This window comes from Plectonema cf. radiosum LEGE 06105, from assembly GCF_015207665.1.
Classification (GTDB): domain Bacteria; phylum Cyanobacteriota; class Cyanobacteriia; order Cyanobacteriales; family Nostocaceae; genus Rivularia; species Rivularia radiosa_A.
Genome location: NZ_JADEWL010000036.1, coordinates 1 through 49978 on the forward strand (window position 1 = coordinate 1; position 49978 = coordinate 49978).

Genomic DNA, 49978 nt, shown 5'->3' on the forward strand with positions numbered 1-49978 from the left:
TCCCCCCATCCCCCCATCCCCCCATCCTAATTACTGGGCGTTTTTCAAATTCTCGGCACCTTTAGTAACTTCAGCCTTTTCGATTTTGTCACCTTGCTGAATTTTGTTTACGATGTCCATTCCTTCGGTGACATTACCAAATACTGCGTAGTTACCATCTAAGAAAGGTAGGTTTGCCAATGTAAAGTAAAACTGCGAGGAAGCAGAGTTGGGCGATTGCGATCGCGCCATTGCTACGGCACCTGCTTTATGTTGTAATTCTGGGGGCTTACTAACATTTGCCATCTCAAGAGTTTTACCATAAATCGGTTCGCTTGCCCCTTGTGGCTTAATCTCTAAAGGGATAGTACGTTCGCTACCAGTTTGTTTATCTACATAACCACCAGTTCCGTTACCTTTGGGGTCACCACCTTGAGCTACAAATGGTTGGGGATCGCGTACTACTCTATGGAAAGTTAAGCCATCATATACGCCTTTTTGGACTAAATCTACAAAATTACCGGCGCTAATCGGAGCATTCGTTCCGTCTACTTCAATCGTGACTGGCGAACCATTAACAGTCATTACTACAGTAGCTTTGCCTTCTAGTCTCGGTAAATCATTCATTCCTGGAAAAGCCTCATTCTTTACTTCAGATGCAAGAGTCGCTTGTGCGGTTGTATCGTTGTCTGCTGCTGCCACTGTCGAGTCTGGAGAAGTAGAAACTGCTTCATTACCAGAACATCCGTTTAACATCAAAGCACCAACAATCAAAAGTGTAACCAAAAAATATTTAGGAGCCTTTAACAGCATTTTTAATACAAAACTCAACCCAAGTATCTTAGCCTTTATAGTAATTTAGGCAACAGTTACTCGATTTTGGAGTTAGGATTTGTCCTACCGACACGCTACGCGAATGGATTTTGGATTGCAAGAGTAATAGTTTGGAGTTTGGAGTTTGGAGTTTGGAGTTTGGAATTTGGAGTTAATAATTGCGTTGGCGCAGCCTTTGACCTTATTAAAGTCCTTCAAGCGGTACTCCCAAAAATTTCGCCAACTGAGCGCCTTGAGTTTCTAATTCTTTTAAGGACAAGGGTTGACCGACTCTTGTTAAAGGAATGTCTCGGCGACCTTTGACGCGCAAGTAAAGGGCGCGACGGGGGTTGATTCCTTCTTTGATGTCCACTCTTACCGATTGCGCGTCTTGAGTGGGACAGTCGATTTCAATGCGACGATTTTTACCTGGAAATCCCCAACGGAAAATCTTAATCTGACCTGTTTCCCTATTGAATTCGTTGTATCCGCCTCCTAAGTCCCATAAAATTGCTAACCACAAATATGAAGACAACAGCAAACCGGCAATGCCGTACAACCCCATTACTAAACCTTGAGGGAAGAATATCAACTGAGTTGCATCTGTGACTAAAAGTAAATTTTTGTGAAAATAACTGGACAAACCGGCTAGCAAGAAGCCCGTAGCTCCTAAAAAAACAACTGTTGCCCACCAGTAATTGCTAAATCTCCGAGAACCCAGAACCTTCTGTGTGAGGACATTACTGCCTTGAGAAATGATTGTTGATGCCGTCATGTCATTAATTTCGGTTTAAAGGTTATGAAAAATTCTCTATTACTACAAGTTTGCCACTGTCGCGATTAGCGAAGCTAGATGCCTTCAGCATATCGCTATTCTCATTTCTTTAGATTTTCTCACAAATTTAAGCTTTCTGAGAAAAGTTATGTCAAATTGTAAAAATTCTGATATTGATATATGTAGCAGGTTTACACTTAATGCTTGATTTTTGAGTGTAAATTAAGTACAAAAACTTGATTAATGTGATAAGTTAAGAATTATTAAGCAATCAAAGTCTGTGAATACAGTCTGTGATTGGGGTTTGGCACAACCCTGAGAAATAACTGCTCTTATGGTGGTATTTTCTCATAAAATTGACAGTATTAAAACTGTTGAGAGTGTCCAGATAAAAATGTCGTTTGCGTGGTAAACGTTGCAATTTTAGTAAAAGAGGATTTTTGTCCAAATGACTATCGCAGTTGGACGCGCCCCTAGTAGTAGAGGCTGGTTTGACGTACTCGATGACTGGTTAAAGCGAGATAGATTCGTATTTATCGGTTGGTCGGGTCTATTACTATTCCCCTGTGCCTACATGGCTCTAGGTGGATGGCTCACAGGTACAACTTTTGTATCGAGTTGGTATACCCACGGTTTAGCATCTTCCTACTTGGAAGGCTGTAACTTCTTGACCGTAGCAGTATCGACACCCGCAGACAGCATGGGACATTCTCTGTTGTTATTATGGGGTCCAGAAGCTCAAGGTGACTTTACCCGTTGGTGTCAATTGGGCGGTTTATGGCCGTTTGTGGCATTACACGGAGCCTTTGGTTTGATAGGCTTCATGTTGCGACAGTTCGAGATTTCCCGCTTGGTGGGAATTCGTCCTTACAACGCCATCGCATTTTCTGCACCAATTGCAGTATTTGTTAGCGTATTTTTGATGTACCCCTTGGGTCAATCTTCTTGGTTTTTTGCACCCAGCTTTGGAGTAGCAGCAATCTTCCGTTTCTTACTGTTTTTCCAAGGTTTCCATAACTGGACTTTGAATCCCTTCCACATGATGGGAGTAGCAGGAGTATTGGGTGGTGCGTTGTTGTGTGCAATTCACGGAGCCACCGTGGAAAACACCTTGTTTGAAGACGGAGACGGTTCTAACACCTTCCGTGCATTTGAACCAACCCAAGCAGAAGAAACCTATTCGATGGTGACAGCAAACCGTTTCTGGTCTCAGATTTTCGGTATTGCTTTCTCCAACAAACGCTGGTTACACTTCTTCATGTTGTTTGTACCAGTAACTGGGTTATGGATGAGCGCAGTAGGTGTAGTCGGTTTAGCGCTGAACCTACGTGCTTATGACTTCGTATCTCAAGAATTGAGAGCCGCAGAAGACCCAGAGTTTGAAACTTTCTATACGAAAAACATTTTGCTCAACGAGGGTATCCGCGCTTGGATGGCTCCTCAAGACCAACCCCACGAACAGTTTATATTCCCCGAGGAGGTATTGCCACGTGGTAACGCTCTCTAATAGACAAATGGTAATGGGAGCGGGCGGACGCGACCAACAAAGCACTGGCTTTGCTTGGTGGTCTGGTAACGCTCGTTTGATTAATCTTTCCGGTAAACTACTGGGCGCTCATGTTGCTCACGCTGGTTTAATCGTTTTCTGGGCTGGAGCAATGACCTTGTTTGAGGTTGCTCACTTCATTCCTGAAAAGCCGATGTACGAGCAGGGTTTAATTTTGCTACCTCACCTAGCAACTCTTGGTTGGGGTGTTGGTGCTGGTGGTGAAGTTATTGACACCTTTCCCTACTTTGTTGTTGGTGTACTCCACTTAATTTCTTCCGCAGTATTAGGTTTCGGCGGTATTTATCACGCCGTTCGCGGTCCAGAAACCTTAGAAGAATACTCTTCTTTCTTTGGTTATGACTGGAAAGATAAAAACAAAATGACCAACATCATTGGGTTCCATCTAATCATCTTGGGATGCGGTGCCTTGTTGTTGGTACTTAAAGCAATGTTCTTTGGTGGCTTGTACGATACTTGGGCACCCGGTGGTGGTGATGTCCGCGTCGTTACTAACCCAACCTTGAATCCGGCGACAATCTTCGGTTACTTGCTCAAGTCTCCCTTCGGTGGTGAAGGTTGGATAGTCAGCGTTGACAACCTTGAAGATATTGTTGGTGGTCATATTTGGGTTGCCATCATGTGTATTTTTGGTGGTATCTTCCACATTCTGACTAAGCCTTTCGGTTGGGCTCGTCGTGCTTTCATCTGGTCTGGTGAAGCATATCTATCTTACAGTTTGGGTGCTTTATCCTTAATGGGCTTTATCGCTTCCATTATGGTTTGGTACAACAATACTGCTTACCCCAGCGAATTCTTTGGTCCTACAGGTCCTGAAGCTTCTCAAGCTCAAGCTTTGACCTTCTTGATTCGCGACCAACGTTTGGGTGCAAACGTCGGTTCTGCTCAAGGTCCTACAGGTCTAGGTAAATACTTGATGCGTTCTCCTAGTGGTGAAATCATCTTTGGTGGTGAAACCATGCGCTTCTGGGATTTCCGTGGTCCTTGGTTAGAGCCTCTACGCGGTCCTAACGGTCTTGACTTAGAAAAAGTTAAAAATGACATTCAGCCTTGGCAGGCTCGTCGTGCTGCTGAATACATGACCCACGCACCTTTGGGTTCATTGAACTCTGTAGGTGGTGTTGCGACCGAGATTAACTCCTTTAACTACGTATCTCCTCGTGCGTGGTTGTCTACATCTCACTTCGTATTAGGTTTCTTCTTCCTAATCGGTCACTTATGGCACGCAGGTCGCGCTCGTGCGGCTGCTGGTGGTTTTGAGAAAGGTATTGACCGCGAAAGCGAACCAGTAATGTTTATGCCAAATCTAGACTAGTTTACCTAGTTTTAGAAGTTTAGTTACATGACAATCAGTTGCTCCCGTATAAAAGCGGGGGCTTTTTTAATTTTGGATTTTGGATACATTCGCGAGGCGAAGGTACAAGCTTTAGATTTTAGATTTTGGATTTTACAGGTTGTTTGAAAAGTATAAATTCAAGAAAATCTAATTACCCCATTCCAAAGTAATTTCGATATTACCTGTAGAAGCATCCTTGACAAGCAAAGGTGTGAGTTTACCGGATTCAATACTAACGTCTATCCCAAATCTGACACGAGCTTTATCAGGTTTTATCTTTTGTACGGTTTCGGCAATTTCTTTTGTTAGAGATTCTATCGCGCCAGTTATTTCGCTAAATGGTCGAGTTTGAAAAGTTAATTTACGTTCTCCAATAAGAGTAGCTTCAACTCTTACACTTGTACCATCACTCAATTCTACAGTAATAATTTTGTTTTGAAGTTCCATTCTTGTTTAACTGCATAGCCCTATGACAATAAAATATCAGTTATCAGTTATCAATTACTAATTATTAGTTAAAAGTTATATCGAAACCTACTTCAATATTTTCTAAGAATACAAAATAATTAATATTTTTTTAATCCAGGAAATAATGGTAATATAAAATAATTACCAAAAATATCACTGTTTGTTCATTGCTAATTGGTAATTATTCACTTCATCCAACATTCATTGCAGCTAAAAATGCTTTCTGACTAGCATCTTTGTATAATAAATTAAGATATTTCATGACAATATCTGTAGAATTTAAATTTGCTTGCTTGTCATCTTCTTTTGCTAAAGGAATTGAACCTAAAACATCTAGAACTGTTTCGCTAGTTGATGGTGCAATAACTACTAGAGAAGATTCTAATGGCTGATTATATTGCCAAAAATTCTCTAATTCTAAGGGAGTTTGTGTTTGATTAATTGATTCTTCAACTTGTGAAGTTTCTACTTCTGCATCTGTAACTTTAGCACTACGTAATTTACGTAAATCGCTGATAATTTGCTGTTTAGTGCGTCCTCGTAATTGAAATAATACAAATGGATCTTCACTAAAACGGTCGGCTAATTGATAATAAATCGCACCGATATGTTTGCAGGGGTTAGCTTTATCAGGACAAGAACATTTACTATGAACTTCGGACAAGGTAAAAGGAAATAGAGATAAGCCATTTGCTGTAAATACTTCTTCGATATTTTGCGGCATTTCTCCTGCTAATAATTTAGCCGCAAATATTGATTTTTGTGACATTGATTCCACAATAAAACCCCATTCTTCGTTGCTAAAGGAATCAAGAGAAAGAGAAACATTATAAGGTTCTGGTTCGCTTCCTTGTACATCAGCTAAGACTTTGGCATTCTCAAATTTTATGCTCAGGATATTTCCTTGACGTGCATAATTTCTAGCACGTTCTAAGCGCTTTTTAAAACGGTAAGAATCTAATAATTCTAACCATTTTTGCGACCACCATTCTCTTGATGCTTGAAAATCGTAATTTGCTTGCATGATAGGTTAAAAGGTCTGCATGTCAAAGGTTTAAGGTCAACAACCATCAACTGTCAACTGTCAACTGTCAACTGTCAACTGTCAACTAACTATCTTCCTCAATAACTGCATCGCGGTCAAGTATTAATAAATTGCGGAGTTGGTCGGTATCCATTTCGGTTAACCATTCTTCACCTGCACCTACAACTTGTTCTGCTAATTGTTTCTTACTTTCAATCATGTCGTGAATTTTTTCTTCTAAAGTACCAGTACAAACAAATTTATGTACCTGTACATTTTTTGTTTGACCGATACGAAATACCCTGTCTGTAGCTTGATTTTCTACTGCGGGATTCCACCATCTATCAAAGTGAAATACATGATTTGCACGGGTTAAATTTAAGCCGACACCACCTGCTTTTAAGGAAAGAATCATTACTTGGGGACCTTGGGGATCTTGTTGAAAACGGTCTACCATTTCATCGCGTTGTTTTTTGCTTGTACTACCATATAAAAATAATGTTTCTCGGTTAAAATGCTTTTCTAGATAGGGTTTAAGCAACTTACCCCACTCTGCAAACTGAGTGAAAATTAAAGCGCGATCGCCATTTAATATTACTTCTTCTAACATCTCTTCAAGACGCTGGAGTTTTACAGAATCATGGTGTTCTAATTTATCTTTTTTCAAGTATTGGGCTGGATGATTACAAATTTGTTTCAACTTCACAAGTAAGCCTAAAATCATTCCTCGACGTTGCAATCCTTCTGCATCATCAATTTGGCTTAAGGAATCTTCTACTACTTGTTGATAAAGCGTTGCTTGTTCGGGAGTTAAACCACAAAAAACAGTCATTTCCTGTTTTTCTGGTAAGTCTTGAATGATATCGCGGTCTGTTTTTAAGCGACGTAAAATAAAAGGTTGAACTAAGGAACGCAATTGTGATAAAGAAGAAGTATCACCATATTTTTCAATTGGCATGGCAAAACGTCGCTGAAAAAATTGTCGATTACCTAAATATCCGGGATTTAAAAAATCCATAATCGACCACAATTCCTGTAGTCTATTTTCTACTGGTGTACCCGTTAAAGCAATCCTAAATTCTGGTTCTAACTGTCGTACTGCTTGAGACTGTTTTGCTTCTGGATTCTTAATATTTTGAGCTTCATCTAAAGCAATTATCTGCCAAGGTACATCTTGTAATGACTTTAAATCGCGATGAACTAATGAGTAGCTGGTAATTACGATATTTGTGTTTTTGACAGCATTTTGAAATGTCTTTCCTTTGGGACGTTTATCACCGTGGTATTGTAAAACTTTGAGGTTTGGGGCAAACTTTTTGACTTCCCGTTCCCAGTTTCCTAATACGGAAGTCGGACAAACTAATAATATGGGATTTTCTAAGGCTGATTGTTCTTGTAAGTGCAGTAAAAAAGCGATGAATTGCACGGTTTTTCCCAAACCCATATCATCTGCTAAACAAGCACCTAAACCCCAACGTTCCAAAAATGACAGCCAAGACATTCCTCGTCGTTGATATGGTCGCAGTTCACCGCGAAAATTCGTAGGTGTTGGTAGCGATTCTATCTCTTGGTTATCTGTAAGATTTGTAATTAATTCCTGCAATGCTCCAGATGCTTCAAAGCTGACTACGGGTAATTTTTCAATAGTCTGGGTATCTCCGGAACCCAATCGCAGTGCATCTTCTAAGGAGAGTGCCATTTTATCTTTTCTGTCAGCAAAGAATGTCTGTGCTGTTTTGATATCTTGGGGGCGCAATTCTACCCACTCACCGTTGATTTCTACTAAGGGACTGTTTAAGGCTACAAGTTTGTCAAACTGCTGTTTGGAAAGAGTTTGTCCCCCGATTGCTAATTCCCATTGGAAATTAAGCAAACTTTGTAAACCCAAACGTTCGGTTTTTTTCGGCGTTTGAGCGCTGACTTTTAAACCTAAACGATTCGCCCAGCCATCGCGGTTTGCTAAGCTTGGAGGTAATACTACACCTAAACCGTTATCTTCAAACCGCCAAGTTACCGACTTAATAAAATCATATGCTTGCATCGGTTCGAGACGACAAAATTGAGGTAATGCTGTATCTAAACTGGGTGCAACGATTGGATAAAGCCGCGAAGCTAAACCTAAACCTCGTAAAAATGTTTCTTGGGGCTTGTCAATAATACGATTTTGATAAACTAACCGTTCAACCGGATGATTCCAAATGGTTTGTGCATCTAATAAAAATTTTTCATCATCAATCGCTTGCAGATAATACTCTAATAACCACTCAGTTTCCCCTGCTTCTGGAGTCCGCAATACAAAACAAGTGCGGAAAAGGCTTCTTTGTCCGAGTTGGTTTTGTAAAGGCATTGTCCAAGCATTCAGCGCTGCTTCTAGCCTTTCAACTTCGGAGGTATCTGCACTAATTGAGTTTTTATCGCTAGTCAATGCATATAACCATTGTCGGACTACAGATGGTACAGATGCTAGCAATCGAGTTTCTGCTGATGAAAGAGAATTTACCATGGTTCGCACTTGAGCATCTATGGTTTGATTCAGAAAATCTAGCAGTAGTTGTTCGGATTCCGGTGGTAAATTAATTGATGGGTAATCATCTGAATTATCTACTTGATATACCCGACATGACAAAGGCATCCCTCGCGAATATTTATCCAACCGACTTCCGTCAACGGCACTATCTAGAAGTGCTTCCCAACTAGCAATTTTAGACTTCTCGGTAGAATTATCTACATTCTCAATTTTGGGCAAAAATTTACATCTAGCAATTAAATCTAAACTCCAGCGAGCAACTTGCGACCAAAAACGTAAGTCTCCCCCGACAAAAGTTTGCTCATCATCGGCAACATTCATCGGTAAGGAAGTTAAAAATTTTATCGTCTCCCTGGGGTTCAAACAAAAACCATTCACTTGCCAAGGTTGTAAATATTGCGGCTTCCCTATTTCTCCTTGATTAACTCCCGAATGTAGGGGGTATATAAAATCAATATCCTGCTTTTTTTTCTTTTTCTTTTCTTGTTGAGGAATATGACTCGGTAAAGCAACCACAATAGACGATGCAGGCAAAGTTAGATCATCAGTAGCTGTAGCTTTGGTTTTTTTACCTGACTTGACCTTTGAATTTTCAGTTTTAGTTTGTACCCATTCTGTAGGAATTGCAAGATTACGAGAACGCAATAACTCTAATAATTCTAAGGGTGTCATAGCTCCATGATGAGACCGTACCCCCATTAATTCATCTTGATTAGAATTGGTATCTATAGAACGCCAAGTTTCTCCCCATACAAAAAAACAGCTACCTTGACCTTGTAGTAACCAACTACCGTGTAAAATTGCCATATGCCAATAACAGTCAAATTATTGTAGAACTAATACTTTTAACCAATTGATTCTGATGATTCTCAAAAAAATGTGATTTTTTAGTTGATATTCTCAGGCTATATCAGAGCTGATAAAAACTTATTAAATACAAAATAAATCAATATTCCTGGCGACTAGAAGTCGCGGCTACACAAACAAAACCCACCTGCGTGGGTTTAGAATCTGCCTTTGGGGACGAAAGCTTGTGTAGTCGCGTTCACTGAGCTTGTTCCGCAGGATATATTATATTCATTCGTCTATAGCATAGCGTGGCTTTAGCCATAAACTTTTAAAACATCCTCTAAGATACAATCAAACTCAATATTTATTTTCGCGATCGCAACAAACAATCCCTGATCTCAAATAATAATCTTAGCTAATGAGTGCAAAGTTTAACCTCATCCGATTTGATTTTTCTGGCGCTTATTTGTATAACATACATCAAAAAGCTATTTTTTCTGTTCAATTTAAGCCTACCGTTGTACAGCATAACTTGATCGAGGTTAACAAAAATGGATTACCCCTAGGAGTGAAGAGCGAATACTCAAACAAAGTAAAAAAACGATATATTGATGTATACTCGTCCATCAAGGCAACTGATTTATAAGTTACTGCGGCAAGCAAGAGAGCATAAATGTTAGGATTGCCACTGAGAGCGAATAGTGCATAGAAGGAAAAAAAACTGAATGGAAGAATTTGAAAAGTCAATATCCTTTGACGGACGGGATATTCGGCTGAAAGTTGGCTTGTTAGCTCCCCAGGCTGGCGGGTCTGTAATGATACAATCTGGGGATACAGCAGTATTAGTGACAGCGACGCGATCGCAAGCAAGACAAGGAATTGATTTTCTACCTTTAACTGTAGATTACGAAGAAAGATTATATTCAGCGGGTAGAATTCCTGGAGGTATTCTCAGAAGAGAAGGAAGACCTCCAGAAAAAGCAACTCTTACCAGTCGTTTGATTGACCGTCCTTTACGTCCTTTGTTCCCTTCTTGGTTACGAGATGACTTGCAAGTTATAGCAGTCACTCTTTCGGTAGATGAGCAAGTACCGCCGGATGTGCTAGCAGTTACTGGTGCAAGTATTGCGACCTTATTAGCAAAAATTCCCTTCAACGGACCGATGGCTGCGGTACGGGTTGGTTTGGTAGGAGATGATTTTGTGATTAATCCTACCTATGCAGAAGCTAGTGCTGGAGATTTGGATTTAATTGTCGCAGGTTCCCCCGATGGTGTAATTATGGTGGAAGCGGGAGCCAATCAGTTACCAGAACAAGATATTATCGAGGCAATTGAATTTGGTTACGAAGCCGTACAAGATTTAATCCAAGCACAACTTGATTTACTAGCAGAACTAGGTATCGAAATTATTAGTGAAGAACGACCCGAAGTAGACACCACTTTAGAAACATTTATTCGGGATCGTGCTACTGATAGTATCAAAAAAATTCTCTCACAATTCGATTTTACTAAAACTGAACGTGATCAAGCTTTGGATGTGGTAAAAGCTGAAATTTCCTCTTCAATTGAGGAGTTACCAGAGGAAGACTCGATTCGAGTTGCAGCAACCGAAGATAGTAAAGCACTCGATAATACCTTTAAAGCCATAACTAAAAAGTTGATGCGCCGTCAAATCGTTGAAGATAATGTTCGCGTTGATGGTCGTAAACTCGATCAAGTTCGTCCGGTATCGTGTCAAGTAGATATTTTGCCAAAACGAGTTCACGGTAGCGGTTTATTTAACCGAGGACTCACCCAAGTCTTATCTATTTGTACCTTGGGAACGCCCGGAGATGCTCAAAACTTAAACGACGACTTGCAACCAGATCAGCAAAAGCATTACCTACACCATTATAACTTCCCACCATTTTCTGTTGGGGAAACCAAACCTTTACGTCCCCCTGGACGAAGAGAAATTGGTCACGGTGCCCTAGCAGAACGGGCTTTATTGCCTGTATTACCACCAAAGAATGAATTTCCTTACGTACTTCGAGTAGTATCCGAGGTGCTTTCTTCTAACGGTTCAACATCAATGGGTTCGGTGTGTGCTTCAACTTTAGCCTTAATGGATGCAGGAGTACCTATTAGTAAACCCGTCAGTGGTGCAGCGATGGGTTTAATAAAAGAAGAAGATGGCTTCCGCGTTTTAACAGATATTCAGGGTATAGAAGATTTCTTAGGTGACATGGATTTTAAAGTCGCCGGTACCGATACTGGTATTACCGCACTGCAAATGGACATGAAAATTTCTGGTTTATCTCTGGAGATTATCGCTCAAGCCATTCATCAAGCCAAAAGTGCGCGATTGCACATTTTGGAAAAAATGCTTGTCTGTATCGATAAACCGCGTGAAGAAATGTCACCCTTTGCTCCACGGTTATTAACCATCAAGATTGATTCAGATATGATCGGTTTGGTGATTGGTCCTGGAGGTAAAACCATCAAGGGAATTACTGAAGAAACAGGTGCCACAATCGACATACAAGACGATGGTACCGTGACAATTGCTGCCGTGGATGAGAATAAAGCGAAAAAGGCTCGCTTGATCATTCAATCAATGACGCGCAAGCTCAATGAAGGCGATGTTTACGCTGGTAGAGTAACTCGAATTATCCCAATTGGTGCCTTTGTCGAGTTTTTACCCGGTAAAGAAGGGATGATTCACATTTCCCAACTAGCCGACTACCGAGTTGGAAAAGTTGAAGATGAAGTTGCTGTTGGCGATGAAGTAATTGTCAAAGTTAGGGAACTTGACAGCAAAGGAAGGATAAATCTTACCCGCTTAGGCATTCATCCAGAACAAGCCGCTGCGGCGCGAGAAGCAGCCGCTAACGCTTAAATCAGTTATCAGTTACCAGTATCACTATTGAGCGACTTATGGTGGCAGATTTAAATCCGCTACCAACGCATACCACCTTATTAATGGGAAACGCGGGGCTTTTCCGGCTCAATAGATTATTGTTTACTGTCCACTGTTAAAAGTTCGGGATTTTAGATTTTAAGGACAATTGTACTAAGTGTCCGGAATCATAAATCTAAAATCCGCGCTGTAATTTGCAAGAAAACATTAGGCAGAGTCCTCACCTACAATGAAGTTTAGGTGGGGTAAGCCAGAAAAATGATTGAGTGATTACATCAAAAAAATTTTGCCATTTTAAATTTACTTCATAAATTTTTAAAAGCCATTTATACTTTAGATTTAAGTTATGTTAACTATAGGATTTAGACAACATTAGTCAAAAATCCCCCTAACCCTGCTTGAAAAATGGGGGCTTTGTGTAAATCCTTTTATAGTAAAAATTATTAACCAGTCAATATTGCAATCAATCGTGAGTTCTAAACGACTACCGAAAACTACAGCCCACGTGCGAATTACCCGACAATCGTGGCAAAACAGTCTATTAGAAGGTGAAGTAAAAGCAGGTGAGTTTGAATGGCAATTTCAATGGCATTTTAGTCAAGCTGAGTTGTCAATTACACCTTCTCAAGGTCGAGCATTAATCAAAGAACCTCTCAGCCGCTTTTTAGAACAAAAAGATTATCAACTCGAACCGGGAGGAGATTACGTTTTTACAATTCGCTCTGAAATTTAAATCAATCAAAAATCAACAACGATCAATTATTGATTAGAAGTTTTAAATTCATAATTCTTAACTCCTAACTCATAACTCCTAACTCCCAACTCCTAACTCCCAACTCCTAACTCCTAACTCCTAACTCCCAACTCCTAACTCCCAACTCCTAACTCCTAACTTTTAATCTACTCAGTCAAGCGATTAAGATATCTTTCAATTAGCAAAATAGCAACAATATCATCTATGGGACGTGGTGGAGTTCGCATTCCCTTGGGTAATAGTTTGGTTAATCCTTTGGGTGGGTACATCAACCAATAGCGATCGCGTGCTTCCAAACTTGTATAGCGCTCGTCTACTAAAATAATATTTACCGTCGGAGATAAATTTTCTTGTATTTGTTGTTTCCAAAGTTTTGCTGTAGTTTGGTCTCCCATAACTAACAAAGAAATTGGATATTTCTGATACAAACTTTTAATAGTGGCGATCGCTGTTGATGATGATACAACTTCGTGATATTGTAGTTGTCTATCAAGTCCCATCACGGCTACACCGCACTTATCTCTACCGGGATCAAAACCCAAAATCACCGAATCGGAAGGTGAAAATTTACGGGAATTCATAGAAAATCAGGCTTAAGGTTTAAGGTCTAAGGTTTAAGGTCTAAGGTCAAAGGTTTAAGGTCAAAGGTCAAAGGTCAAAGGTTTAAGGTCTAAGGTCAAAGGTCTAAGGTTTAAGGTTTAAGGTCTAAGGTCTAAGGTTTAAGGTCTAAGGTTTTAACTGGCTATTGCCTACTCCCTATTCCCTAGTCTCTATCAAAAACCAAATTTTGAGATTATTTTGATTTTAAGTACTAAATATTATTTGCCCATTTAAAATTGCCACTAGTTTAACTTTTAATGGTCCGGCTCTGTAAGTATCTTGAGCGGCAACGGCTTTAATATCTAATGATTGATTGTACTGCCGTAATAAAGCTACAAATCGAATAAAAGTACCTTCTATTTGAATATTTTCTAAAATACCCGCATTACGGGCGCGAAATTGGGAGGCTGAAATTAATAACTCTAGTCGCTGTCTGACCTGATCTGGTGTCATAGTTTGCGGATCTGCTGTTGTAGTAGCTAGCACTTCACCTCTTTGAAATACTATTTCGTTAGTTGCTGCATCTGCAAAGAATTCGATGCGCTTTTCTCCTCTGACATAGTTACCTGCGGAAAAAATTCGCACCACGTATTCTCTACCGTCATCAATCTGCTTGCTCAATTGCTGAATTTGTTTTGCAGTAGCAAATAAAATTGATTGCTGATCGTTTTTGCCAGAGTTACTTCCGGGTTCGCTTAATTGTTGGACAGCTGAACGGTTGGCTTCTTGCAATAACTTAATTACCGCTTGCTCTGCTGCATCGGGTTTTTCGACACTAACTACTGCTTCAGCAATAACTTGTCCGCGTACCAAAGCCAATTTACCCAACCGCAAATCGCGATTGGATTGACCCAATTTTGTCAGTTGCTGTTCTAAAGAAGCTTGCTGTCTTTCTAAATCCGAAAGACGAGCTTGCTTTTCGTTTATGACTATTTGACGCTGAGCAATCATTTTCTCCCGTGAAGCGATTTCTGAATTTCGCTCTTGGATTTGCTTATCAAGCTGAGCAATTTTTTGATCGCGCTTTTCAATGGCTTCTTGACGTTTATCTAATTCGCGATCGCGTTTGTTGATGGCAGTTTCTGCTTGCTCTAAGGCAAGTTTCGCTTCTAAATATAATCGCCGTCTTTCTGCCCTTAACTGCTTGATTTCCTTGATTTGGTTGTTTCTTTCATCAATAATGCTTTGCAGTTCTTCAATGGCTTTTTTGTAGCGAATTGCAACTTGATTTAGTTTCGACTGAGTACCTTGCAATAAAGCTTGAGTACGGGCTTGCTGCTTGAGGGTTTCATTGAGTTGGGCTTGAGTTTGACGTTGCTTGGTATTTGCAGCTTGCAGAGAACGGTTAATTATCTGCAAATCTTGTTCGGCTTGCGCTTGCTGCTTCCTAGCTTGTTCTAACTCATTTTTAGTAATTTCTAAATTACTCGTCGTACCTTCAAGTTGTTCTCGCTTCAGTCTCAAATCTCTTTGGATGTCCTCAAGCTCAAACACTCCCTTACGCAATCCTTCGTCAACCAAAAATAAACTCGCTAAAGTCGATGCCGAAATACCTATTCCCGTAAGAATTGTCACTAAAACCGCAGTCCTTTTAGGACGCAGGTTGAACAGTGAGAGCCGTTTTTTGCCTACCCGTGTGCCAATGCGATCGCCGACGGTGGCAATTACTCCTCCCAAAATCAAAATTGCCGTTATGAGGATAAACGCGGTGGTCATATAATAATCGTGCCGAATTCATCCTTCCACATACAAGCCTACTACTTCCAGTTATTGTGTGTGAGCAAAGGCAAATAAGGCAAGAGCTGAATATACTTTATTTTCAGGTTGACCTGATTTTTATTGCCAAAAGTCTCCAAACACCTCTGGAAATTTATCGGAAAATACAATTAAAAATTTTCAATAAATTGGTAGCAGACTCAATTATCATTCATCTGCTACCAAAATAAAAGCATCTGTAATCTCAACTGGATAATTTAGTAGTTGTTGGTAAGATTATTTCAGATGTTTTTTTCACAATCAAATCAAGTTTACGGCGGAATATACCGCACTATTAATACCTCCGATTAACCTTTATTAGACGTTCAAGGGCATCAAGCTGCTTTAAGTAAATTGCCGACTTAAAGTAACTGGCTTATGTACAGTGATTTTCTTTTTGTGTATTGAAATCATCTTCTTTTCTCGTAAATCGCCTAACAATCTTGTAACGGTAACGCGAGTAGAACCAATTGCTTCGGCAATCGCTTGATGAGATAACTTTAAATCTATTGTTATGCCATCAGCACAAGGAACTCCAAAATCTCGACACAGAATTAGTAAAAAACTCACTAATCTCGAACCCATATCTCGGTGAGCAAGAGTTTCAATCATCATCTCTGTCTGTAATATCCGCGAAGAAAGTCCTCGCAGCATCAACATCGATAATTCCGGATTCTCTTTGAGTGCTTGCTCTACTTGTTCGATTGGAGCCGAGAGTAATTCTACTGGCGTGAATGCTACTGAATGATAAAACCGATCTGATTTGTTTCCCGTCAATAAAGACAAAACTCCGAAAACGCTATTTTCTCGTAGTAGCGCCACCGTTATTTCTTCTCCTGCCTCGTACACCCTGGAGAGCTTCACGGCACCTTTAAGAAGAAAATAAACTCGTTCGGCTGGATCGCCGGGAAAAAATATAGTTTTATTGCGTTCAAAGGTTTCTACAACTGGTGGAAAAGCTCCAGTTGCCATTTGACGAAACACATTTGCGAGGGCTTTATCTTGCGTCACAATCATCTCCCTTCCCCTACCCAATGCCGGAAAAATAAAACAGATTACCGTATATTACACCTGAAAAATCAATATTGCATTGTTAACCTTTTTGTACTTTCCTATACTTAACCTTAGAAACTCATTACCATTTGTTCATCATAATACATAATTTCTAGCTCTTGGATCTACTAATTTTTAAGAGTTATTTAGCTAGTTGATAGAAGTAAATATTTTTGATGAAGAAATATTTAAAATATCATAAAAAATCAGCAGCGTTCAAATCAGCATACTTTTAATAACATTGATTGCAACATCGGATAAATTGAATTTAGAAGTAAGAATTATCGGTCTAATATCTAGTATGCTCAACCATGAACCATTATTAAATAGGTAACTTTTATGCTGGATCTAACTGGGAAAAACGCGCTGGTTACAGGTATTGCTAATAACCGTTCTATCGCTTGGGGTATTGCCCAACAATTACATAAAGCAGGAGCAAATATTGGTATTACCTACTTACCTGATGAAAAAGGCAAAATGGAAAAAAAAGTTGCGGATTTAGTCGAGCCGCTTTCTCCTAGCCTGTTTTTACCGTGTAATGTCCAAGATGATCAGCAAGTAAAATCGACTTTTGATACCATCAAGGAAAAATGGGGTTCTTTGGATATTTTGATTCATTGTCTTGCTTTCGCGAAAAAAGACGACTTAACCGGAGGATTTAGCGAAACTTCTCGTGCAGGGTTTAATTTAGCTTTGGAAATCAGTTCTTATTCTCTAGCGCAATTAGCTGGTGCAGCTAAACCTTTAATGTCCCAAGGAGGAAGTATTGTCACTCTTACCTATTTGGGTGGTGTCAGAGCAATTCCTAATTACAATGTCATGGGTGTTGCTAAAGCAGCTTTAGAATCTAGTGTGCGTTACCTTGCTGCGGAATTGGGAGAGCAAAATATTCGCGTCAATGCAATTTCCGCTGGTCCCATCCGTACTTTAGCTTCTAGCGCGGTCGGCGGTATTTTAGATATGATTCATCATGTAGAGCAAGTTGCTCCCCTGAAGCGTACTGTGACTCAGCTAGAAGTGGGTAATGCCGCTGCTTTCTTATCTAGCGATTTAGCAAGTGGTATCACTGGTCAAGTTTTGTATGTAGATGCAGGTTACGAAATCATGGGGATGTAATTGCGATCGCGCTTACATTTTGAGAATATCTTTAGTTTGTAGGTTGTAGTAATCCAAAATCCAAAACTTGTGCTGAACTGTAGTGCTGAACTGTAGGTTGGGTTAGACGCACGAAAAATACTGGTTTTCAACTAGAAATTATCTGAAGCGTCGTAACCCAACATTTTATTTATTAGTTAGCTATTAAGTCTGAGATGTTGGGCTAAAAGCCCACCTTAATCTGAAGATAAACCATAATTTACTCCTGCGCTTTTAACTTAATCTACGAATTAGTTAATATCTAAAATTCAAAATTAATTTAATCGAGGGATAATATATCTACAGTTTTTGATATGTACGGCTACTATGCGCTCAATTGAACATACCCCTATCACACCAGATCGCGATCGCAATATTAATAATAATCCTCGAACTGCCACCGTTTCTCGTACTACTGGGGAAACAGATGTGCAAGTAACCGTCAATTTGGATGGTACGGGTAATTGTAACGCTCAAACCGGCATTCCGTTTTTAGACCATATGTTACATCAAATATCTTCCCACGGACTGATTGACTTGGAAGTCATAGCTAAGGGAGATTGGGAAATTGACGACCATCACACTAATGAAGATGTCGGTATTACATTAGGAAAAGCTATCTTCAAAGCACTTGGCGATCGCAAAGGTATTGTCCGTTTCGGTCATTTTGTCGCTCCCCTTGATGAAGCTTTAGTTCAGGTCGCTTTAGACTTTTCGGGAAGACCTCATTTAACTTACGGTTTACAAATTCCTACCCCAAGAGTCGGAAATTACGACACTCAATTAGTAAGGGAATTTTTTGTCGCGATCGCAAACAATAGCCAAATGACGCTGCATATTCGTCAACTTGATGGTATCAATTCTCATCATATTATCGAAGCAACATTTAAAGCTTTTGCTAGAGCAATGCGAATGGCTACAGAAATCGATGAACGACGTGCAAGTACTATTCCCAGTTCTAAGGGAGTTTTATAATTCCTGCTTAAAAGTCTTGACAAAAATATCTACCTAATTTAAGTTAGGTGACATGGGTAAAGAGGTAAGTAAAAATTCATCGAGAGAAGCGGTTATCAACGTGGCTCAAGAATTGTTTGTAGCACGTGGGTATACCTCTGTCACCCTAAAGGATATTGCCGAACGGCTTGGTATCAAACAAGCGTCACTGTATTATTACTTTCCCGGAGGTAAGGAGGATTTGTTTGTGGAAGTTACCATACATCACCTCGAACAGCGACGACAAGGGTTAGAACAAGTTATTGCGAAGGTATCTTCCCTAGAATTGGAAGATTGCCTAAATCAGTTAGCGAAATGGCTTTTAACTCAACCTCCACTCCATGTGAGTCGTCTAGTTGATTCGGATTTACCTGCACTCCCCAAGGAAAAAGCAGCCCAAATAGAATCGGTAATGGATCGATCTGTGATTCCTGCGATCGCAGAATTATTTTCTCGCTACCATCACGGTTTGCGAGCCGAGCCATTCTATATAGCAGCTACATTTTTAGCTGTGATCGAACCAATCCGGACTTTTAAACAATACAGTCCCAACGGTGAACAACAGATGATTGCTAAGTCGATTAATTTATTTCTCCACGGTGTAGTTGAGAAATAATTTTTTTTGCAATTTTGCCTAACTAATATTAGGTAGATTGAACGATTAAATTAAATTCAATGATGGGTTGCGATTCATGAAAATAAAAACCATATTGACTTGTTTGACGCTCACAGTTTTGAGCGTTCTGATGACGGTTGTGACACCTGTAATGGCACAACAGCCTCCAGATATAGATATACCGGGTGCAACTTCAATTGTCACTGAAGAAGATAATCAAATTCTCGCAAGGGTAACTTCTCAAGAAGGGATACCCACTTCACCAGAATTAAAATCCGTATTAAATCAAACAGTAGAACTGAAAGATTTTGGAACCATTGCTTTTAGAAGTCCGCTAAAATCCAGTTCAAAAAAGGCGACACCCGTTGTGTTGTTTCATGGTATTTTCGGGGGAGTTAGTCACCGACAATTTCGCCAACTCCGAGCCTCTTTAGATCAAGCAGGTGTCCCAGTTTACATTATGGATTTGCCGGGAGTAGGTCGTTCAGCAAAGCCCAAAACGACCTATAATTTGGAAAAAATCGACCAGTTTATCAGCGAATTTCTCAGAGAAGTTGTAGGTCGTCCCGCAAACGTAGTCACAACAGATACTACAACCCTGAGTGGATTGCAAGTTGCAGCACAAAATCCCGATTTAGTCAAGTCATTAGTAATCATCTCTCCCTATGGGATTAACAATCTTGCATCACCACCGACAGAAAGTCAAAATAAGGGATATCAGCAAACATTAGAAACCGATGATGCAGCCATATGGGTTAATTTGTTGTTACCAGACAACATCAGACCATTTAACCAAGCTGGATTTTCCCAGCCATCTTTTTTAGAGAAAAACGGTGATATTCTCATTGAAGAAGCATTGATTGAGCGTCCTAACATTGAACAACGCTGGATAAGCTATGCATTTATTTTTGGTCAATTTTTTCGTACCTTTGCTGAAGCTAGTAAGGACGTGAAAGTTCCGGTGTTGGCAATTTTTGGTGCAGATTACAAACCAATACCAGGGAATCCTCCCATTGAACCCGATCGAGCAGAGCAGTTTCGACAAATTCGTCCTGACTTTAAATATTTAGAAATTCCCCAAGGAAGTACATTAGTAGCAATAGAGCAACCGGATGTGGTAGCTAAAGCGATTATGGAGTTTTCTTGTGGTAGAAATTGTTCTGAATAGGGAATAGGGTTGGGGGGAATAGTCAACACAGCCCTGGGGTAAGAAGTCGGGTTTCTATAAGGATTGTCTGTTAATACTGATATTTATCCTAAAAACCCGACTTCTGCAATTATTCTCTTAGCGAATGCTGGAACGCAGGTTACTCAGATTAGAGAAATATTTTTGACTTTTATTTTTACCTGATTTTTCCCTATATTTAATACTATCTGCCTCACTTTTGATTATATAAAATAGCTGATTTTTTCCTGTTGGTATTGAGATTTATGTGAGCCATTATTTGGATACAAAGCAAATTAGTTTTGCTTTTAAATACCACATTAATTATCAAATCAAGAGGTAATAAATATGCAAGTTAAATCAGTTGTATCTACAGCTTTAATACTCGGTGTTGTTGCTTTATCACCAGTGGTAAATACCAATCCCGCGACAGCATCATCCTCTAATAGACCTTATTGTACAGCAACATCGAATCAAGGTTATACTTGGTGGACATGGACTGTTGATAGTGTGGAGAAAGCTTGTTTTATTGCTTTTACTAAAATTTTAAATTCTGGTCAAAGTGTGGATAAAGCAGAATGGGGAGATTACAAAGTAAATGGTTTGAATAAAGGAAAACTTACTTGTAAACAAGGAAGTAAAAATGTCACGGGAACAGGAAGTACAGTTTTTGAAAATGGTTTGAATATGGGTAAAACTTTGGGTTGGGGTAGCTGTACGATGAAAATTACAAATTAATAATAATTAACTTGAGTTCGATGCAATTAAGTTGCAATCATTATCAAGTCGGGTTTTACGATAATTATCTGTAATACATTTACAAGTTTGATAAAAACTCGACTTTTTTACCATTAAATTAAGGTTGATTGCAGATTGTTTTTAATTCTTGTTCTTGAGGATGAATTGCTAAATAATCTTGTAACCAGTTGCAACCTATTTTGATTGAATCATCTAAAGATAAATCTACTTTCCATAGCTTAACGGTACCGTCTCTATTTGCAGAAGCTATGGTTTTTCCATCTGGACTAAAGCTTATACTTGTTACCCATACCCCACTTCGATGACTTTCAAAGGTTTGTATTAGATTACCATCATCGACGTTCCACAAATTTATCGTACTGTCAAGACTTGCAGAAGCAAGGGTTTTACCATTAGGACTAAATCTAACGTTAGTAACCCAGTTACTATGTTTTTTAAGGGTATTTATTAACTTACCATCTTTGACACGCCATAATTTAACTGTATTATCTGCACTTGCTGAAGCAATTAGCTGACCATTTGGATTAAAATTAACACTTGTGATGCGATCGCTATGAGCTTTGGGAAAAGTTTTTGCTAAATTACCATTCTCTACATTCCACAGCTTGATGGCTGGTTCATCACTTACCGAAGCAATAATTTTACCATCCGGACTGAAACTGATACCAGTCAATCTATTACCTGTGAGCATATTATTATCAGCTTTGAAAGTTTGCAATACTGTTCCATTAAAAGGGTTCCACAATCTTGCAATTCCATTATCACCAGCAGAAGCGAGAATTTCACCATCTGGGCTGAAATTTACTCTTGATAGTCGCTCATCATGACGTTTAAAAGTTTGCAGCTTGCTATTGTTAAAATGCCATAGTTTAATAAATCCATCATCGCTGCTCAAAGCTAGAGTTTTACCGTTAGGATTAAAACTAATACTCCTGACTTGTTCGTGATTATTTACAGTTTGTAGGAGGGATTTTTTCAGATTCCATAGTTTAACAGTTTTATCTGCACTTGTAGAGACTAAAGTTTTACCATCTGGACTAAAAATCACATCCCAAACTTCAGCACTATGGTTTTCTAATGTTTGGGGTTCAATACCATGAATATTCCAAAGTCGGATGGTAGAATCACTGCTAGTAGAAGCTAAAGTTTTACCGTCAGGACTAAAAACCACATTCAAAACATGACCATTATGACCTTTGAAAGTTTGTGGTTTGATTTGTGTTTGATTTAAATTCCACAGTTTTATCGTGCCATCTTCGCTAGATGATATAATTTTTCTTCCATTAGGACTAAAGGTAACGCTGTGAACTGGAGCAATATGATCTGTAAAAGTGTGAATCAAAGTACCATCTGATACATTCCACAACTTAATGGTATTATCAAAACTTGCGGTAGCTAGCAATTTACCGTCAGGACTAAAATTAACGCTGGCAATTTTATTAGTATGACCTTTAAAGGTTTTGATTAAAGTATTATCAGAGATATTCCATAATTTAACGGTACGGTCAAGACTTGCAGTAGCTAGCAGATTATCAGGACTCAAATCTACGCTCCATACTGGCTGAGTATGTCCGTCGATAATCTTAATTAAACTACCATTGTCAATATCAAAAAGTCCGACTTTTCCGTTTGCTGCGCCAACAGCTAGAATTTTACCATCAAAGCTGAAACTAACGTCTAATAATATGGAATTATGACCTTTAAGAGTTTTGATTAAAGTCCCATTCACATTCCACAGCTTGATTGTGCCATCGCTAGCAGTAGAAGCGATAATTTGACCATCCGGACTAAAACTGACACTCCAGACACTGTTAGTATGACCAATTAGCGATCGCAATAAAGCACCATTTTTTGCATTCCACAGTTTAACGGTATTGTCTGCACTAGCTGAAGCAATTATTTTACCATCCGGACTGAAATTAATACCTCTTATTTTGTCATGATGTCCTTCTAAGCGATTTTTTTCTCTAATGCTATAAATTGCTTGTTGTAAAGCAGAAAGTACTGAAGAGCGCGTTTGTTGGTTAACTGAAGATAATTTTGCTAAATTTTGCAATTTGCTTGCTGCTTTCAATCCTTGAAGCAATGCTTGAAAAGGACTTGTATCAAAAGCTCTTTGTGAATAAACACTTGTTAAAAGTATATCGGCTTCTGCTTGTTCTAGCCTTGCTTTACTAAGCTGTACATTTGTAAATAATGCTGCAACAAAAGAAATAACTAAAAATATGCTACCTAAAGATATAATCTTTATAGCTTTTTTATGGGCTTGAGTTAATATTTGACTTTCCTTTTCTTTGATTGCTAAATTATATTTGACTTCACGCTGTTCCAATTCTTGACTAGCAGTTAAAAAGCGATAATCTAAAGAACTTAAGTTGTGATTGTTTGCCCATAATAGAACATCTTGTAATGCTTGACCTCGTAAAAGTCTAGATTCATCTTGATAATGAGAATTAACCCAAATATTAAAATTTTGAGAGTACGGACGTAAATTTATTAATTGTTTTTCAACCCATATTTTATTAAAAACTTGTTTGTAAATCCGATTATATATTCGTAATTTACCTTGTTGTTGCACAACTAAACCAGATAAACGTAAATCTGTTTGTTCCAGGCTTCCATCTGCAATTAATTCTCCTTGGTGTAAAATTTTTTGATAAATTACTAATAATCTTCCGGCTTTTTGTTCATTTCGCAATATTCTATCTCGAATCGTCTTTAAATGTTCTGGTTCGTCTTGGGCTTGCCAATTTTCAATAATCAATTTTTGTACTATGTCTTCAATTAATTGAGTTGCAACTAGATGATTTTTATTTGTTTTACTAATCACTAATTGACATAACTTTTGTGTGAGAAAAGGTTGTCCCCCTGTCCAATTTAATATCTCCTGAATTACAGCTTGGGGATTATCTACTTTTCTTTCTAATCCTTTAACTAATGGTTGTACTTCATCAACTTTAAAACCATGTAATTCTATGGCTTTACCAATATTAAAAGGTGTTTGAGTTTTATCTGCAATTAAATCACTAGGGGTTGCTACTCCCAAAAGTGCAAAAGTTAAACGTTTGTATGTTTGATTATCAACTCGTTTGTTATAAAAAAATCGAATTAAAGCAAAAAAATCATCGAGAGAAAAAGTTTGACTCAAAACTCTATCAATTTCATCGACAAAAATAATAATTTTTTGTTGAATTTCAACTAATAATACTTCATCAATAAATAAATTAAATCGCTGTACTGGTGAAAGTAAATCTCGTCTTTCTTTCCACCATATTCGCCAATTTATCTTTTTAGTTAGCTGACAACTACTAACTAAAGATTGGACAATTCCAGCGTACCATTTTTCCGCAGTTACATCTTCTTTTCCAATGCCAGTTAAATCGATAAAAGCACACACTATACCATTTGCTTGCAATTTTTGCATAGTTTGAACTCGCAAACTAGATTTACCCATCTGTCGCGAATTTAGTACATAACAAAATTCACCGGCTTTTAAAGCTTGATAAAATTCCGCATCAGCTTGACGAGTTACATAACTCGATGCGTTAACAGAAAGACTTCCACCAATTTGATATTCATAGTGAGATGGTGATTCAGTCATGATGACAGAGCTATAACTTGTTATTAATATATTATTTCTATAATGGAATATTTTAATTATAAATTAGTACCTGATTTTTCCCTATTTTTAATATTCATAGACCTGATTTTTAGTCTTTGAAAATACCTGATTTATTCCTATTGGTGTATTTTAGTATTTAGGTAATGATTTGCATATATAGCAAATAAGTTTGCTGTGATATACCAAATAAATCATTCAAGGAAGAACAATTTACATGAAATTAACATCAATTTTATCTATGGCATTTGTGCTTGGTTGCATCACTTTTTCACAAGCTGTACAGGTAAAAAAAACTGTCGCTGAAACCTCGAAATACTCTGATTCTACATTAGCATCAAATCAAGGTTCTACTGTTGCTAGAAAGCTAAAATTTTCACTAACAAATTTAAAACAGGGTATCAATCGTCTACCAATAAATTCACGCGAGTGGGTTGAAATGAAAGTAAAAGGTGATTATGTGACTGAGATGATTCTGAAAACACAAAACGGAAGTTCTTCTAAGTTAAGAATTAAGCAGGATCGTTTAGGAGGTTCCAATACTACTGGCGAAGGATCTTGGTATTTCAAGTCTAATGGTTGTATGTGCTGGGAGGATGAAGAAGGTCAACAAAGTGTCTGTACTGAAGAATGCTTTAATTAGGTAAATCTCTTAACTGCATTGAATAAAGTGGGAATATATTATACTCCAGCAACTATCCCCGCTTTTCTTAAGCTTACAGTATTTTTAACCCAAAACTCTTTGAAAATACTCCCGATATAAATTACAGCTAGGTATTACACAATTATGCAGTATTTTTATTAAACCCATACTGTGTAATTTATAAATCTGGATTGAATCTAATTCCACTGGTTCGGGTGAATTAACTACAAGTTTTAAAGCCTGAGCCAGTTTTGGACATTTTTGCAATACTTCTAAATATCCTCGTAAATGATTACTATAAACACCTGCTTCTGTGGAAGCTTCTTGTAAAAATTGTTCTAAATTTAAGTTTTTGTAACTCACTTCATACATTGCTAATCTGACTAAAAAGGGATGTCCTCCAACTAATTGCATTAATTGTTTTATTTCTATTTCACCCCAATTCAGCCCATGAATTGCAACTAATTGTTTTATTTGTTGGCTATCAAATTCCACTAATTCTACAGGTACACCAGCATTAAATGGTGATTGATTTATATCTAAAGGAACATAAACTTCGGTAGAATGTGCTAATACTAAGCGTAGTTTTTGCCAAAGGTCAGAAATTTTACCTCTTTCGTGCCAGCTTCGTAGCATTCCAAAAAAGTCTTCAATAATTTCTGCATAAGAAAAAATCTTATCTATGTTATCTAATGCTAATACTATAGGAGAATCTATTTCTGTAAGTAAATATTCTTCAAAATAAACTGTACAGTTATCATTACTACCCAAAATTTCAGCATCCCAATACTCATTTAATTGATTTTCTAAGTTTAATTGTTTCCCAACCATACAACTTAACCAGCGAAGAAATTTATCTAAATTAGTTAAAATTCTTCCTTCAACACTACTTAAATCTAAATAAATAGTTCGATAATTATCACGAGTAGCATCTGCAATAATTCTTTTGATTAAAGAAGTTTTACCCATGAGTTTCGGTGCTTTAATCCGAATTAAAGAGCCGGGCTTGATAATTGTTTCATAACAGAGATTTTCTAGATTATTCCGCTCAATGTAAAAAGCCGAATTTGGTGTTACGAAACTCTCAGGAAAAGGTATATTGGGAATTTTTGTATAAACTTGTAATTCGGAATTTTCAGTAATCGATAATAAGTTATTTTGTTTTTGCCATGCTCTTTTTAGTGCTGCTTTAAAATTCTTCTTAGTAACTTTTTCTTCTAAAGCTTGAGATAGTTTATGCCATAATTTATTTCCGACATCTTTATTTATATACTCAGCACTATAACCGTAAGTTATTGCTATTTCATCATAGGTTTTCTCTGACCATGAAGCTTGAAATACTTTAATTTCAATATCGCTTAAATATTTTCCTGTAGTTTTAAACAAAGCAAAATCAGCAACTTCTTTTGCATGATTACAAGAGAATATAGATTTGGAATCTATATTAATTTGTAAATCGTATAAATCATCAGTCATTTGTAGCATAATTGCATCCCTAAGTAAGTCGCAATGTATTAGGACTTACGCAATATATGACTGAAAAAGTGATTCTTGCCTAGTGGTAATTCATGAATTACCACTACTTCTGTTAGGTTTTGCGTAAGTCCTATGTATTTACATTCAAGATAAAGCTTTAACATTCCGGTATTTGAGTAATACCGAAATTTTTATTCGCAAAATAATAAACCTAGATTTTTCGTGAGATAAGAAGTCAGATTTTTACTTGAAATATCTTTAATATAAAAGAATCGTTCTAAAAACCCGACTTCTGTCGTTTGCTCGAATTCACTTATCTACAATTTGTATACGTTTTGCGATTGCTATTTATGCCAAAAAATACAAAATTTTTAATAATTCTGATTTGATAATCCGTCAGGGGACTGTAATAGGACTTACGCAAAACCGAGCGAGAGTAGGGGTAATTCATGAATTACCCCGAAGCAAAAATAACTGTTTGAGCTACATATTGCGTAAGTCCTATGTAAGTTGAATGACATGAACCACTAGTGGTCTGTCCCATAAGTTCCGAAGGGTTAAGGTAGTGCGTTGGCGTAGCCTGCCCCGAAGGGGCATACCGGAAAGCTCGCTATTGGCTAGCGAGCTAGAAGCTCCCACTACGAATAAATTACCCCACATAATTAATGTGGTGGAGTACTAGTACTCCGCCACATTAATTTTGAGGAGTTAAAATACCTCTTCGTAGGTTGGGTTAAGCGTTGGCGAAGCCTGTCCGACAGGACATAGCGCAACCCAACGCGGGTGTTGGGCTGAACGTAGTTCAGCCCAACCTACAATATTACATTGATTACCCCTCATAACTTATGTGGCGGACCACTAGTAGTTCACCACATTAATTATGAGGGGTATTATTTCAGTCCTATTTATAGGACTTATGCTATAAGAGCGGGGAATTTCATTCCCTGGCGGATTGGATACTCACCCATCAAAATTAACGTGGTCAAGTACTAGTAGTCCGCCACATTAATTATGATGGGTACTCGACCAATCTAATCTGATTAATTTTTTTAGTCCTATTTATAGGACTTATGCTATCAGACCGGGAATCAAATTCCCGGTCTGATAGCATAAGAACCCATCAAAATTAATGTGGTGGAGTACTAGTAGTCTGCCACATTAATTTTGAATGGTTAGTTTTTGCCAAAATTGTCTAGAGACGTTATGTATAACGTCTCTACAGCACGTCGGTAGACGAACAAACCCCTCAAAACTTCTGTGGTGGAAAGTAGTCCGCCACATTAATTCTCATGGGTACTCGACCAATCTAATCTGATTAATTTTTTAGTCCTATTTATAGGACTTATGCTATTAGACCGGGAATTTGATTCCCGGTCGGGTGACGATAAAAACCATCACAATTCATCAAATGCAGTACTTGGTTTAATTTACAACATTGCTGATTTATCTATAAAAAATTGTTATTCTCAACACACAACTGGGTATCTTGTAATTAGTTTACTGTTTTGTGTGTTTTCATGAAGTCTGTTGAAGAGGCTGCGTTTTCTCTTGATACAACTCAAAATCCCCCAGTAGTTCTTACTTCGGAATTACGAAAGGTTTACCGTACTGGTTTTTGGATGAATCAAAAAGTTATATCTCTCAAAAGCTGTTCTTTGAAAGTTCAACGGGGAGAGACTTTTGGATTGCTCGGACAAAATGGTGCTGGTAAAACCACTCTACTCAAATTATTGCTGGGAATTATCCGTCCTACTTCCGGAAGAGGTTTATTATTGGGTAAGCCACTTGGCGATCGCCAAACTAAGCAACATATTGGTTACTTACCTGAAAATGCCTATCTCTACGACTTCCTGACTGGTTGGGAATTTTTGGTTGGGAGTGCAAATTTATTTCAAATTCCCCAAAATATTCAACAGCAACGCATTCCTCAATTACTAGACTTGGTTGGGTTATCTAAATTTGATGCTCGTAAAAAACAAATGCGCCGCTATTCTAAGGGAATGTTACAGCGGGTTGCAATGGCACAAACTTTAATTAATGACCCAGATTTAATCTTTTTGGATGAACCAATGTCTGGTTTAGATCCTATGGGACGTTATCAGATGCGCGAAATTATTTTAAACCTTAAGCAGCAAGGAAAAACTATTTTTTTCAACAGTCATGTTCTTAATGAAGTCGAATTAATTTGCGATCGCATTGCAATCCTTAACAAAGGTGAATTAATCTGTTCTGGTAATGTCACTCAATTATTAGGGACACAAAGCACATATCGAGTCAAAGGTCAAGGTGGTAATTGGGAAACTTTACAACAATGGATTCCGAATCTTGCATCTTTATCTGATGGCTGTTGGCAAGGTGAATTACAAGGAGAAATGTATGATTTTATTGCAAGTCTTCGATTGATGGGAGGATATCTGATTTCTATTAACGCTTATCGTCCTTCTTTAGAAGAGTTTTTTATGGAGAAAATTCAAGGAAAGATGTAGAAAAGTATACTTTATTTCCAGATTTTAAACTCTATGATTGCAGAACAAAGTAATAATTGGAAATTGGATTGATTTAATCTGATTATTTTATCTTAATGAAGAAATTAAGAAGGTAATTGGGAAAGCTGGATTTTTTGTAAAAAATAGGAAAACGTTGGATTAATCTCAAACAAATAAAATGTGTTGATTATGACTTAGTAATAATTATTCTAAATGCCGAGGGATTAAGCTTTACAGCAACTTTATTAAAAATTTAAACTTAATAAATAATTTATTGCTATCAACTTCCGGTTATTTTAGAAAATAAAAGTGTAATGGAACTTGAACACTTACGTATAGTCAAGAATAAAATGTTAAGACAGTGCTTAACAAATCTGAATCTCAGGTAAATATGCTTAACACAAATCTATTAAAATTGTTTGCCCGGCCATTGCTGGGTGTAATGTTATTAACTGCCGTTACCGTTGCTTTGGAACCAGTTAATCCAGTTTTCGCACAACAAGCTGCTCGAATTCGTTCAAATTACGCATTGGGTGGTGGCGATCGCATCAGAGTAAATGTGTTTGAAGTGCCAGAGTATTCAGGTGATTACGTAATTCCTCCTGGTGGAGCCGTGAACCTACCTTTAGTTGGTAGCGTGTCCATTGAGGGGTTGACAACGGAACAAGCCGCTGATGCAATTGCCAGAAGATACGCTCGTTTTCTCAGACGACCGATTATTTCAGTCAATTTATTATCTCCCCGTCCGATCAACGTATTTGTAGCTGGGGAAGTAACCCGTCCAGGGGCTTATACTCTAAGTTTAGAAGGTGGTGCGGGTCAAGACCCAGGTATTCAATACCCAACGGTTTTAGCAGCTTTAACAACTGCTCAGGGAGTAACTCTGAGTGCTGATATCACCCAAGTGCAGTTACGTCGTCAGCTGGGGAATGGAAGACAACAAACAGTCAATCTTGATTTAGATGACCTAATCAAAACAGGTAGAAGTTTTCAAGATATTACTTTGCGCGATGGTGACACCGTTTATGTCCCAACTAGTAGAAACTTTAACGTTGCAACAGCGCGTAATATTGCAGCAGCCAACTTTGCGGCTGACCCCACTAGACCCCGTACAGTAGCGGTAGTTGGTGAAGTTATTCGTCCGGGTTCATATTTGGTAACTTCAGGAGCGACAGAAGGTGGTGGAAACAACCAGAATGGTGCGCCAAATATCAGTGGTCAGCCTACCATAACGCGAGCGTTACAACAAGCTGGGGGAATTACACCACAAGCTAACGTTCGTAACGTCATAATTAGACGACCGACAAGAACGGGTACCGAACAAATCATCAATGTAGATTTGTGGCGGTTGTTAACAAGCGGTGATGTTAACCAAGACGTAGTTGTCCAAGATGGAGATACAATCATATTCCCCACCGCAACTGAGGTCAACCCAGCAGAAGCTACACAGTTGGCTACAACTACTTTGTCTCCTTCACAAATGGAAGTGAGTGTGGTAGGGGAAGTTAAAAGACCAGGACCAGTACAAATTAGACCGAATAGTTCTCTTAACCAAGCTTTGCTCGCAGCAGGTGGATTTAACGATGCTAGAGCTAGCAGCGGTAAAATTGACTTGATTCGTTTGAATCCCGATGGTTCGGTGACCAAGCGTTTGGTAGAAGTGGATTTGAAAGCGGGAATCAACGAGAAAACTAATCCGATTCTTCGTAGTAATGATGTATTGTTAGTCAGCCGTTCTGGTATAGCCAAAACTGGTGACACCATCAATCAAATTGGTGGACCTTTAGGTAGTATTTTAGGTGTTCTGAGATTCTTCGGAATCGGTTTTTAGATCAATAGACATCTCCGAAAAAGAATGTAGAGACGCGAAATTTCGCGTCTCTACAAGGTTTCTGGATGACGCATAATTAATTTCCACCAGATGTCTTATCAATTTGGGATTTTGGATACATTCGCTTCCCTCAGTACAAGCTTTAGATTTTGGATTCACCCCATAAATAAATTTAGGGGTTTCTAGAATTTATTTTTTCATCCAAAATTTATTTTTTTTTGCTTAACAAAGGAAAAATGTAAAGACGTTGCATTGCAACGTCTTATTTATTGGTGTTTCTTCAGAGTTGATTTATCTGTTGATCGGACAAAAATAAATTTAAATTAATCAAAAAAACGATAGTCTTGAGTGCTGAGTGGGAAAACTAATACTCAGTTACTCAGGACTTTTATTTTTTTCTAGGAGTAATACCTTATGGGAGGTGCTTTTTCTAGTTACCAGTATTTGAGGAAATGGTTTTCCAAGTCCAAAAAACTGAAGTTAATCGTAAATTTCCTTGGACAGGGGTAACTATAACAGATTAAACCAGATGCAATTAAAAAATCAACACCTAGGTGCCTATAAAAATATTTTACTACGAGTACTCCGCTGGGTAAATCTCCGACCGGAAGAAGGTTCTCGAACATTACTGATGTTTGCTTTTTACGCCACAACATCAGTTGGATTGCGATGGGTAGAAGATAGCAGCATTGCTTTATTTCTGGATAAATACGGTGCTAGCTCTCTACCGCTGATTTATATTGCGAGTGCAGTAGTTGGAATTGCCTTGGTTTTTCTGTACTCTTGGCTGCAAAAGATTTTTCCTCTGCGATGGGTAATTGTAGCTGCTTTACCTTGCATGGTGATACCTTTAATTTTATTGCCTATAGGTTTACAAATTACCTTATCTACAAATTTGCAGCTTTCGAGCTTGGCATTATTCAGCGTATTTTTACTGCGATTGTGGGTTGACGCGCTCTATGTTATCAATCAACTCAACACTTCTATTGCAGCAAACCAATTATTTAATATTCAGGAGATTAAGCGCACTTATCCTTTAGTAAGTAGTGGAATTTTAGTTGCTGATGTCATAGGTGGATTTAGTTTACCGACTTTAGTTCGATTTCTCAAGCTAGATAAAGTCATTTTAATTGGGGCTTTGGTTATAGTTTTAGGAACTGCAATTCTGTTGCATTTGAGCAAGAAATATCCTCAAGCTTTTTCCGATGTTCCGCAACGAAAAATCAAGCAACCGCAAGTTTACCACGCTCGTCGTCTTTCGGCTCCTTTGAAGAATTATGCTTTACGATTATTTGCCTTCGGATTGTTAATTCAGACAATCGGATTGTTAGTAGATTTTCAGTATTTAACTCAGTTAGAATCAACCTTTCAAGGTCAAGAAATTACCAGTTTTTTAGGTGTATTTGGCGGAATCCTCGGATTATTTGAACTTACAACTCAGTTATTTGTCTCTAGCCGTGTAATCGAACGTTTAGGAGTGTTTTTTACTACGGCAATTTTACCTGTTGGTATTGGAACTTTATTGGCAGGGATGGCTATGATATCGTCATTGTCAATGACTTCAGCCTTGTTTGGCTTGAAAATACCTGCTTTGTCATTGCTATGGGGTTTAACGCTGATTAAGTTTTTAGATGAACTTTTGCGTTATACTTTCGTAGCTAATACTAGTACATTACTGTTTCAACCAATACCTGAGAAAGTTAGAAGTCGTGTACAAATATTATCTGGAGGCTTTGCAGAAACTGCCGCTGCGGGTTTTACCGGATTTATTATTTTAATTACTCAGTGGCTAACCAAGAATTTTATAACTGTAAATTGGCAACATTTAGTCCTAATTATCGAAACTGCCATTGTTGCGATTATATGTGTAGGAGTCATTTGGGTATTGCGATCGCAGTATGTGGATTTATTAGTTTTGAGTGCTGAAAGGGGACAATTAAGCGTGACAAATGTGGATCTACCTTTTTTCAAGCGTGCTGTAATCAAAGCTTTACGAGAAAAAGGCAGCGAAGCGGATAAACATTCTTGTATCGAACTTTTATCGCAAATCGATCCCCAAGGGGCTGGGGAAATTTTAGCACCAGAATTACTAACACTTACTCCTACTTTGCAATCTCGAAGTTTGGAAGTAATGCTTGAATCTGATGTCAATCCCGCTTTTTTACCTCAAGTACGCACTTTATTAGAAAATCCTCAAACTATTTTAAATCCCAATATATTTGCTTTAGCATTGCGTTACGTTTCTCTTGCCGAAGCTTCTCCAAATTTAAATCAATTAGAAGAATATCTTAATCCCGAACAACACTCTGTAATTAAAGGTACTGCTGCGGCTTTATTATTAACTTATGGTACAACAAAGCAAAAAGTAGCAGCAACTAAAACTCTAGGATGGATGCTGACTAATAAAGAAGAAGAAATACGAGTTAATGGGGTTAAATCTCTTGCTGAAGCATCTTATTTACAAGCACTGCGGATTCATATTCCCTCTTTATTAGAAGATAAATCTTTGAAGGTACGAAGTATAGTTTTAGAAATGATTGCGGCAAATAATTTAGAAGAATATTATTCAGCATTAATAGTAGGACTTCACCATAAATCTACCCGTTTAGTAGCGATGAATGGTTTAGTAAAACTCGGAAATGAAGTCTTACCAATGCTGTCACGTTTAGCAATAGATAACTACGAACCAGAAATAACAAGAGTATATGCTTTGCGAACAATTGGTCAAATTGATACCTTAAAAGCAGTCGATATTTTATGGCATCATTTAGAAATATCCAAAGGTTCAATTAAATGTCATATACTGCGTACTTTAATTAAAAGACATCAGCAACAGGGAATTTTGATTTTGGTGGATAGGTCTTATGAAACTAGAATTCAAAAATTAATTGAACAAGAGTTAAAGTTGTTAGGTGAAATATATGCTGCATCTGTAGATTTCAAAAATCAAGGTGAAATATATGCTGCTTATATAGAATTTAAAACTGGAGAAACTTTACAAAATTTTCATTCTAAAAAGAAAGTTGTAGCTTTATGTCGGTTAGTACAAAAAGCGTTATCAGAATTAGAAATTGATATAAAAGAACGTTTATTTTTACTTTTAAAATTCCTTTATCCCTTAGAAAAAGTTAACGCTGCTGTATTCAATATTAATTCCGAATCCCAAGTAAATTTAGCAGTAGGATTAGAAATTTTAGAACATACTATAAATTTACCTAGCAAAACTATATTACTCAATATTTTTGATAGAAGGCCACCTTATGAAAAATTACAAAAACTTGTAGAAGCAGGATTATCACAATACGAACAAATGGCAGTAAACGAACGGACTCGAACATTATTAGAGTTAGAAAACTCACTTTCTGATTGGTGTTGGGCTTGCTGCATTCATTTTGCTCAAGTTGCTCGGATTAAGCTTAAAAAATCACAACTGAAAGCAAGTTTACGTCATCCTTGTGGTTTCGTTAGAGAAGCCGTTGTCGCTTATTTAAGTATTGCATCTCCCCGCTTATTTATAAAAATTTTACCCCAGTTAAAAAAGGATTCACATCCTTTAGTAATAGCTCAAGTCAAGGAATTTATAGAAAAGCATAAAGTTAAAAGATAGTTGATGGTGGATAACCATCCACTAACAACTATCAACCATCCACTAACAACCATCAACCATCCACTAACTCTTCTATGCTAACTAGCGTTGATCGTTTATTATTTGTACGTCAAGTTCCAATATTCAAAGAATTGCGAGATGATTTTATAGTTCGGTTAGCTTCTGCGATGAACGAACTGTGGTTTCCCCCAAATTGCAGTATATTTCGAGAAGGAGAGCAAGGACAATCTCTTTATATTGTAGTTTCAGGAAAAGTCAAAATTCATTTGGATAATCGAACGCTTGCAGTTATGTCACAAGGAAAATACTTTGGGGAAATGGCGGTATTTGATACCCAACCACGTTCGGCTTCTGCTACTACAATAGATGCTTGTGAATGTTTGGAATTAACTCAAGAACAGCTTGATGATGCTATTGAAGAAACTCCCGAAATTGCTGTGAATATCATTCGTGAATTATCACGTTTAATTCGTAAATTAAATAAAGATGTAAGTATGATGGGTTGATTAGAAAATAAGAGTATTAAAAATCCGACATTGGCTTAAAAATCTTTGCGGAATTTCTAGACTATTTCCCCAATGCATATGAATATAAGAAGCGTGGAGATTCAAAGGTGAAACCCATCCTTCTTTTCCCATGAATTCATCACAATCGTATCTATAAGTTTCAAATAAGGGATTATTAGAATCGGATATTAAACGGGAACGATGAAACTCATGTCCGTAAATTGTTGTTCCTGCATCTATTAATAAACTATCTTGTAGAGCTATAGCGCGACGATATCCTAAAGTTAAATGTTTATCCATTACTGCTGTTGTAGATAATACTCCCACCATTTCCCAAGATTTACCCGTCATATCTACAATTTGCTCAGCACAATACATTAAACCACCACACTCGGCTATTGTGGGTATTCCTGATAAAATAGCGGCTTTTACAGCATTTCTTGTACGGGTATTTTCTGCTAATTTTTCAGCGAAAACTTCTGGAAAACCTCCTCCGAAATACATTCCTTTAATATCTTTGGGTAATTCAGTATCTTCTAAAGGACTCCAAAAAACCAATTCTGCACCCAAACTTTGCAACAAGTCGAGATTATCTTGGTAGTAAAAATTGAAAGCTTTGTCGTATGCTATGGCGATTTTTATTGGTGAAGAAGGGTAAGTAGAAGAAGCGGAGATGGGGGGAATAATAACTGAGGAAGAAAATTCTTGATTTGCTTTTTCTGTCTTTCGCAAAAGTGGTAATAAACTTTCCCAGTCAAAGCAACTTTCACCGAGATTTACAAGTTGATCTATTAGTTCATTTAATTCTGGAAGTTCTGTTGTTGGTACTAAACCCAAATGGCGATCGCGAATTGTAATATTATCTTGACGCTTTATTACACCAAAAAGGGGAATTTGTAAAGGTGCTAGAGAATTTTTGAGCAGAGATAAATGGCGATCGCTACCGACACGATTTAAGATTACTCCAGCAATGTTAACTTGTTGATCAAAGGAGCAATAACCGTGGACAATTGCAGCGACAGAACCAGATAAACGACTGCAATCAACTACTAATAAAACGGGTAAATTTAATAACTTAGCAACATGAGCCGTACTAGCGTAATTACCATTTACCCCATCAAATAAACCCATTACTCCTTCAATTAGGGAATATTCACATAAATTAGAGTAATGATAAAAGCATTCTTTTAGATAATTTTCAGAAGTTAAAACGGGGTCTAAATTACGACAAGCATGACCTGTAACGTGTTTATGAAACATCGGGTCAATGTAATCAGGCCCCACTTTAAAAGATTGTACTTGCAAACCGCGCCGAGACAAACACGATAACAGCATGAGTGTCACCGTAGTTTTGCCCACACCGCTACGTTCTCCAGCAATAATTAAAGCCATGAAGTGAAAGTTAGGAGTTAGGAGTTATGAATTATGAATTATATAAGTATTTATGCTTGTAATTATTTTGAATTTATATATTACACTATTCTCAACAAAATTAAGGGCGTTGCCCCCTAATAAGTATGAATCAAATTTTATTGATAACCGAAATTTCTGTAGAGACGTTACAGTGTAACGTCTCAAAATCTAAATTCATACCCGAATTCTCCAACGCCAAATTAAGAATAATTTAATATGTCGGTTTAATACATATATTGGTTGGTAGGCTGTATTTTTATTTGAAGGTAAGAGATAATAGGGAATGTTAAGCAAAGACATATCACAGTTTTTGATTGATTTTAGGGCTTGGATGTATAGAGGAAAATATCGCCCACGCACAACAATATTAGGTCAATGTGATTTGTGTCATGAATTTTAGTAATTACAATCATAGATTTTAGTGGCTATGATCATTGATTTTTATCACTAAATTTATCAAGCATCAAAACTCAACATATTATTTAATTGTTAATTATTCATTTGTTAATAAACCGGAACTTATTCTTTATTAATTACGGTCAATTATTAAGTATTTTTAATTGTAAAGTATGAACGCTAATTATTATCAAAGTTGGACTATTGAAATTGCTAAAAACTTTAAAAACGAATTGCCAATATTGGGATTAGGGCTTTGTGAAGAATCGGGAGAAGTAGCACGAATATTAAAGCGTTACTGTAGAAATGACCGAAATTTAGATAAATGTGAAATTGAGGAAATTAATAAATCGATGAAAAACGAGTTAGGAGATGTGTTGTATTTTGTAGCTTTTCTTGCGTCACAATTCAATCTAAGCTTAGAAGAATTGATGCTAGGAAATATGCAGAAACTTGAACAAAGAATGTGTCACGGAAAACTTTTAGACCGTTAATTTTTATCTTTTGATCTAAATGCATAGGATACAGAAGTTTGCAAATAAATGATGCTTCTGAACTTAGTGCCATTCATACATACAAAAAGACGTAGCAATGCTACGTCTCTACACAATTAATATGTATCACCATTAAAGTGAAATGGTATAACTCCTAACTCCTAACTCCTAACTCCTAACTCCTAACTCTTATTAGCTAATTGAATTAATTGTGCTGTAACTTTCAAACTTTCTTCAAAAAGTGCTTCCTTACCCCAACGTTGTACTTGTTGAGAAAGTAAAGCTTCGGCTTTTTGCTCGGAAAGCGAGGTTATTTGTTGAAATACCCCAGTAGATTGAGCGCCACCTTGGGTTTCCATCCGCATACAGCCGCCGGTTTCGGAACAAATCAAGGTACCGCAGTTTGCTTCTGGATTAGTAGAACTTAAACGTATAGCAATTAAATCGCCGGGAATATCACCCACATCACCGACTGGAACTCCTGCTAATTCGGCGTGTATTTCCCTTTGGTTGTCCCCCATGAATTTAAAGCTTTTAATAATGTAGTCGCCGAGTTGTTGTTCAAAGGAAACCGCACGCCAATTTAAACGACTTGCTAACCAACCCAAAAATAGTAATGCTTGAGCAGAATTGCCTTTTTCATAGTCGATATTAACTCGATCTACTTCCATTAAACCTTTACGTCGTGCTGGTGCATCGTAAGCTTCTGCTGTTAATTCTTGCCATCCTCCCACACGTCGCCAGTTTAAATCAGCTAGCGGTATGCCATTTTCAATCAATTCTTGCAGCCTGAGTAAATCGTTTTCTGGCTCATTAAAATTACAAGAATCAACAATAACGTTATCGCATACAGTGGAAAGTCTCTTGAATAAAGGATTGTTCGGATCTGGTGTTGCTTTCCACCAAATAAACTTGGGTAAACCACCAATTAATAACTCCGGAAGCATACCACCAATACGTTCTAAAGCTACGGCAGTTCCAGTTAAAGTAATATACTCGCAACAAACCAGGGAAGAAGATGATTGCTTTTGAATCGGACAATAAGCAGAAACTTGCGCCTTAACACCTTCATCTTCACCAACTACGGGTATCAAACTAATAATACGACAAGGATTACGCAAAGCAATTTCGTCAGCAATTCTAGCGCTAGCTGCATCTGGAGTGTACTGAGCAGCATTATTACCATTATCATCTGTGGTGTTACCACCGCCGTAAAGTTTAGCAAGTTCTTCCCGCAGTCGTGTTAACATTTGCGGACTAGTTTTACCAGTTCGTTCCAAACCAAGAGCTTTTTGTGCATCTCGTAGAGCCGATACAGTTTGTGGTCCGAGGATACCATCAATTGGGCCTTTGTAAAATCCTAAAGCAGCCAACAAATACTGGGTTTGTTCTGGTTCGTAAATTACCAAAGTAAATGTAGTTGCTCGCGTAGCCGCAGGAAGCGCTCCGTCTTCACCACCGATACCGTAACTTTGCCAAATTTTGCTTAATTCGGTTTCAATTTCGTTAAGCGAAACATCCTTGGGAGCCTGAAGTGAAAAAATAGTGGGTGCTTGGTTCGTCATAAAAATTAAAGAATTTTAGGTTTTGAGTTGTAATTAAATTAAAGTTAGGAGTTGGGAGTGAGGAGTTAGGAATTATAGAGACGGGATGTATTCCTACATCTGTAGGGGAGTTAGGAATTAGGACTGCCGGAGTTGGTTATAGGAAAATGTTCGATGAATAACAATTAACCCAAATATTTATATCCACCAACTAAAAAATTCAAAACTCAAGACCTAAAATTTATAACTCCCCTCCTCCCCTCCTCAAGACCTAAACTCCTAACTCTTAACTCTTAACTCCTAACTTTCTATAGTCTGCGCCAACGGCGGTTGTCTCGGTTGATTAAGAGTTCTGCTTCTACAGGTTCCCAGGTACCAGCTTCATAGTTCGGAACTGTTGTTGGGTCTGCGGGGGCATCCCAAGCGCTTATAATTGGTGTTACTACCTGCCAAGCAGCTTCTACTTCGTCTCCTCTGGTGAACAAAGTTTGGTCGCCCATCATACAATCAAGAAATAGCCGGTCATAAGCATCGGATTTTGCTTGTAGACCAAATGAACCGTAAGTAAAGTCCATATCAACCGAACGAGTACGGAAATTTCCTCCAGGAACTTTCACGTCAAAATGCAAGGAAATTCCTTCATTTGGCTGAATCCGCATGGTTAAAATATTGGCACTTCTCTGTTGTGCAGCCGATTGAAACATCTGTGAAGGGACTTCGCGGAAGTGGATGGAAATCTCGCTAACTTTTTTCGGCATCCGCTTACCAGTACGCAGGTAGAAGGGAACTCCTTGCCAGCGCCAGTTATCAACTACAAATTTTGTCGCCACAAATGTCGGTGTTGTAGATTTCGGGTCTACTCCTGGTTCCTCGTGATACCCTGGTACAGACTCTCCTTTCATCCACCCAGCGCTATATTGACCGCGCACTGCGGAATTAGCCAAATTTTCTATATCCGCAATTCTAGTAGCACGTAATACTTTTACTTTTTCCGTGCGGATGCTATCAGCATCCATGGCGTTAGGAGCTTCCATTGCGGTGAGACAGAAAAGTTGCATCAAATGGTTTTGCAACATATCCCGCAATGCACCGGAGCTTTCATAATACCCGGCTCGGTCTTCAACTCCTACTGTTTCTGCTACTGTTATCTGTACATGGTCTACAAACTGACGATTCCACAATGGTTCAAAAATTGCGTTTGCGAAGCGAAAAACTAATAAATTTTGAACCGTTTCTTTACCTAAATAGTGGTCAATTCGATAGACTTGTTCTTCTTTACAATATTTTTGTACTGCTGCATTGAGATTTTTGGCAGATGCTAAATCTCGACCAAAAGGTTTTTCAATTACTAAACGGTGTTTTTCGGGGTCTTCAAGCATTCCCCCGGAACCCAATTGTTTGATAGCTTCAGGAAAGAACTTGGGAGCAACGGAAAGGTAAAATAATCGATTACCTCTGGTTCCTCGTTTTTCGTCTAATTCACCCAGAAGATTATTTAGTTTTTGATAGCTTTCGGGGTTATCTATATCGCCAGAGCAGTAAAAAAGACCGTTAGAAAAGTCTTTCCACAATTCTTCCGGGCCGACACCACCGTGAGCTTCTTCCATTCCCTTACGCATTTGTTCGCGGAAGTGTTCGTGGCTCCAGTCTCGTCGCGCTACACCAACAATTGTGGTTTCCGGTGGAATCCGTCTTTCTTGTCGCAATTTGTATAGTGCTGGTACTAATTTGCGCCAGGTTAAATCACCGGAAGCACCAAAAATAACAATTATCTGGGGTTCAGCCATGCCTTGCTGTTGCAAGCCAACCCGCAGTGGATTTTCTAGCAAACTAACCATAATTTAGATTTGGAATTTTAGATTTACTTTCTTTTGGGTGATGGGTAATTGGTAATTGGTAATTGGTAATTGGTAATGGGTAATGGGTAAGAGGTTAAAAAGTCAAAAGTTGAATTTCTCTTTGTTTCCTTATCTCCTTGTCTTCCCAATTCCCTATTACCTATTACCTATTACCCATTACCCATTAATTATTAAACAGGTGACAAGTGCTTAACTTTGTCTTCCAAGGAACTTATTAAGGATTCAAAGGGTTTGATAAACTTATCAATTCCTTCGGTAAGCAATTCGTCCATGACTTGATCGAGGTCAATGTTGATTTCGGGATCTTTGAGACTTTCGATCAGTTTATATGCTGCTTCTACATCGGTTTCGACTCTTGAATCTACGTCGCAATGGTCAGCACAGGCTTCGATGGTTACTGGTGGTAAGGTATTAACGGTATCTTTACCAATTAATTCATCAACGTACATGACATCGCTGTAACTGGGATCTTTAGTACTGGTGCTTGCCCATAATAAACGTTGGACGTTCGCACCTTTTGCAGCCAAAGCTTGCCAGCGTTCGTCGTTGATAATCTTTTTGTACTCTTGATAAGCAATTTTGGCGTTTGCGATCGCGACTTTTCCTTTTACGGATTTGAGCTTGGCTTCTAAGTTGATATCGTCAACACCTTGACTTAATTTTTCGTCGATTTTTCCATCAATGTTGGAATCAATACGGCTGAGGAAGAAACTAGCTACAGAGGAAATTCTACTAATATCTTTACCTTCTGATACTCGTTTTTCCAAGCCGCGAATGTAAGCCCAAGCGGTATTTACATAACTATCCACGGAAAACAACAGTGTAATATTGACGTTCATACCTTCAGATATTACTTGCTCGACAGCTGGTAAACCAGCTTCTGTTCCAGGAATTTTAATCATTAAGTTTTCCCGTCCCACTTCTTGAAAGTAGCGTCTAGCTTCTTCAATGGTTTTTTGGGTATCGTGAGCGATAGTTGGCGGTACTTCAATGCTTACATAACCATCCAATCCGTCTGTTGCTTCGTATACCGGACGTAAAATATCGCAAGCGTAACGAATATCTCCAAAAGCTAAAGATTCGTAAATTTCCTGAGTTGATAATCCCTTACGAATTGCCGCTTCTATATCTTGATCGTAAATGACATTACCAACCATAGCTTTTTCAAAAATGCTGGGATTGGAGGTAATCCCGCTGATACCTTGGTTTTCCACCAGATTTTTTAATTCTCCGGACTGGATAATGTCACGACTTAAATTATCCATCCAAATACTTTGACCGTATTTTTTGATTTCTAATAATTGATTTGTGGTGATGCCCATATTGGCTATATTTCACTCCGAAATTTATTTTTCTCTCTTTTTCTATTAATGCTTATAGGATTGTCTATTGATTCTCGCTAAAGGAATAATTAACAGTGGACAGTTGACAGTGGACAGTAAGCACTGAGTAGTGAGCGGACTTATGCAATCAGATATGTAAAATTTCCCTACAGGCGAGAACATTGATTTTGCTATCAGTGCATAAGTCCCATAAACTAATTATTTTTTACTGTTCCCTACTGCCTACTCCCTACTCCCTACTCCCTACTCCCTACTCATTTAGTGACCATTTTGAATAAAAGATTCCACCTTTGCGACATTCTCTTTACTACCAATAATTAAAGGTGTACGCTGGTGCAGTTTTTCAGCTACCACATCCAAAATCCTCATTTCACCAGTGGTAGCGCGACCACCTGCTTGCTCGATTATGTAAGCTAAAGGAGCGGATTCGTACAGTAAGCGTAGTTTCCCTTCTGGTTTTTGTACTGTACCTGGATAGAGAAATACGCCACCTTGAACTAATATTCTATGGATGTCGCTGACCATTGCTCCACTGTAGCGAGCGCTATAACCTTCGGTTCGGTGAACGTAGCGGATGTATTCTCTAATAGATTCTTCCCACTGCCAAAAATTCCCTTCGTTAACGCTATAAACTGAACCACGATCGGGAATCTTAATGTTTTCTTCCGTAAGTATAAATTCACCTAAGCTAGGGTCAAGAGTAAAGGAATGAACTCCTTTTCCCATAGTGTAAACTAACATGGTACTCGGTCCGTAAAGGATATATCCGGCTCCAATTTGGTTGTTACCCGGAGCAAGTAAATCTTTAGCTTGCCCATCGCTATCTTCTCCAACTTGTTGTCGAATCGCGAAAATCGAACCCAAGCTCAAGTTTGTGTCTGTATTGGATGAGCCATCAATGGGGTCGTAGAGCAAGGTATATCTACCTATAGGACAGTTTTCCGGAATATAGTACGGTTCATCCATTTCCTCGGAAGCTAAGCGACATACTAAACCGCTTTGCTTGAAAACTGAGATAAACACATCGTTAGCATAGACATCCATCTTTTTGACGGATTCTCCCTGTACGTTAACTTCTCCGGTAAACCCAAGAACACCTTCCATTAAACCAGCACGACTGAGACGACGAGCAACTAGTTTACCCGCAAGCCCTATACGATTCATCAGCGCACTTAAATCTTGTGCTTGGGCTGAAAAGCCTTGGAATTGCTGCAATACGTGACGGGATAAAGTCGTACAATCTCTATCTAGTCCTTTATCCGTGATGTGTTGAATCCCTTTGTCTTCGTGTTCTGCTGCTTTTGTCATAATAATTATCTTCCTATGGTCTCGCTAGCTATGGCTTTTATTTGAGAAGATGCCGTCAGGGTTACAACTTATGGTTGCTGCCTCTATATTAGAGAGGTATTTTAGGAACGCAAATGCAATTTTAGATAAAAAACAAATAATCATTTATCCTAAATCGCGCTTTTCTTCGGTTATTTAAGCATTAAAATCCTGAAAATCAAGATTTTCACTTGGTCTTGCAGCAATTATAAATAAATTTTTAAGTTTTTAAATTTATTTGAATTTTTTCGCGATTCATATTTATATTTTATAAGTCTATAAGTTAATAAAAATGATTGCTATTTTAACTTTAAACAGATAATAAAAAGTTAATTTAGTTGCAAAAATAAATTTATTTGAATTGAGGCGAATGTAATATTCTCTACAAAAGTCTTTAGTGATTGTTCGGGATTTCTCAGCTAAGAAAATTATATTTTTCCCGCTCAGCAAAATTATTATTGCAAGTGGTGGAATCTCTCTACTGAAAGTTTGTCTGTGTAAAAATTATTATAATTAAATAAATATTATCGAATTTAAAAAAACTTTTTTAATTTGTGTTTAATTGATATTTAATTTGTATTTAACTTTTTTAACTTGTGTTTAATTTTGGGAAATTTTCTCTAAAATAGGAAAACCCGACTTTTGATGATATCGTCGGTCGGTATCTTGTCGGGGTTGTTTCTATGAAGTTTTTTTGTGATGTGCGTTATTTTCAGCCCAAACTATAGCTGCTTGTATTGCTCAATTAGCAAACAGCCACAGTGAAATACTCTACATCAGATTTATGAAATCTAAAGCGAGCAACTTTTGGTAGTTTATTTGTACTTGAAATTTATTGCATTTACTGCAAATTATTAATGTACATAATTCCCGTTACAGAATTTTATACTTAAGGAAATAGTCAAAAAAAATTGATTCATCTTGTTTTAAAACCTTAGTTCTACAACTACATGGATTAGTTGTATTAACTAAAGGATTGGTGCAAGATTTATTCCTGTATCAAATAAAAAACGATAACGAGAAATTTTGCGGCTTTATTTTAATAAGAAAATTTATTGTTCTTGAAAATCTGGCTTTCTCACAAAACCACCACGGGGACGATTATCTTCTTTTGGTTTAGCTTTGTTAACCCGGATTTGACGACCCATCCATTCTGCTCCGTCTAGTTCAGAAATGGCATTGTCTTCATTCGCTTCTTCATTGAGGTCAACAAAGGCGAATCCGCGCATTTTACCTGATTCGCGATCGGTCGGTAAGACAACTCTAGTCACTTCACCGTAATCGGCAAATACTGCTCTCAAGTCTGCTTCTGTAGCCCGATAGGAAAGATTTCCAACGTAAATAGTCATGCTTGTTAACGGTTCTAGAAATAGCGAATCGCTCAGCCCCAGGTCAAACTCAGACGATTAGCTTTCTTCTGTTCAGCAAAAAATCTAATTTTATTAATGGTTAATTATCTAATTAATAATCAGCAATTAGTAGCTGGATTAACTCAAAATAAACCATCCCTAGGACTGAACTCACGAATACGTTTTTATAGTACCTGATGACTGCAATTTTTCAAGGTATGATATATCACAAACTTTTACAAGTTAAAATCAGTGTAGCTTATATATACTTCTAATAAGTAAGAAAATAAGGGTTTTATGGTTGTTTTAGATGTTGTAAAATTCATCACTACTAGTTATGTGAATTAGACTATATTGCTTGATATCAGCAGTAATCTTAACCATTAAATAAACAAAAGGTCTACTGGTTTTCAGCAGACCTTGTTCAATTTAACTATCTATTAACCAAATCTTTCTATTAGCCAAATACTTTACTCAATAGAAATACTTTGAGGTCCATTATTCTTACCATTGTGGATTGTATTGGCAGAAGTAGGAAAATTTGTTGTATTTGTTTGTTGTGCTAACCAGCTTTTTACTGGGTCATCAGCGAGGTTAAGTCTGAGTACACCAGATACAAATCCCCCCATAAATGAAGCTGGATGCTGGGTGAATTCTTTAAATAATGGTGCTAGTTCTTCGAGGAACATTTTTTTATCTCCAAAGGGCTAAAAAGAATGAAGTATAAAGAAAAACAAGTCTAGTATTACAGTTCAGAATACTTAATACTTGAGAATTAGTACTTCATCCCTCAATTTTACCTTTAACAGCAAGAAGGCTCACACTTACCGAGGAAGCGGAAGTGTTGAGATGAATTGCGCGTGAGTTGACGACAGTCCTCTGACCAATACCCTCCGGTGAGGGAAGAGGAATTGTCGGAAACGAACAAAATATTTTGTTTTTGATAGCACGATTGTCAAAATATATGTTATCATGAAATTGTAAACACGGTAAGGTCGATTCGCCGCTTTGCGATCGTGACGGAGACCGCCAAGACCTCAAGTGGCTCACCATGTACAGAGCAATTAAAGTTAGAATCTATCCCACCTTGGAGCAAGAATCTTATTTAGCTCAATGTTTTGGTAATACCCGTTGGCTGTGGAATTATATGCTTAATGCTACAACCACAGCGTACAAAGAAACAGGGAAGGGTCTTTCTAAGATTGCAATGGACAAATTGTTGCCAGGATTAAAGAAAGAATATGAATGGTTAGGACTCGCATACAGCCAAGTATTGCAACGAGTAACATTTAATCTTTCTAGTACCTTTGTCAATTTCTTTGAAGGACGTGCCAAATATCCCAACTTCAAGTCTAAACATGGTAAGCAATCAATTCAGTATCCCCAAAACGTTAAGTTAATGTCACAAGATGGTGTAATCAAGTTTCCAGGGTTATTGGGGATGGTTAAAGCTGTGTTTCACAAAGAACTACCAAATGCCAAGTTCACAACTGTAACTATATCTAAAAATGCAGATGGTAGGTACTACGCTTCTATCCTGTTTAATCAAGAGGACGAGCCAGTAGTTGCTGTTAACGATGCTATTGGGGTTGACCTCGGATTGAAAACCTTTGCTGTCACTTCTTTTGGTTCAAAGTACGACTTGCCTAAGAAGCAATTAGCAAAACTAGAGAAAAATAGGAAGCGTAAACAGAAAAAACTAGCTAGAAAAAAAGATAAGGCATCTAATAAACGTCAAAAAGCTAAACGCTTAGTAGCTAAAGTCTCTAGCCGTGGGGCTAGAGTCCGTGAAGACTTTCTACACAAACTATCTCGCAAAATAGCATACGAAAACCAAGTAATTTGTGTAGAAGACTTGGCAGTTAAAAATATGGTGAAAAATCCTAACTTGGCAAAAGCTATTAGTGACTCTTGTTGGGGAATGTTTTTAACCATGTTGAAATACAAAGCTGAAAGATTTGGACACACCTATATTGAAATAGGTCGGTTTTTCCCATCATCTCAACTTTGCAGCGAAACACTACTACCAATCCCAATATTGCAAAACGGTTATGATTCATTGGGGATTAGATTTGTAGATTGTCCCCACTGCCATAAACAGCATGATAGAGACGTCAATGCTGCAATAAATATTAAAAATGAAGGTTTGCGATTATGGGCGTTAGGAACTAAAGGCAGCGCGGTCTTGGGGTCTCCCCAAGGGTCGCTCCTGCCGTGCGCTTCTGCCCAAGGAGGGGATGTAAGACCAAAGACTTCTGGACGTAAAAAATCTACGAAGTCTGAGGCAATCCCCAACGATCTGGGAAGCCTACACTTACCCGCAAGGGAAGTGTAGGTAGTTCACATGGGTTTATCTTCGGGCATCATACACTTGTCGGAATCGCATCCGGATGGTCCGGCTTCCATTAATTCACCGAAATCATACCGTTTCAATGCATTGTTAAAATCATTTGTCTCACGACGATTTTCTACTTGTGCCATTAACTCTTCATATTGTTGTTTATCGATTGGTTCAAATGGTAAGCGAGGAAAGGTTTGATGGTCGTCGAATCTTGCCAAAAGTGCGGCACTAATATAGCCTTCATCGTTTTGAATCGCTTGGTAGATGCGATTTCCCAATGCTTCTACTTCGTTTTCTCGCACTTCAATAGTGGCTGAAGTGTTGTGAGTAACGTAGAATTGCTGCACCTGCATATAAAAATCCATTTGAGCTAAAGCGTTAAATTTATCGATGGCAATTTCATCGGCACCCGGTACATCTGCCCAAGGTACAGCAACGGGAATTTCTACTAACCATTCGGTACAGCGAGAGTCGAAGGGATCATTTAACAAGTTGCCGTTTTCGTCTTTATCGGCTTGAGAAGGAACCACCGCATAACCGTAATCAATACAAGCTAAGGCTACCGGGTCATTTTTGCGGAAAGTTATCCGCCGAATAAATCTTTGGGCTTTGGGTGGGTGCCATCCTGGAGAAGCCCCAGTAAGCAAGGATTTAGTACCGCTGGGTTGCACTGTGGTACAGCGATTTGGGCGTTTTATCTGATGGCGATCGCAATATTCCCAAACTACCCGATGTACGATTTCTTTCCACATACTCAGATATTCTTGTTCGCGACGTTTAAAGGCTAAACCTTCCTGTGTTGCAGGTCTTCCTTCCGTCCACCAATGCAACCAGTCAACCCCAAAAGCACTGACAAAGAAGTCAAATAAGCCGGTAAAAGATACACCCACAATCGGGTCTAATTCGCGACTATATTGATAACGTGGTTCCAAAAAATGATGATTCAACAACACTGCTACAGATAAAGCACCGGCTGTAAAAGCTTCTTCTTGTTCTTTGTAATTTTCGGGGTCGATTTGATTTAAGTGAACTTCACTCAGGTTACAGTGAAAATTAGAACCAATGATTTCCAATTGTGTTACCCTAGAGGCTTTTTATCCCCTAGTTCTACTGCTTGATAATTCGCAGTAGTTCCGCGTACATTTTCATCCTCATAAATTATGGATGCCCCACACTCTTGGAGATTTATATTCTAAAATGCAACTTTTATTGCAATCTAGTTTCATTCTCTACGCTGTACGGTGTCAAAAGCTCTTTAATTCTTTTGATTACCTCGGTATTAGCATTTCAGCTTTCACCGATTTTGCGGGGTTTTTTACGTGAGGCAAAAGTATCAATTACCACACGGGTTCAAGCCAAACCTATTTAGACGATGCTCTATTTCATTGTCATTAAGATGAAAATGCTTTTCTTGGAGCCAATCTTTACCTTTACCTTGTTGATAAGCTTGTAAAAAATCAGTTTTCAATTCCTGCGTAGTTAGTAAATCAACGTTTGCTCTAGCAACAGCTTCACCAGCCCATTGAATCGCACCCTCACCACTGTAATATTGCTTGCGAACTGCATTCACACATTCTTCTAAAGTCGGTTTATGGTGAAATACTCTGCTATGATTCGCCATGCGTAAAGCATCACGTTCTGGATCTATACGCCAATTTCCATCTTTATCTTGCTGCCATAAGTTTGCTTTTGCGTCAGCAAAGGCAGTGTCTGTATCAATTCCTTGACGGATACCCGCGCTTCTTCGGATATTGCCTGCCACAATTGTAACAGCCGCTTCATCAATTAACAAACAGCATTCAACCGAAGTCAATTTTCTGCCAACAGCTTTATTAAGAATCGCAGCACAACGCTGATAAAGCTCCGGTAACTTCACCGGATTTGCCATACCACCGAAACCTTGCAACGGTTCCCCAGCTTTACGAATATCATTGATATCAACGATTACTTCAACTTCTTCGTTAAAACGTTCGTCGCTAGAGAGTTCCAAAAGAGTTTGATAAGACTGAACCCAACCTTGACGGCTATCACCCACATAAATAGTAACGCGATTAGCTTCGCTAGATGCCGGAGGCATATCGCCATCTATCTTAATTTCCGTAAATTCACGGCGTTCGTTAGCTATAGTTTTACCAATATTTCCTTGTATCGTTACATTTAAACGATTGCGGATGCATGGTAATTGATTAATATATTTTGGTTCTAAAATCGCTCCTGTACCACAGCCCATCATAGCCAAATCCATCATTAAACCGAAAGCTTTCCAGTCAATGACATTTGTCGAAGTACAGTTATAAGCCCCCGAAAAATTCTTCGGTTGATTCAACCAATTTGTACCACCTACCCATAACCATCTTCCACTCGGTAAAGCCTTCAGATTGCGCTGCATCCGCTCCAAAATTGCAGCTTCATCTCCGTTTAGCTTACCCAACTCAATCAAACCTTGAAGAGTGCGATCGCAAACCTCTTCCCAAGTTTCTCTAGTTCCTATGGACTGTTGACGACGGCTGTAAGTCCTGAAAAATACAGGGTTTGCCGCAGGGGCTGTTTCTGGAAAGTTTGCACCCAGGTGTTTCCGTTCAAGCTCTTGAACCATATTTTTATTGATTTTTATCGCGTCTTTTTTTCTTTCAGATTAAGACTATACGCCAAATAGCAGTACAATTAAAGATTGCAAAATTTGGGAATTTACGCTACAGGAATTGAGATGGGGGGACAAGCTGTCTCTTATACACAAC

35 protein-coding genes are annotated in these 49978 nt (G+C 38.2%); 16 read left to right on the forward strand and 19 right to left on the reverse strand.

Annotated features, from left to right (window positions below; genetic code table 11):
- Positions 1-30: 30 nt before the first annotated feature.
- Together IQ247_RS12980 and IQ247_RS12985 are read right to left on the reverse strand one after the other, a co-directional pair.
- Positions 31-792, reverse strand: coding sequence for a peptidylprolyl isomerase (locus IQ247_RS12980; protein ID WP_193920581.1), 762 nt, complete (start codon positions 790-792; stop codon positions 31-33).
- A gap of 205 nt (positions 793-997) precedes the next feature.
- Positions 998-1567, reverse strand: a complete 570-nt coding sequence (locus IQ247_RS12985) for a photosystem I assembly protein Ycf4 (RefSeq protein WP_193920582.1) — start codon at positions 1565-1567, stop codon at positions 998-1000.
- A 448-nt stretch (positions 1568-2015) separates the two neighbouring features.
- On the opposite strand from IQ247_RS12985, the gene psbD reads away from it, so the two are divergent.
- Together psbD and psbC are read left to right on the forward strand one after the other, a co-directional pair.
- The gene (psbD, locus tag IQ247_RS12990; RefSeq protein WP_193920583.1) at positions 2016-3074 is read left to right on the forward strand and encodes a photosystem II reaction center subunit D2; all 1059 of its coding nucleotides are present in this window, start codon (positions 2016-2018) and stop codon (positions 3072-3074) included.
- Positions 3058-4449 carry a photosystem II reaction center protein CP43 gene (gene psbC / locus IQ247_RS12995; protein WP_193920585.1) on the forward strand — a complete coding sequence of 464 codons (1392 nt, stop codon included), beginning with the start codon at positions 3058-3060 and terminating at the stop codon, positions 4447-4449. The genes psbD and psbC overlap by 17 nt, the downstream gene beginning before the upstream one ends.
- A 168-nt stretch (positions 4450-4617) precedes the next feature.
- On the opposite strand, the gene IQ247_RS13000 is transcribed toward psbC, so the two are convergent.
- The 3 genes from IQ247_RS13000 to IQ247_RS13010 form a co-directional block, all read right to left on the reverse strand.
- Complete coding sequence (locus tag IQ247_RS13000) at positions 4618-4917, reverse strand: CU044_2847 family protein (RefSeq protein ID WP_193920587.1); 300 nt, start codon at positions 4915-4917, stop codon at positions 4618-4620.
- Positions 4918-5128: 211 nt separating this feature from the next.
- On the reverse strand, positions 5129-5962 hold the full coding sequence (locus IQ247_RS13005; protein WP_193920589.1) for an SWIM zinc finger family protein: 834 nt from the start codon (positions 5960-5962) through the stop codon (positions 5129-5131).
- An 85-nt stretch (positions 5963-6047) separates the two neighbouring features.
- Positions 6048-9296 (reverse strand): sll1366 family intein-prone helicase, encoded by a 3249-nt coding sequence (locus tag IQ247_RS13010; RefSeq protein WP_193920590.1) that lies wholly within the window; start codon positions 9294-9296, stop codon positions 6048-6050.
- A gap of 707 nt (positions 9297-10003) precedes the next feature.
- Here IQ247_RS13010 and IQ247_RS13015 point away from each other — a divergent pair.
- Positions 10004-12157: a polyribonucleotide nucleotidyltransferase gene (locus IQ247_RS13015; protein WP_193920592.1), complete on the forward strand. Its 2154-nt coding sequence runs from the start codon at positions 10004-10006 to the stop codon at positions 12155-12157.
- Between the two features lie 490 nt (positions 12158-12647).
- Positions 12648-12911 (forward strand): DUF3146 family protein, encoded by a 264-nt coding sequence (locus tag IQ247_RS13020; protein WP_193920594.1) that lies wholly within the window; start codon positions 12648-12650, stop codon positions 12909-12911.
- A gap of 167 nt (positions 12912-13078) precedes the next feature.
- Here IQ247_RS13020 and IQ247_RS13025 read toward each other — a convergent pair whose 3' ends face one another.
- From IQ247_RS13025 to ntcA, 3 genes are all read right to left on the reverse strand, one after another.
- On the reverse strand, positions 13079-13513 hold the full coding sequence (locus IQ247_RS13025; RefSeq protein ID WP_193920596.1) for a pre-16S rRNA-processing nuclease YqgF: 435 nt from the start codon (positions 13511-13513) through the stop codon (positions 13079-13081).
- Between the two features lie 223 nt (positions 13514-13736).
- A complete protein-coding gene (locus tag IQ247_RS13030; RefSeq protein ID WP_193920598.1) occupies positions 13737-15248 on the reverse strand; it encodes a DUF3084 family protein in 1512 nt (503 codons plus the stop codon).
- Between the two features lie 384 nt (positions 15249-15632).
- A complete protein-coding gene (gene ntcA / locus IQ247_RS13035; protein WP_445974525.1) occupies positions 15633-16298 on the reverse strand; it encodes a global nitrogen regulator NtcA in 666 nt (221 codons plus the stop codon).
- Between the two features lie 381 nt (positions 16299-16679).
- On the opposite strand from ntcA, the gene fabI reads away from it, so the two are divergent.
- The 5 genes from fabI (at position 16680) to IQ247_RS13060 (ending at position 20986) form a co-directional block, all read left to right on the forward strand.
- Positions 16680-17456 (forward strand): enoyl-ACP reductase FabI, encoded by a 777-nt coding sequence (fabI, locus tag IQ247_RS13040; RefSeq protein ID WP_193920600.1) that lies wholly within the window; start codon positions 16680-16682, stop codon positions 17454-17456.
- Positions 17457-17801: 345 nt separating this feature from the next.
- The gene (hisB, locus tag IQ247_RS13045; RefSeq protein WP_193920602.1) at positions 17802-18449 is read left to right on the forward strand and encodes an imidazoleglycerol-phosphate dehydratase HisB; all 648 of its coding nucleotides are present in this window, start codon (positions 17802-17804) and stop codon (positions 18447-18449) included.
- Positions 18450-18501: 52 nt separating this feature from the next.
- On the forward strand, positions 18502-19083 hold the full coding sequence (locus IQ247_RS13050; RefSeq protein ID WP_193920604.1) for a TetR/AcrR family transcriptional regulator: 582 nt from the start codon (positions 18502-18504) through the stop codon (positions 19081-19083).
- A gap of 76 nt (positions 19084-19159) precedes the next feature.
- Entirely contained in the window at positions 19160-20251 is a 1092-nt protein-coding gene (locus IQ247_RS13055) for an alpha/beta fold hydrolase (protein WP_193920606.1), read from the forward strand.
- 345 nt (positions 20252-20596) lie between these two features.
- Positions 20597-20986 carry a hypothetical protein gene (locus tag IQ247_RS13060; protein WP_193920608.1) on the forward strand — a complete coding sequence of 130 codons (390 nt, stop codon included), beginning with the start codon at positions 20597-20599 and terminating at the stop codon, positions 20984-20986.
- Between the two features lie 118 nt (positions 20987-21104).
- Here IQ247_RS13060 and IQ247_RS13065 read toward each other — a convergent pair whose 3' ends face one another.
- Positions 21105-24608 carry a WD40 domain-containing protein gene (locus IQ247_RS13065; RefSeq protein WP_193920610.1) on the reverse strand — a complete coding sequence of 1168 codons (3504 nt, stop codon included), beginning with the start codon at positions 24606-24608 and terminating at the stop codon, positions 21105-21107.
- Positions 24609-24843: 235 nt separating this feature from the next.
- On the opposite strand from IQ247_RS13065, the gene IQ247_RS13070 reads away from it, so the two are divergent.
- Positions 24844-25269: a hypothetical protein gene (locus tag IQ247_RS13070; protein ID WP_193920612.1), complete on the forward strand. Its 426-nt coding sequence runs from the start codon at positions 24844-24846 to the stop codon at positions 25267-25269.
- Between the two features lie 84 nt (positions 25270-25353).
- Here the strand turns inward: IQ247_RS13070 and IQ247_RS13075 are convergent, their stop codons facing one another.
- Complete coding sequence (locus IQ247_RS13075) at positions 25354-26754, reverse strand: AAA-like domain-containing protein (protein ID WP_193920614.1); 1401 nt, start codon at positions 26752-26754, stop codon at positions 25354-25356.
- 1508 nt (positions 26755-28262) lie between these two features.
- Here IQ247_RS13075 and IQ247_RS13080 point away from each other — a divergent pair.
- The 4 genes from IQ247_RS13080 to IQ247_RS13095 all read left to right on the forward strand — a co-directional run bounded on the left by IQ247_RS13080 (position 28263) and on the right by IQ247_RS13095 (position 35175).
- Complete coding sequence (locus IQ247_RS13080; protein WP_193920616.1) at positions 28263-29231, forward strand: ABC transporter ATP-binding protein; 969 nt, start codon at positions 28263-28265, stop codon at positions 29229-29231.
- 442 nt (positions 29232-29673) lie between these two features.
- On the forward strand, positions 29674-31062 hold the full coding sequence (locus tag IQ247_RS13085; RefSeq protein ID WP_228059709.1) for an SLBB domain-containing protein: 1389 nt from the start codon (positions 29674-29676) through the stop codon (positions 31060-31062).
- 529 nt (positions 31063-31591) lie between these two features.
- Positions 31592-34669 (forward strand): MFS transporter, encoded by a 3078-nt coding sequence (locus tag IQ247_RS13090; RefSeq protein WP_193920620.1) that lies wholly within the window; start codon positions 31592-31594, stop codon positions 34667-34669.
- A gap of 74 nt (positions 34670-34743) precedes the next feature.
- The gene (locus IQ247_RS13095; protein ID WP_193920622.1) at positions 34744-35175 is read left to right on the forward strand and encodes a Crp/Fnr family transcriptional regulator; all 432 of its coding nucleotides are present in this window, start codon (positions 34744-34746) and stop codon (positions 35173-35175) included.
- Here the strand turns inward: IQ247_RS13095 and IQ247_RS13100 are convergent, their stop codons facing one another.
- On the reverse strand, positions 35176-36567 hold the full coding sequence (locus IQ247_RS13100) for a cobyrinic acid a,c-diamide synthase CobB (protein WP_193920624.1): 1392 nt from the start codon (positions 36565-36567) through the stop codon (positions 35176-35178).
- 590 nt (positions 36568-37157) lie between these two features.
- Here IQ247_RS13100 and IQ247_RS13105 point away from each other — a divergent pair.
- On the forward strand, positions 37158-37478 hold the full coding sequence (locus IQ247_RS13105; RefSeq protein WP_193920626.1) for a MazG nucleotide pyrophosphohydrolase domain-containing protein: 321 nt from the start codon (positions 37158-37160) through the stop codon (positions 37476-37478).
- A gap of 182 nt (positions 37479-37660) precedes the next feature.
- Here the strand turns inward: IQ247_RS13105 and opcA are convergent, their stop codons facing one another.
- The 6 genes from opcA to IQ247_RS13135 form a co-directional block, all read right to left on the reverse strand.
- Positions 37661-39043 (reverse strand): glucose-6-phosphate dehydrogenase assembly protein OpcA, encoded by a 1383-nt coding sequence (gene opcA / locus IQ247_RS13110; RefSeq protein ID WP_193920628.1) that lies wholly within the window; start codon positions 39041-39043, stop codon positions 37661-37663.
- 287 nt (positions 39044-39330) lie between these two features.
- The gene (zwf, locus tag IQ247_RS13115; protein ID WP_193920629.1) at positions 39331-40860 is read right to left on the reverse strand and encodes a glucose-6-phosphate dehydrogenase; all 1530 of its coding nucleotides are present in this window, start codon (positions 40858-40860) and stop codon (positions 39331-39333) included.
- 191 nt (positions 40861-41051) lie between these two features.
- Entirely contained in the window at positions 41052-42203 is a 1152-nt protein-coding gene (gene tal / locus IQ247_RS13120) for a transaldolase (RefSeq protein ID WP_228059710.1), read from the reverse strand.
- Between the two features lie 279 nt (positions 42204-42482).
- Positions 42483-43532 carry a class 1 fructose-bisphosphatase gene (fbp, locus tag IQ247_RS13125; protein ID WP_193920631.1) on the reverse strand — a complete coding sequence of 350 codons (1050 nt, stop codon included), beginning with the start codon at positions 43530-43532 and terminating at the stop codon, positions 42483-42485.
- A 1070-nt stretch (positions 43533-44602) separates the two neighbouring features.
- A complete protein-coding gene (gene rbp / locus IQ247_RS13130; RefSeq protein ID WP_193920633.1) occupies positions 44603-44899 on the reverse strand; it encodes an RNA-binding regulator in 297 nt (98 codons plus the stop codon).
- Positions 44900-45369: 470 nt separating this feature from the next.
- Positions 45370-45588, reverse strand: coding sequence for a ssl0294 family protein (locus IQ247_RS13135; RefSeq protein WP_193920635.1), 219 nt, complete (start codon positions 45586-45588; stop codon positions 45370-45372).
- Between the two features lie 362 nt (positions 45589-45950).
- Here IQ247_RS13135 and IQ247_RS13140 point away from each other — a divergent pair, with 362 nt between their 5' ends.
- Positions 45951-47234 (forward strand): RNA-guided endonuclease InsQ/TnpB family protein, encoded by a 1284-nt coding sequence (locus IQ247_RS13140; protein WP_193920637.1) that lies wholly within the window; start codon positions 45951-45953, stop codon positions 47232-47234.
- A gap of 5 nt (positions 47235-47239) precedes the next feature.
- Here IQ247_RS13140 and nrdJ read toward each other — a convergent pair whose 3' ends face one another.
- A complete protein-coding gene (gene nrdJ / locus IQ247_RS13145) occupies positions 47240-48313 on the reverse strand; it encodes a ribonucleoside-triphosphate reductase, adenosylcobalamin-dependent (protein ID WP_228059711.1) in 1074 nt (357 codons plus the stop codon).
- 260 nt (positions 48314-48573) lie between these two features.
- Positions 48574-49836, reverse strand: a complete 1263-nt coding sequence (locus IQ247_RS13150; RefSeq protein ID WP_228059712.1) for a glycyl radical enzyme family protein — start codon at positions 49834-49836, stop codon at positions 48574-48576.
- Positions 49837-49978: the final 142 nt, after the last annotated feature.

Excerpts from the sequence above, each read along its gene's own strand:
- IQ247_RS13015 (WP_193920592.1), top strand. The coding sequence starts at position 10,004 with ATGGAAGAATTTGAAAAGTCAATATCCTTTGACGGACGGGATATTCGG.
- IQ247_RS13010 (WP_193920590.1), bottom strand. The coding sequence starts at position 9,296 with ATGGCAATTTTACACGGTAGTTGGTTACTACAAGGTCAAGGTAGCTGT.
- IQ247_RS13050 (WP_193920604.1), top strand. The coding sequence starts at position 18,502 with ATGGGTAAAGAGGTAAGTAAAAATTCATCGAGAGAAGCGGTTATCAAC.
- IQ247_RS13105 (WP_193920626.1), top strand. The coding sequence starts at position 37,158 with ATGAACGCTAATTATTATCAAAGTTGGACTATTGAAATTGCTAAAAAC.
- IQ247_RS13055 (WP_193920606.1), top strand. The coding sequence starts at position 19,160 with ATGAAAATAAAAACCATATTGACTTGTTTGACGCTCACAGTTTTGAGC.
- IQ247_RS13090 (WP_193920620.1), top strand. The coding sequence starts at position 31,592 with ATGCAATTAAAAAATCAACACCTAGGTGCCTATAAAAATATTTTACTA.
- IQ247_RS12985 (WP_193920582.1), bottom strand. The coding sequence starts at position 1,567 with ATGACGGCATCAACAATCATTTCTCAAGGCAGTAATGTCCTCACACAG.
- IQ247_RS13100 (WP_193920624.1), bottom strand. The coding sequence starts at position 36,567 with ATGGCTTTAATTATTGCTGGAGAACGTAGCGGTGTGGGCAAAACTACG.
- IQ247_RS13065 (WP_193920610.1), bottom strand. The coding sequence starts at position 24,608 with ATGACTGAATCACCATCTCACTATGAATATCAAATTGGTGGAAGTCTT.
- IQ247_RS13085 (WP_228059709.1), top strand. The coding sequence starts at position 29,674 with ATGTTATTAACTGCCGTTACCGTTGCTTTGGAACCAGTTAATCCAGTT.
- fabI (WP_193920600.1), top strand. The coding sequence starts at position 16,680 with ATGCTGGATCTAACTGGGAAAAACGCGCTGGTTACAGGTATTGCTAAT.
- IQ247_RS13135 (WP_193920635.1), bottom strand. The coding sequence starts at position 45,588 with ATGTTCCTCGAAGAACTAGCACCATTATTTAAAGAATTCACCCAGCAT.
- tal (WP_228059710.1), bottom strand. The coding sequence starts at position 42,203 with ATGGGCATCACCACAAATCAATTATTAGAAATCAAAAAATACGGTCAA.
- fbp (WP_193920631.1), bottom strand. The coding sequence starts at position 43,532 with ATGACAAAAGCAGCAGAACACGAAGACAAAGGGATTCAACACATCACG.
- IQ247_RS13005 (WP_193920589.1), bottom strand. The coding sequence starts at position 5,962 with ATGCAAGCAAATTACGATTTTCAAGCATCAAGAGAATGGTGGTCGCAA.
- IQ247_RS13030 (WP_193920598.1), bottom strand. The coding sequence starts at position 15,248 with ATGACCACCGCGTTTATCCTCATAACGGCAATTTTGATTTTGGGAGGA.
- opcA (WP_193920628.1), bottom strand. The coding sequence starts at position 39,043 with ATGACGAACCAAGCACCCACTATTTTTTCACTTCAGGCTCCCAAGGAT.
- IQ247_RS13150 (WP_228059712.1), bottom strand. The coding sequence starts at position 49,836 with ATGGTTCAAGAGCTTGAACGGAAACACCTGGGTGCAAACTTTCCAGAA.
- IQ247_RS13075 (WP_193920614.1), bottom strand. The coding sequence starts at position 26,754 with ATGCTACAAATGACTGATGATTTATACGATTTACAAATTAATATAGAT.
- IQ247_RS13060 (WP_193920608.1), top strand. The coding sequence starts at position 20,597 with ATGCAAGTTAAATCAGTTGTATCTACAGCTTTAATACTCGGTGTTGTT.
- IQ247_RS13000 (WP_193920587.1), bottom strand. The coding sequence starts at position 4,917 with ATGGAACTTCAAAACAAAATTATTACTGTAGAATTGAGTGATGGTACA.
- hisB (WP_193920602.1), top strand. The coding sequence starts at position 17,802 with ATGCGCTCAATTGAACATACCCCTATCACACCAGATCGCGATCGCAAT.
- rbp (WP_193920633.1), bottom strand. The coding sequence starts at position 44,899 with ATGACTATTTACGTTGGAAATCTTTCCTATCGGGCTACAGAAGCAGAC.
- IQ247_RS13140 (WP_193920637.1), top strand. The coding sequence starts at position 45,951 with ATGTACAGAGCAATTAAAGTTAGAATCTATCCCACCTTGGAGCAAGAA.
- IQ247_RS13095 (WP_193920622.1), top strand. The coding sequence starts at position 34,744 with ATGCTAACTAGCGTTGATCGTTTATTATTTGTACGTCAAGTTCCAATA.
- IQ247_RS13070 (WP_193920612.1), top strand. The coding sequence starts at position 24,844 with ATGAAATTAACATCAATTTTATCTATGGCATTTGTGCTTGGTTGCATC.
- IQ247_RS13080 (WP_193920616.1), top strand. The coding sequence starts at position 28,263 with ATGAAGTCTGTTGAAGAGGCTGCGTTTTCTCTTGATACAACTCAAAAT.
- psbD (WP_193920583.1), top strand. The coding sequence starts at position 2,016 with ATGACTATCGCAGTTGGACGCGCCCCTAGTAGTAGAGGCTGGTTTGAC.
- zwf (WP_193920629.1), bottom strand. The coding sequence starts at position 40,860 with ATGGTTAGTTTGCTAGAAAATCCACTGCGGGTTGGCTTGCAACAGCAA.
- IQ247_RS13025 (WP_193920596.1), bottom strand. The coding sequence starts at position 13,513 with ATGAATTCCCGTAAATTTTCACCTTCCGATTCGGTGATTTTGGGTTTT.
- IQ247_RS12980 (WP_193920581.1), bottom strand. The coding sequence starts at position 792 with ATGCTGTTAAAGGCTCCTAAATATTTTTTGGTTACACTTTTGATTGTT.